The sequence below is a fragment of the Rhodococcus sp. GB-02 genome (assembly GCF_053470465.1).
The window spans coordinates 57,543-111,568 of sequence record NZ_JBPUKE010000005.1 but is presented as its reverse complement, the minus strand read 5'-3'; the positions used below and the strand labels follow the sequence as shown (position 1 = coordinate 111,568).

General features: G+C 61.4%; 67 protein-coding genes (2 of these 67 cut by a window edge). 18 read left to right on the top strand and 49 right to left on the bottom strand.

Annotation, left to right across the window (positions count from 1 at the left end; all coding sequences use genetic code 11):
- Positions 1-303, bottom strand: partial view of a copper resistance CopC family protein gene (locus tag ACSW29_RS29570; protein WP_223304457.1) — the 5' portion only. The gene continues 240 nt to the left of window position 1, outside the view; the window shows 303 of its 543 coding nt (coding positions 1-303); it begins with the start codon at positions 301-303; its stop codon lies off the left edge, out of view.
- A gap of 183 nt (positions 304-486) precedes the next feature.
- Here ACSW29_RS29570 and ACSW29_RS29565 point away from each other — a divergent pair, with 183 nt between their 5' ends.
- The 3 genes from ACSW29_RS29565 (at position 487) to ACSW29_RS29555 (ending at position 2,130) form a co-directional block, all read left to right on the top strand.
- Positions 487-1,143, top strand: coding sequence for a DsbA family protein (locus ACSW29_RS29565; protein WP_047270652.1), 657 nt, complete (start codon positions 487-489; stop codon positions 1,141-1,143).
- Complete coding sequence (locus tag ACSW29_RS29560) at positions 1,140-1,790, top strand: vitamin K epoxide reductase family protein (RefSeq protein ID WP_052959927.1); 651 nt, start codon at positions 1,140-1,142, stop codon at positions 1,788-1,790. The genes ACSW29_RS29565 and ACSW29_RS29560 overlap by 4 nt, the downstream gene beginning before the upstream one ends.
- A 148-nt stretch (positions 1,791-1,938) precedes the next feature.
- Complete coding sequence (locus ACSW29_RS29555; protein WP_047270593.1) at positions 1,939-2,130, top strand: antitoxin; 192 nt, start codon at positions 1,939-1,941, stop codon at positions 2,128-2,130.
- Between the two features lie 131 nt (positions 2,131-2,261).
- Here ACSW29_RS29555 and ACSW29_RS29550 read toward each other — a convergent pair whose 3' ends face one another.
- The 6 genes from ACSW29_RS29550 to ACSW29_RS29525 form a co-directional block, all read right to left on the bottom strand.
- Positions 2,262-2,798, bottom strand: coding sequence for a hypothetical protein (locus ACSW29_RS29550; protein WP_223304456.1), 537 nt, complete (start codon positions 2,796-2,798; stop codon positions 2,262-2,264).
- 28 nt (positions 2,799-2,826) lie between these two features.
- The gene (ctaD, locus tag ACSW29_RS29545) at positions 2,827-4,584 is read right to left on the bottom strand and encodes an aa3-type cytochrome oxidase subunit I (protein WP_047270592.1); all 1,758 of its coding nucleotides are present in this window, start codon (positions 4,582-4,584) and stop codon (positions 2,827-2,829) included.
- Positions 4,585-4,701: 117 nt separating this feature from the next.
- Entirely contained in the window at positions 4,702-5,652 is a 951-nt protein-coding gene (locus ACSW29_RS29540; RefSeq protein ID WP_047270591.1) for a M56 family metallopeptidase, read from the bottom strand.
- Entirely contained in the window at positions 5,653-6,012 is a 360-nt protein-coding gene (locus ACSW29_RS29535; RefSeq protein WP_003944627.1) for a BlaI/MecI/CopY family transcriptional regulator, read from the bottom strand. It lies immediately after the preceding gene.
- A gap of 32 nt (positions 6,013-6,044) precedes the next feature.
- On the bottom strand, positions 6,045-6,818 hold the full coding sequence (locus ACSW29_RS29530; protein ID WP_358344645.1) for a M23 family metallopeptidase: 774 nt from the start codon (positions 6,816-6,818) through the stop codon (positions 6,045-6,047).
- Positions 6,819-7,062: 244 nt separating this feature from the next.
- Positions 7,063-8,994 (bottom strand): bifunctional copper resistance protein CopD/cytochrome c oxidase assembly protein, encoded by a 1,932-nt coding sequence (locus tag ACSW29_RS29525; protein WP_047270589.1) that lies wholly within the window; start codon positions 8,992-8,994, stop codon positions 7,063-7,065.
- Positions 8,995-9,173: 179 nt separating this feature from the next.
- Between ACSW29_RS29525 and ACSW29_RS29520 the strand changes: the two genes are divergently transcribed.
- From ACSW29_RS29520 to ACSW29_RS29495, 6 genes are all read left to right on the top strand, one after another.
- Positions 9,174-10,094, top strand: a complete 921-nt coding sequence (locus tag ACSW29_RS29520) for a cation diffusion facilitator family transporter (protein ID WP_003944635.1) — start codon at positions 9,174-9,176, stop codon at positions 10,092-10,094.
- The gene (lspA, locus tag ACSW29_RS29515) at positions 10,091-10,618 is read left to right on the top strand and encodes a signal peptidase II (protein WP_011331644.1); all 528 of its coding nucleotides are present in this window, start codon (positions 10,091-10,093) and stop codon (positions 10,616-10,618) included. Before ACSW29_RS29520 ends, lspA begins: the two co-directional genes overlap by 4 nt.
- Positions 10,619-10,856: 238 nt before the next feature.
- On the top strand, positions 10,857-11,924 hold the full coding sequence (locus ACSW29_RS29510) for a multicopper oxidase domain-containing protein (protein WP_432431462.1): 1,068 nt from the start codon (positions 10,857-10,859) through the stop codon (positions 11,922-11,924).
- On the top strand, positions 11,921-13,183 hold the full coding sequence (locus tag ACSW29_RS29505) for a ZIP family metal transporter (RefSeq protein ID WP_011331646.1): 1,263 nt from the start codon (positions 11,921-11,923) through the stop codon (positions 13,181-13,183). Before ACSW29_RS29510 ends, ACSW29_RS29505 begins: the two co-directional genes overlap by 4 nt.
- Positions 13,180-13,599 (top strand): QcrA and Rieske domain-containing protein, encoded by a 420-nt coding sequence (locus tag ACSW29_RS29500; RefSeq protein WP_011331647.1) that lies wholly within the window; start codon positions 13,180-13,182, stop codon positions 13,597-13,599. Before ACSW29_RS29505 ends, ACSW29_RS29500 begins: the two co-directional genes overlap by 4 nt.
- Positions 13,600-13,688: 89 nt before the next feature.
- A complete protein-coding gene (locus tag ACSW29_RS29495; protein WP_003944610.1) occupies positions 13,689-14,405 on the top strand; it encodes a YwaF family protein in 717 nt (238 codons plus the stop codon).
- Positions 14,406-14,848: 443 nt separating this feature from the next.
- Here the strand turns inward: ACSW29_RS29495 and ACSW29_RS29490 are convergent, their stop codons facing one another.
- On the bottom strand, positions 14,849-15,730 hold the full coding sequence (locus ACSW29_RS29490) for a helix-turn-helix domain-containing GNAT family N-acetyltransferase (protein ID WP_037131630.1): 882 nt from the start codon (positions 15,728-15,730) through the stop codon (positions 14,849-14,851).
- Positions 15,731-15,829: 99 nt separating this feature from the next.
- Between ACSW29_RS29490 and ACSW29_RS29485 the strand changes: the two genes are divergently transcribed.
- The 3 genes from ACSW29_RS29485 to ACSW29_RS29475 are packed head-to-tail and all read left to right on the top strand — an operon-like array spanning position 15,830 to position 19,485.
- Positions 15,830-17,182: an NAD(P)-binding domain-containing protein gene (locus tag ACSW29_RS29485; RefSeq protein WP_003944612.1), complete on the top strand. Its 1,353-nt coding sequence runs from the start codon at positions 15,830-15,832 to the stop codon at positions 17,180-17,182.
- Positions 17,183-17,192: 10 nt separating this feature from the next.
- Complete coding sequence (locus ACSW29_RS29480; protein ID WP_011331649.1) at positions 17,193-18,428, top strand: MFS transporter; 1,236 nt, start codon at positions 17,193-17,195, stop codon at positions 18,426-18,428.
- Between the two features lie 16 nt (positions 18,429-18,444).
- Positions 18,445-19,485, top strand: a complete 1,041-nt coding sequence (locus tag ACSW29_RS29475; RefSeq protein ID WP_003944645.1) for a flavin-containing monooxygenase — start codon at positions 18,445-18,447, stop codon at positions 19,483-19,485.
- An 81-nt stretch (positions 19,486-19,566) separates the two neighbouring features.
- Here the strand turns inward: ACSW29_RS29475 and ACSW29_RS29470 are convergent, their stop codons facing one another.
- The 3 genes from ACSW29_RS29470 to ACSW29_RS29460 all read right to left on the bottom strand — a co-directional run bounded on the left by ACSW29_RS29470 (position 19,567) and on the right by ACSW29_RS29460 (position 21,444).
- The gene (locus ACSW29_RS29470; protein WP_003944643.1) at positions 19,567-19,827 is read right to left on the bottom strand and encodes a hypothetical protein; all 261 of its coding nucleotides are present in this window, start codon (positions 19,825-19,827) and stop codon (positions 19,567-19,569) included.
- Positions 19,824-20,627, bottom strand: coding sequence for a hypothetical protein (locus ACSW29_RS29465; RefSeq protein ID WP_003944658.1), 804 nt, complete (start codon positions 20,625-20,627; stop codon positions 19,824-19,826). Before ACSW29_RS29465 ends, ACSW29_RS29470 begins: the two co-directional genes overlap by 4 nt.
- Before the next feature lie 94 nt (positions 20,628-20,721).
- Positions 20,722-21,444, bottom strand: coding sequence for an SOS response-associated peptidase (locus ACSW29_RS29460; RefSeq protein WP_003944653.1), 723 nt, complete (start codon positions 21,442-21,444; stop codon positions 20,722-20,724).
- A 65-nt stretch (positions 21,445-21,509) separates the two neighbouring features.
- Between ACSW29_RS29460 and ACSW29_RS29455 the strand changes: the two genes are divergently transcribed.
- Positions 21,510-21,737 carry a hypothetical protein gene (locus ACSW29_RS29455; protein ID WP_037131601.1) on the top strand — a complete coding sequence of 76 codons (228 nt, stop codon included), beginning with the start codon at positions 21,510-21,512 and terminating at the stop codon, positions 21,735-21,737.
- Between the two features lie 645 nt (positions 21,738-22,382).
- Here the strand turns inward: ACSW29_RS29455 and ligD are convergent.
- A complete protein-coding gene (ligD, locus tag ACSW29_RS29450; RefSeq protein ID WP_054827435.1) occupies positions 22,383-23,357 on the bottom strand; it encodes a non-homologous end-joining DNA ligase in 975 nt (324 codons plus the stop codon).
- 65 nt (positions 23,358-23,422) lie between these two features.
- Between ligD and ACSW29_RS29445 the strand changes: the two genes are divergently transcribed.
- On the top strand, positions 23,423-23,587 hold the full coding sequence (locus ACSW29_RS29445) for a hypothetical protein (RefSeq protein ID WP_003944625.1): 165 nt from the start codon (positions 23,423-23,425) through the stop codon (positions 23,585-23,587).
- 245 nt (positions 23,588-23,832) lie between these two features.
- Here ACSW29_RS29445 and ACSW29_RS29440 read toward each other — a convergent pair whose 3' ends face one another.
- A complete protein-coding gene (locus ACSW29_RS29440) occupies positions 23,833-24,138 on the bottom strand; it encodes a hypothetical protein (protein WP_003944672.1) in 306 nt (101 codons plus the stop codon).
- Positions 24,139-24,614: 476 nt separating this feature from the next.
- Complete coding sequence (locus ACSW29_RS29435; protein ID WP_003944665.1) at positions 24,615-24,875, bottom strand: WhiB family transcriptional regulator; 261 nt, start codon at positions 24,873-24,875, stop codon at positions 24,615-24,617.
- 301 nt (positions 24,876-25,176) lie between these two features.
- On the opposite strand from ACSW29_RS29435, the gene ACSW29_RS29430 reads away from it, so the two are divergent.
- On the top strand, positions 25,177-26,343 hold the full coding sequence (locus tag ACSW29_RS29430) for a DUF6615 family protein (protein WP_003944605.1): 1,167 nt from the start codon (positions 25,177-25,179) through the stop codon (positions 26,341-26,343).
- Here ACSW29_RS29430 and ACSW29_RS29425 read toward each other — a convergent pair.
- From ACSW29_RS29425 to ACSW29_RS29410, 4 genes are read right to left on the bottom strand one after another with little or no spacing between them, the layout of a single operon-like run.
- Positions 26,328-27,053, bottom strand: a complete 726-nt coding sequence (locus tag ACSW29_RS29425) for a hypothetical protein (protein WP_011331661.1) — start codon at positions 27,051-27,053, stop codon at positions 26,328-26,330. The genes ACSW29_RS29430 and ACSW29_RS29425 overlap by 16 nt on opposite strands.
- Positions 27,050-27,928: an RAMP superfamily CRISPR-associated protein gene (locus ACSW29_RS29420; protein ID WP_011331662.1), complete on the bottom strand. Its 879-nt coding sequence runs from the start codon at positions 27,926-27,928 to the stop codon at positions 27,050-27,052. Before ACSW29_RS29420 ends, ACSW29_RS29425 begins: the two co-directional genes overlap by 4 nt.
- Positions 27,928-28,341 carry a hypothetical protein gene (locus ACSW29_RS29415; protein WP_003941562.1) on the bottom strand — a complete coding sequence of 138 codons (414 nt, stop codon included), beginning with the start codon at positions 28,339-28,341 and terminating at the stop codon, positions 27,928-27,930. The genes ACSW29_RS29420 and ACSW29_RS29415 overlap by 1 nt, the downstream gene beginning before the upstream one ends.
- Positions 28,338-28,988, bottom strand: coding sequence for a hypothetical protein (locus tag ACSW29_RS29410; RefSeq protein WP_257207812.1), 651 nt, complete (start codon positions 28,986-28,988; stop codon positions 28,338-28,340). The genes ACSW29_RS29415 and ACSW29_RS29410 overlap by 4 nt, the downstream gene beginning before the upstream one ends.
- 171 nt (positions 28,989-29,159) lie before the next feature.
- Here ACSW29_RS29410 and ACSW29_RS29405 point away from each other — a divergent pair, with 171 nt between their 5' ends.
- Positions 29,160-30,014, top strand: coding sequence for a phosphoadenosine phosphosulfate reductase domain-containing protein (locus ACSW29_RS29405; RefSeq protein WP_003941564.1), 855 nt, complete (start codon positions 29,160-29,162; stop codon positions 30,012-30,014).
- 106 nt (positions 30,015-30,120) lie between these two features.
- Here ACSW29_RS29405 and ACSW29_RS29400 read toward each other — a convergent pair whose 3' ends face one another.
- The 18 genes from ACSW29_RS29400 to ACSW29_RS29315 form a co-directional block, all read right to left on the bottom strand.
- The gene (locus ACSW29_RS29400; RefSeq protein ID WP_003941561.1) at positions 30,121-30,288 is read right to left on the bottom strand and encodes a hypothetical protein; all 168 of its coding nucleotides are present in this window, start codon (positions 30,286-30,288) and stop codon (positions 30,121-30,123) included.
- A gap of 363 nt (positions 30,289-30,651) precedes the next feature.
- A complete protein-coding gene (locus ACSW29_RS29395) occupies positions 30,652-31,023 on the bottom strand; it encodes a hypothetical protein (RefSeq protein ID WP_229757323.1) in 372 nt (123 codons plus the stop codon).
- Positions 31,024-31,161: 138 nt separating this feature from the next.
- Positions 31,162-32,559 (bottom strand): IS30 family transposase, encoded by a 1,398-nt coding sequence (locus ACSW29_RS29390; RefSeq protein ID WP_051649791.1) that lies wholly within the window; start codon positions 32,557-32,559, stop codon positions 31,162-31,164.
- 223 nt (positions 32,560-32,782) lie between these two features.
- Positions 32,783-33,730: a C40 family peptidase gene (locus ACSW29_RS29385; RefSeq protein WP_011331664.1), complete on the bottom strand. Its 948-nt coding sequence runs from the start codon at positions 33,728-33,730 to the stop codon at positions 32,783-32,785.
- A 187-nt stretch (positions 33,731-33,917) separates the two neighbouring features.
- On the bottom strand, positions 33,918-34,292 hold the full coding sequence (locus ACSW29_RS29380; RefSeq protein ID WP_011331666.1) for a hypothetical protein: 375 nt from the start codon (positions 34,290-34,292) through the stop codon (positions 33,918-33,920).
- 193 nt (positions 34,293-34,485) lie between these two features.
- Entirely contained in the window at positions 34,486-34,881 is a 396-nt protein-coding gene (locus ACSW29_RS29375; RefSeq protein WP_011331667.1) for a hypothetical protein, read from the bottom strand.
- A 91-nt stretch (positions 34,882-34,972) separates the two neighbouring features.
- Positions 34,973-35,896 (bottom strand): hypothetical protein, encoded by a 924-nt coding sequence (locus ACSW29_RS29370; protein WP_003941825.1) that lies wholly within the window; start codon positions 35,894-35,896, stop codon positions 34,973-34,975.
- The gene (locus ACSW29_RS29365) at positions 35,893-36,276 is read right to left on the bottom strand and encodes a hypothetical protein (protein ID WP_003941821.1); all 384 of its coding nucleotides are present in this window, start codon (positions 36,274-36,276) and stop codon (positions 35,893-35,895) included. The genes ACSW29_RS29370 and ACSW29_RS29365 overlap by 4 nt, the downstream gene beginning before the upstream one ends.
- Before the next feature lie 21 nt (positions 36,277-36,297).
- Positions 36,298-36,615 (bottom strand): hypothetical protein, encoded by a 318-nt coding sequence (locus tag ACSW29_RS29360; protein ID WP_148209137.1) that lies wholly within the window; start codon positions 36,613-36,615, stop codon positions 36,298-36,300.
- A gap of 116 nt (positions 36,616-36,731) precedes the next feature.
- Positions 36,732-37,043 (bottom strand): hypothetical protein, encoded by a 312-nt coding sequence (locus tag ACSW29_RS29355; RefSeq protein WP_003941809.1) that lies wholly within the window; start codon positions 37,041-37,043, stop codon positions 36,732-36,734.
- A gap of 120 nt (positions 37,044-37,163) precedes the next feature.
- Complete coding sequence (locus tag ACSW29_RS29350) at positions 37,164-37,307, bottom strand: hypothetical protein (RefSeq protein ID WP_003941815.1); 144 nt, start codon at positions 37,305-37,307, stop codon at positions 37,164-37,166.
- 218 nt (positions 37,308-37,525) lie between these two features.
- Positions 37,526-38,278, bottom strand: a complete 753-nt coding sequence (locus ACSW29_RS29345) for an HNH endonuclease family protein (RefSeq protein WP_011331669.1) — start codon at positions 38,276-38,278, stop codon at positions 37,526-37,528.
- Entirely contained in the window at positions 38,275-38,568 is a 294-nt protein-coding gene (locus ACSW29_RS29340; RefSeq protein WP_003941812.1) for a hypothetical protein, read from the bottom strand. The genes ACSW29_RS29345 and ACSW29_RS29340 overlap by 4 nt, the downstream gene beginning before the upstream one ends.
- A 322-nt stretch (positions 38,569-38,890) precedes the next feature.
- Complete coding sequence (locus tag ACSW29_RS29335) at positions 38,891-39,058, bottom strand: hypothetical protein (protein ID WP_157770399.1); 168 nt, start codon at positions 39,056-39,058, stop codon at positions 38,891-38,893.
- Positions 39,055-39,954 (bottom strand): hypothetical protein, encoded by a 900-nt coding sequence (locus tag ACSW29_RS29330; protein WP_003941829.1) that lies wholly within the window; start codon positions 39,952-39,954, stop codon positions 39,055-39,057. Before ACSW29_RS29330 ends, ACSW29_RS29335 begins: the two co-directional genes overlap by 4 nt.
- Positions 39,954-41,000 carry a hypothetical protein gene (locus ACSW29_RS29325; RefSeq protein WP_003941810.1) on the bottom strand — a complete coding sequence of 349 codons (1,047 nt, stop codon included), beginning with the start codon at positions 40,998-41,000 and terminating at the stop codon, positions 39,954-39,956. The genes ACSW29_RS29330 and ACSW29_RS29325 overlap by 1 nt, the downstream gene beginning before the upstream one ends.
- A 1-nt stretch (position 41,001) precedes the next feature.
- A complete protein-coding gene (locus tag ACSW29_RS29320; protein WP_003941819.1) occupies positions 41,002-41,943 on the bottom strand; it encodes an alpha/beta fold hydrolase in 942 nt (313 codons plus the stop codon).
- Positions 41,940-42,482: a hypothetical protein gene (locus ACSW29_RS29315; protein WP_003941816.1), complete on the bottom strand. Its 543-nt coding sequence runs from the start codon at positions 42,480-42,482 to the stop codon at positions 41,940-41,942. Before ACSW29_RS29315 ends, ACSW29_RS29320 begins: the two co-directional genes overlap by 4 nt.
- A gap of 210 nt (positions 42,483-42,692) precedes the next feature.
- On the opposite strand from ACSW29_RS29315, the gene ACSW29_RS29310 reads away from it, so the two are divergent.
- Positions 42,693-43,778, top strand: coding sequence for a hypothetical protein (locus ACSW29_RS29310; RefSeq protein ID WP_003941832.1), 1,086 nt, complete (start codon positions 42,693-42,695; stop codon positions 43,776-43,778).
- Between the two features lie 283 nt (positions 43,779-44,061).
- On the opposite strand, the gene ACSW29_RS29305 is transcribed toward ACSW29_RS29310, so the two are convergent.
- The 4 genes from ACSW29_RS29305 to ACSW29_RS29290 form a co-directional block, all read right to left on the bottom strand.
- On the bottom strand, positions 44,062-44,586 hold the full coding sequence (locus ACSW29_RS29305) for a hypothetical protein (RefSeq protein ID WP_229757335.1): 525 nt from the start codon (positions 44,584-44,586) through the stop codon (positions 44,062-44,064).
- Positions 44,587-45,040: 454 nt separating this feature from the next.
- A complete protein-coding gene (locus ACSW29_RS29300) occupies positions 45,041-45,433 on the bottom strand; it encodes a hypothetical protein (RefSeq protein WP_448278961.1) in 393 nt (130 codons plus the stop codon).
- Between the two features lie 76 nt (positions 45,434-45,509).
- The gene (locus ACSW29_RS29295) at positions 45,510-45,824 is read right to left on the bottom strand and encodes a hypothetical protein (protein ID WP_448278960.1); all 315 of its coding nucleotides are present in this window, start codon (positions 45,822-45,824) and stop codon (positions 45,510-45,512) included.
- 40 nt (positions 45,825-45,864) lie between these two features.
- Positions 45,865-46,764, bottom strand: a complete 900-nt coding sequence (locus ACSW29_RS29290) for a hypothetical protein (RefSeq protein WP_011331672.1) — start codon at positions 46,762-46,764, stop codon at positions 45,865-45,867.
- Positions 46,765-47,031: 267 nt separating this feature from the next.
- Here ACSW29_RS29290 and ACSW29_RS29285 point away from each other — a divergent pair, with 267 nt between their 5' ends.
- The gene (locus tag ACSW29_RS29285) at positions 47,032-47,637 is read left to right on the top strand and encodes a hypothetical protein (RefSeq protein WP_011331673.1); all 606 of its coding nucleotides are present in this window, start codon (positions 47,032-47,034) and stop codon (positions 47,635-47,637) included.
- Positions 47,638-47,668: 31 nt separating this feature from the next.
- On the opposite strand, the gene ACSW29_RS29280 is transcribed toward ACSW29_RS29285, so the two are convergent.
- The 9 genes from ACSW29_RS29280 to ACSW29_RS29240 all read right to left on the bottom strand — a co-directional run.
- Complete coding sequence (locus tag ACSW29_RS29280; RefSeq protein WP_011331674.1) at positions 47,669-47,971, bottom strand: hypothetical protein; 303 nt, start codon at positions 47,969-47,971, stop codon at positions 47,669-47,671.
- Positions 47,972-48,724, bottom strand: coding sequence for a hypothetical protein (locus ACSW29_RS29275; RefSeq protein WP_148209136.1), 753 nt, complete (start codon positions 48,722-48,724; stop codon positions 47,972-47,974).
- Positions 48,725-48,858: 134 nt separating this feature from the next.
- Complete coding sequence (locus ACSW29_RS29270; RefSeq protein ID WP_229757334.1) at positions 48,859-49,596, bottom strand: hypothetical protein; 738 nt, start codon at positions 49,594-49,596, stop codon at positions 48,859-48,861.
- Positions 49,597-49,731: 135 nt separating this feature from the next.
- Complete coding sequence (locus tag ACSW29_RS29265) at positions 49,732-50,562, bottom strand: CPBP family intramembrane glutamic endopeptidase (protein WP_158304187.1); 831 nt, start codon at positions 50,560-50,562, stop codon at positions 49,732-49,734.
- A 247-nt stretch (positions 50,563-50,809) separates the two neighbouring features.
- Entirely contained in the window at positions 50,810-51,478 is a 669-nt protein-coding gene (locus tag ACSW29_RS29260; protein WP_229757333.1) for a hypothetical protein, read from the bottom strand.
- Between the two features lie 222 nt (positions 51,479-51,700).
- Positions 51,701-52,051, bottom strand: a complete 351-nt coding sequence (locus ACSW29_RS29255; RefSeq protein ID WP_011331679.1) for a hypothetical protein — start codon at positions 52,049-52,051, stop codon at positions 51,701-51,703.
- 89 nt (positions 52,052-52,140) lie between these two features.
- Positions 52,141-53,091 (bottom strand): hypothetical protein, encoded by a 951-nt coding sequence (locus ACSW29_RS29250; RefSeq protein WP_269578091.1) that lies wholly within the window; start codon positions 53,089-53,091, stop codon positions 52,141-52,143.
- On the bottom strand, positions 53,082-53,708 hold the full coding sequence (locus ACSW29_RS29245) for a hypothetical protein (protein WP_011331681.1): 627 nt from the start codon (positions 53,706-53,708) through the stop codon (positions 53,082-53,084). Before ACSW29_RS29245 ends, ACSW29_RS29250 begins: the two co-directional genes overlap by 10 nt.
- Before the next feature lie 11 nt (positions 53,709-53,719).
- Positions 53,720-54,026, bottom strand: partial view of a hypothetical protein gene (locus ACSW29_RS29240; protein WP_011331682.1) — the 3' portion only. The gene runs 260 nt beyond the window's last position; 307 of the gene's 567 nt are visible here — the last part of the coding sequence; its start codon lies off the right edge, out of view; it ends in the stop codon at positions 53,720-53,722.

The window sequence follows — 54,026 nt, the reverse complement described above, 5'->3', positions numbered from 1 at the left end:
CTCAGAGATCACCCGGTAACCAACGGTGTAAGTGCCAGACGACATCTGACCGGTCGTCACGAGAGAAACGCGCTCTCCCTGCACCGACGGCTCCCCGGCTCCGACCTGCGTCCCGTCGGCCGCACTGACGGTCACGTTCGCGAAACTCGTCTGAATCTCCTGATTGAAAACCAATTCCACCGAACTCGGCGCAGTGTCGAGAACTGCGTCGGCGGATGGAGTCGATCCGACCAGTGCACTGTGTGCTTGCGCGGTGCCTGCGCTTATGAGCGCACACCCCGCAGCCACCAGCAGCACAACCATTGCACGCCTCAAAATCTGTTCCTCCTACTCGGCTCACACCATCGAGGTGCGGAGTCCGGCGATCGATGCACACCGCACTTCGCTGAGACAATACCTCCGACTACTATGTTGCATAGTATTCAGGGCTGTGTGGTGGCCGGAAGGTTGCACGCATCGACGAACACCGACCAGGTAGGCGGATCCATGAAGTTGACCACCAACGCGAAATTCTCGATAGCCCTGATAGCTGTCTTCGCTGTCGTCCTCGGCGCGCTGTTGCTCGGCAACCGCAGCGGGAGGGAGACAAACAGCGCCAGCGCTTCGGACGCATCGGTTCTTCGCGACGACACGCATCTACTTTCCTCTGCGCCGGACAACGATGTCGTTCTGGTCGAATTCCTCGACTTCGAGTGCGAGGCATGCCTGGCGATGTATCCGACGATGGAGCGGATACGTGCTGAGTACGCTGACCGCATCACGTTCGGTGTACGGTACTTCCCCATTCCCAGTCACACGAACAGTCGACTCGCGGCGCGAGTCGTCGAAGCGTCGTCCAGGCAAGGGAAGTTCGTGGAGATGTACCAGCGAATGTACGACACGCAGACCCAGTGGGGCGAGTCGTCCGAATCTCAAGTAGCCCTCTTCCGTACGTTCGCCCAGGATCTGGGACTCGACATGGCGACCTTCGAAGCAGATATGAATGATCCCGCAGTCGCAGAGCGTGTCGAAGGGGACTTCAACGAAGGTATCGACCTGGGCGTGCAGGGCACACCGACGCTGTTCCTCAACGGCGTCCAGTTGCCGTCCATGCCGACATATGACGATCTCACCGCTCGCATCGACGCAGCGCTGGCCCAATGACATCAACGGGAGCACGCGGTGCCCACGTCGACACTGGTATACCTCCGACTGTCGACTCGGCCCCGAAAGTGTGCTCCCCCTATGTCGTCGGATGGATTCTCACTGCAGCAGGCGCTCTCGGCTTGGCGGCGTCTCTGATACTGACTATCGAGAAGTTTCAGCTTCTCGCGGATCCCTCATATCGCCCGTCCTGCAGCATCAACCCCGTCCTCAGTTGTGGATCGGTGATGAGTTCTCCACAAGCCTCGATCTTCGGTTTCCCGAATTCGATCCTCGGTATAGTCGGGTTCACCGTCCTACTGACCACGGGAATCGTGACCCTCACCGCCGCAAAGGCACTACCTCAGTGGTATTGGCGCTGTATCGTCATCGGCTTGCTCACCGGAGCGGTGCTGGTTCACTGGCTGATTTTCCAAAGCCTGTACAGAATCCAGGCACTGTGCCCATACTGCATGGTCGTGTGGGTGGTGACGATGACAGCCCTCTGGTATGCCATTTTGCATCTAGGTGCTCGTAGCGCGTCGACCTCCTCGCGAATCGTGACCGTCGGCACCGAGAAACACACTCTCGTGCTTACTATCTGGATCGTGTCCGTCGCGAGCATGATTCTCAGCGCATTCTGGGACTACTGGTCGACACTGGTCTGACGAGTCCCACGAAAATCTGCCAACGCCGTCGCACTCGGCCAACTGTTGCACGATCAGTCAACCTTCAACTCAACTACTATGGATCTTAGTTTTTAGATCCGCAACCCTCCCGAGTAGAGGGCGATGAGGCCAGGAGAAGGAGACGAATATGAAATTCATGGGTGCAGCGAAAGCGCTAGTCGACAAGGGCAAGGAGGCTGCCTCGAAGAACGCAGACAAGATCGAAAACGCGATCGACAAAACCGCCGCGTCTGCCGAAGCCAAGACCGGTGGAAAACTGACCAGCCAGATCCGGAGGGCTGCGCTTGCGGCAAAGAGAGCGATTCCTCCGAAGAAGTAGCGACTCTCTTTGCCTTGCCGCCTGATTGCTCGTTGGTCTCCACGCCGTACGACTGAGAATCGGCGTCGAGAGCGCGAATAATCTCGCTTCGGTGTGCCCCCCTCGTGACAGCACACCGAAGCGAGGAGCGCTCAGGGTTCGGTCTGCGGAATCACGATACTCGCGTGAAAATCTCTGTGCCACAGCCGCGCAAGGAGGGCGTAATAGGATTCGGTTACCCTCGATTGCGTCGAGAGCGCCGCTTCCGACGACTCGATTGTCGTCGGAACGAGAAGGAGGGCACGATTCGCCAATGCCGCCGCGGAACTCCCGATATCCATCACTGCGCCACTGATACTGGCCGCGGCGTTCAGCACGGGGTCTGGAAGGACAGTGGTGGAACGCATGAAGGTCCGCTCTGCGTCAACGAAATCCGCTCCGGTCTGGAGATGATTCTCGATTGCGGCGATTACTTCGCTGACTCGACGGGTGTGAACCCGAAGTTTGCGGGGGTGCCGGATGTGGCGACGAGATACCGGTGGCAAAGTCCGCAACCGGGCACCAGCATGGTTCGCCACGCCGCCGTCGAGAGCGGTCGGCAGTACGTCTCGAATCAACCAGTCCGTGAGTAGGGCGGCAGCGGTATCTGTTGCCGGGACGATGACCACCGGCATTGTTCGTGTTGACATTGACTTTCCCATCGGTATGGCCGCCGAGCTAATTCTTCTCGTCATCATCGGACGTGGATGCGGTAAGTACCTTCTCCGATTCTGATGAACTCGTCTCCGGCCGGTGACCGGCCCCGACGTGTGCTTCTGCTCGCATCCGAGCAACCATGTGCGGGTAATGCAACTCGAAGGCCGGACGCTCGCTGCGGATGCGCGGCAACTCGGTGAAGTTGTGACGCGGCGGCGGGCAGGTCGTTGCCCACTCCAGCGAGTTTCCGTAGCCCCACGGATCGTCGACAGTGACCACTTCGCCGAATCGGTAGCTCTTGAAGACGTTCCAGATGAACGGGAGAGTGGAGGCTCCGAGAATGAAGGAACCGATGGTCGAGACTGTATTGAGTGTGGTGAACCCGTCCGCGGGTAGGTAGTCGGCGTAACGACGCGGCATACCCTCGGCACCGAGCCAGTGCTGAACGAGGAACGTCATGTGAAAGCCGACGAACGTGGTCCAAAAGTGCCACTTGCCAAGGCGCTCGTCCATCATGCGACCGGTCATCTTCGGGAACCAGAAGTAGATACCGGCGTACGTCGCGAACACGACCGTACCGAAAACCACGTAGTGGAAGTGGGCGACCACGAAGTAAGTATCCGTGACCTGAAAATCCAGCGGAGGGCTCGCCAGCAGCACACCGGACAGACCACCGAAGAGGAAGGTGATCAAGAATCCGAGAGAGAACAGCATCGGTGACTCGAACGTCAGGTGTCCCTTCCACATCGTGCCGATCCAGTTGAAGATCTTCACACCCGTCGGCACGGCGATCAGGAACGTCATGAACGAGAAGTACGGCAGGAGAACCGCGCCCGTCGCGTACATGTGATGCGCCCACACTGCGATCGACAGCGCCGCGATACCGAGCGTCGCGTAGACCAGGCCGCTGTAGCCGAAGATCGGTTTGCGGCTGAAGACCGGAAATATCTCCGAGACGATACCGAAGAAGGGCAGCGCGATGATGTAGACCTCGGGGTGGCCGAAGAACCAGAACAGGTGCTGCCACAGCAGGACTCCGCCATTCGCGGGGTCGAAGATGTTGCCACCGAGGCGACGGTCGTAAAGCAGTGCGAAGAGTGCGGCGGTCAACAGCGGGAAGGCCAACAGAATCAAGACAGAGGTGATGAAGATGTTCCACGTGAAGATCGGCATGCGGAACATCGTCATACCGGGAGCGCGTAAGCAGACAATGGTGGTGATCATGTTGACCGCGCCGAGAATCGTGCCGAGACCGGAGACGAGAAGCCCCACAATCCACAGATCCGCACCGACCCCAGGTGAGCTGACTGCCGAACTCAGAGGCGTGTAGGCCGTCCAGCCGAAATCTGCGGCACCTCCGGGAGTGACGAACCCGCCCGTAGCGATGAGAGCACCGAAAAGGTAGAGCCAGTAGCTGAACGCGTTCAGTCGCGGGAAGGCGACATCCGGCGCACCGATCTGCAGGGGGAGAACGAAATTGGCGAATCCGAACACCACCGGCGTCGCGTACAGCAGCAGCATGATCGTGCCGTGCATGGTGAAGAGTTGGTTGTACTGCTCGTTCGACAGGAATTGCATGCCCGGAATCGCCAGTTCGCTGCGCATGATCAGCGCCATGAGCCCGCCGATGAGGAAGAACGCGAACGAAGTCACCAAATACATCAAGCCGAGCGTCTTGTGATCGGTCGTCGTCACAAGGTTCCGCAGCACCGATCCCTTCGGCGCCCGTCGCGCGGGGTACGGCCGGGCGGGGATCGGGGGTGATGCAATTGCGGTCATAGTCAGCCCGCTTCCTGTCGAGACGCAAATAGAGTGTGCGACAGAAGCATAACCCAAATACTACGTTGCATAGTTTTTGGGTCCGGGTGGCGCCTCGGCCACCCTTTCCGACTGCCGTCAGGTCACGAGGGCATGAGCGGACGCAGAGAAGACGACCATGGTGGTCAACGCGGCGATGACGGGAACGATCATCGGGAGCATCGCAGCAGAGATGCAGACCAGTTTGGTGCCGCGAATCCGGGAATCCGTCTGCAGCCTGACCAAGCGCACCGAGATCTCGTCGTCACCGAGCCCGAGAGTCCACACCGGCTGAGGTAGCGGCGACGTCGCCACCACGCGCAACGCCGACCTGACGGCATCGGGGCTGGTGGCCTGTGCGGCCCGATCATCGGCAGCGAGCTCGACCAGCCGCCGCACCGCAGCGGGAGCCGCTTTGAACAGCGGGATCACCGGCAGCGCCTTCGCGAAGACTTCACACACATTGATGATTCGGTGATGGTGACCTCGCAAGTGTGCCCGCTCGTGGGCGATCACCGCTTCACGCTCGGATGCAGTCAAGCAATCGGAGAGACCTTTGGTCGCTACGACGAATCCCGGCCGTCCAGCGACGCTGTAGGCCATCGGCATCGGATGATCAAGCCAGAGAACGTCATCCGATGCCGGATCTGCGCGGGCGATGATCGATACGACATCACGGTGGTAGTCGCGGACCTTGGCTCGGCCCTTATGTTGCCGATGAGCCAAGAACAAGCTGCGAACGGCGATGAGCGCGGTAACCGCAACTCCGCCGACAGCGAGCGCTTCCCCGATCCAGGGGGCCATCGCGTGTTGGAAGGCAGTGAAGCATCGCACAAGGGCCTCGGAGAGCCCTTCCGCTGGTGCATGGCTCGGCCACAGAAGGATCACTACTGCCGATACGGCAAGGAATCCCAGACCCACGATGCTGCCGATCCATGCCGCGAGAATCGCTGCAGGAGCCAGAGTGGTCGATTCGAAACGCCGCAAAACCTTGGGCATGAACGCTCCGATGAGCACGGCCCCGAGAAGGAGGACTGCGGCGAGAGTCATCTACCGAACCTTGCCGTGATCCAGTGCTCGCCGCAGTGCCTCGTATTCGTCATCGGAGACGTTTTGCGCGAAGTGCAGAAGCGCTGAAACAGAGTCATTGCTGTTGTCGAGTAATTCGCGCATGGCCAGTGAGGTCGCTTCATCGCGGCTACGCGATGGCGAATAGATGTATGCGCGGCTTCGTTTTTCCCTCTGCACCCACCCTTTTTCGTGAAGGTGCGTCACGACGGTCAAGATCGTGGTGTATGCCTTCGGGGCGCCGCCCTCGAAGCGGTCGACCAGATCCCGCACAGACTGCGGCTCTTCTGCATCCCACAGGAGATCCATCACTTCGGATTCGAGCCCGCCGAGTCTCTTCATCTTCCTTCCCCCTTCGGAAATCGTCGATTGCGTCAGTCACTGACGGCCGGAGGCTGGATCTGTACCCCACGCGCGTCCAACCATGCCATGGGATCGACCTTCTGGCCGTCTGCCTGCCACACCTCGTAATGCAGATGTGGCCCTGTTGATTGTCCCCTGTTTCCTACCGTCGCAATCAATTCTCCGGCACGCACCTTTTGACCCGCGGTTACCAGAGTCTCGTTGATGTGTCCGAAGACCCCGATTGTCCCGTCATCCTGCAGGATACGGACCCACAGTCCGAAACCGGACGCAGGTCCGGACTCGAGTACCGTGCCGTCGGTGACGGACACGATAGGTGTACCGATCTCATTGGCAATGTCCAACCCGTAATGAGTCGACCCCCAACGCGGTCCGTAGTTCGACGTCAATGTTCCGCTGACAGGAGCCATCGTCAGCGGTTGGCGTGCAGCTGCCTCTCTCGAAGCGCGATCGGTGTCGCGTTCGGTGCCTCGAGCCAACTGTTCGGCCAGCCTCCCCAGCTCGGCCAGTTTGGGAACCTGGAGAATTTCCGGAGCCGATGCCAGCGCCTGCTCGAGAGGTGCCAACGGTTGCTGGTCGAGCTCGACGGGAACACTGACGCTCCCTGTCGATGCATGTGAGGCGGATGTGCCGGCGGCAAGCAAAGCGCCGGTGGCGACAGAGAGAACCAAAGCCCGTCCACCAGGACGATTGCGGGACTGTCGGCGATGAGCGCCGCCGCGTCGCGCCTGAACGCTTGCAGCGACGGATTCACGGTCGACTGCAGATGCGGTGGAGATGTACATCGTGTCGACTGGCAGGTCGCGATCGCTGCGTGGCGTGTCGAAAAAGCTACTTTCCCGAAGTGGGCAGTCGAGATCGTCGGTGTCGGGCTTGCGGTGTCGGGCCAAGATCGCATTCCTTGCGTCGCGGAAGGTCACAGAATGGTGACGGTCCCAGACAGCGTACTACTATTTCGCATAGTTTTTGGGCGAGCGTTGACAAAATTCAGAATCTCGACGAGACGCCCCGCTGCAAATGCACCTTCTCCTACTCATCTGCCGCGCGATGACATCTCGGCGAGCAGCACGCGTTGAGGAGAAGCCCTGTCGCGATTGCCAGGGGTATTGCTCCGATCGCGAGTATCAGTCCGGCACCGAACCGTTGATCTCGTGCGAGGTCGTCGAGCCAGCCGCGCTGCAACGATGTGAAGTACTGATCGGCAATCACCGCGTCAGTGGTGATCAGTGCTGCTGCGAGGCCCCCGTAGGCCAAGAACGCCGCAAGGAGCAGGGCCGTCCTGATCGCGGCGCTCGCTCGTCTCGGCAAGGGATCGACGCCGACCATGACCCAGAAGAACATGAAACCGCAGATCAGCAGGATTCCGTTGATCACCAGGTGGGGGACGTGCGAGCCGGCGACAGCGCTGTACATCCCTCCCAGGTAAAGGAGAGGCAGGGCTCCGGCGAAAATCACAGCAATCACATAGGGCTGGGACATGAATCGGAACCAGGAGCCTCTGTACACGCTTTGCGCCCATTCCCTCAGCCCCGGCGCATCTCCGGACGATCGCCGAACGGAGAGCCTGAACAGCGTGAACGGGGCGCCCAGGACCAGACAGAGTGGAGCAAGGACCGCCACGGCGGACGTTGCCGCCATATGCATACTCATCACTGCAGGTGCATACCTACCCACTCCCGATGATGTTGCGACAAGCAACACCAGGCACCCCAGAGCCCAGCTGACCGATCGGAACGTCGACCACTGCACGCCCTGCTGTCGGAGGCGAAAAACGCCGACGACGTAGCACGCAGCCAACACCACGGCGAGAGTTCCGAAAATGAGATCGAATCGCCAGTCGACGAGCAAGCGGCCCGCAGTCGGTACGCCATCGAGCGCATACCCGAGCACCTCCTCGACTCTGCTCGGATCCTGTCGCTCCGTGGGCGCCGGGGGCGGCGTGCGGCCCAGGGCGACGGCGATACCGACGGTTACTGCGAGAACCACCGACTCCACCACTGCCAGACGAATGAAGGTGCGACCGTCGCTAGGATCCTTCGTCAGTTCGGCGATCGCGATTTTCCGTTGGCGCCAACCTGCCAGTCCGGTGAGGACCAAGGCGGCGACTTTGGCAAGAATCAAGACACCGTAGGTGCTACTCCACACCGCGGTGAGCGGCACCCGCACGGCAGCGTTGACCACACCGCTGATCGCTATGACGACGAACGCCATGAGTGCCACGGCCGAGAAGCGGCGCGCGGCGAAGTCGAGATAGCTCCCCTTTCTGCGGGCATGCAACACGAGAGCCGCTATTCCTCCCATCCAAATCGACGCCGCGAGGATATGCAGAACCAAACTGTTCGTGGCGATGTCGTGGGATCCACCCGAAGAGGAGTGACCCGACAATGCCCTGGGGAGCAGGCTGAACAAAGCGAATGCGAGAAGTAACGGTGTCCACGAATATCGCAGGGTCAGACGACACGCAATCGCGAGCACGAGTGCGAGCCCTGCGGTCCATGCCCATGCAGTTGTGACATCGATGTCCGAAATCGCGCGAGCGAACAGCCCTGGATCGGCGAACACGACGGAGAGAGGTTGGCCTGAACTGTCCGAGAGGGTGAGTGGAACGAGCAGCGCCGCGCATACCGCCCAGATAGCGGCGGCGACGCTTGCGGTTCGTAGCGCCAGATATCCGTCGACATCGAGTACACCTGAGGCTTGAGGCGGAACGAGAACGGCAGCCAAAAGTAGACTGCCTACGGTCATCACGGCGGCAACCTCGCCGAACGCCATCACCGCCGGGAGTCCGTAAATCGTCAAGGGCCCCGGATCTGGAAGTCCGAGCAATCGCAGCGCCTCGGAAGTTGATGCGCGCGCCAATGCCGCCGCAGTGATTGCAGCTATGACACCCCATCCCAATACTTTCCGTATGGGTCGTCCGACGACGAGGGTATCGGCGCCGGACGGTTCGGTTTCGATCATTTGCGGGTGGACCTCTCAGCATTGTGGATCTCGCCCGCGCGATCGGCGCTCCGGACCAAAATACTATGACGGATAGTTGCATGGGTGCTTCAGCCAGGGTTTACTGAAACTCTCTCGTTGGCAAATATGCGCATATGAGAATACGACGCTCCAGTCATAGGCGAGAAGGGCATATCGAGATGGGTCACGGCCATGGGCACGGCGTTGCGGAACAAGCTGCGAGTGCATCGGGTAAACATGTCCGCAAATTATGGATAGCCGTCGGGCTCGGTCTGGTCACGTTCGTCACGCAAGTCATCGTGGGGTTGTCCACGTCATCGCTCGCCCTGCTCTCCGACTCCGCACACGTCTTCACCGATGTGTTCGGCATCCTCATGGCATTGACCGCTATCTTGCTTGCGCAAAGAGCGCGATCGCGCCCGGATCGCACGTTCGGTATGTACCGGGCGGAGGTGTTCGCTGCCTTGTTCAATGCCCTACTCCTGTTCGGTGTCGCCGGATGGGTTCTCTACGAAGCTCTCGGTCGACTTTCCGATCCGCCTGAGGTCCCTGGACTCCCGGTGAGCATTGTCGCTGTCGTCGGCCTCGTGATGAACATCGCGGCATTCTTGCTCCTTCGCAGCGGGGCGAAGGAAAGCATCAACGTCCGGGGCGCCTATCTCGAGGTCATGGCTGACATGCTCGGGTCCGTTGGAGTCCTGATCAGCGGATTGGTCACACTGATCTTCGGATGGCGGTACGCGGATCCGGTGATCGGTGTTGCGATCGGCTTGTTCGTCCTACCGCGTGCCTACAATCTCGGCCGCCATGCCCTGCGGATCCTGCTCCAGCACGCCCCCGCCGGCGTGAGCATCACCGAGGTGACGCAAGCCTTGCAGGGGATCCCCGGGGTCAAGGACGCCCACGACCTTCACATCTGGACGCTCACATCGGGCATGGAAGTTGCGTCGGCGCATCTGACGATCGACGAGGAGTCCGATCCGACCAAGGTTCTCGCTGCTGCCCAGGATCTGTTGGCCACCCAGTTCAATCTCGTTCACGCGACCCTGCAGGTAGAACCCGCCGCGGGTGACGGGCGTTGCCAGGAGCTTCCGTGGTGAGTACCAACGAGGTGACCACGAACGACAAATCCCCCCATCGCAAGAAACGAATTCTCTTCGCTACGACGGTGCTCGTTTCGGTCGTCGTCGCCCTGACGATTGAGCCCGTTGCGCGGAAGCACCTGTCCGGGGCCAACGAGATGGATCTGGGCGTCGTCAGTTTGAGGCTGGCTTACAACAGTGGTGTCGCCTTCAGCCTGGGCAATCAGCTGCCGAGTGCCGTCATCATCGCCTTTACCGGCCTCGCCACCATGGGAATCGCCGTATACGCCTGGCGGAGTGTCCCGCAAAGTCGCGGGGTGGCCGTGATCGGTTTCGCTCTGATTGTCGCCGGAGCTGCCTCCAACGTGGTCGACCGAGCCCTCGACGGGAAGGTCACCGACTACTTCCACACCGGCTGGTGGCCCACCTTCAATCTTGCCGATACCTACCTCACCTGTGGATTCATCCTGGTCGCCGTGTCGCTGCTGTTCGAATCCGCGCGCGGGTCCGAACGTGAGATTCAGCGTCCGCAATCCGTGTGACCTGATTCGAGCGAGGAGGGAGCCGGAGCGCTGTCGACAGGGAAGCAGTCCATCTCTGCGAACTTCTGCGGTTCGAGGTGGCGAAACCACGACGCCCCACTCGTCGAAAATTTCCGCGGTCCGCCTGTTTTCGGTCGAATGCGTTCGGATAGTTTGGGGGCTATGAAAATAAAGTTCGGCATGACAAACTTTGAGGTGTGACTCTTTTGACTGCCAGGAATGTCGATGCTTCGGTCGGGTGGCCATGAGCGCACCGTCGCGGCGACAATTGTTGATCGGTGGGGCGCTCGCCGGATCAGCCGGACTCATGATGAACGCAGGAAGAGTTGCGGGCGCATCGCCTACCGAGCATCCCGGAAACACCAACCCGGGTACCGCCGCACCTGACGGAGACGGCGGAGTCCGTCACGGCGGCACGAGCGGTGCGACCTTTCGGGCCGGTCAGCAGGTGAACCACACTGCCAACGGGTTTCATCCCACGGCAATGCTGCGTGACTTCGACTACGGGACGACTTCCGAATTGCCTGACGGTCGAACGCTACGCGAGTGGGAGATCTTCGCAGCCGACGAGGAGATCGAGGTAGCACCCGGAGTCTATTTTCCCGCGTGGACCTTCAACTCCCGCATTCCAGGTCCCGCCTTGAGATGCAGTGAGGGAGACCGGCTCCGGGTGCGGTTCGTCAACGGTTCCGCGCACCCTCACACGATGCACTTTCACGGAATCCATCCCGCTGACATGGACGGAATTCCCGGGGTAGGTCGGGGCATCATCGAGCCGGGCGAATCATTCACTTACGAATTCGATGCAACCCCTTTCGGATTGCATCTCTATCACTGCCACGTCAATCCACTTGCAGAGCACATTGCCCGCGGCATGTACGGCACATTCATCGTCGATCCAGCTCAGGGGCGCCCGGCGGCTGACGAAATGGTGATGGTGATGCACGGCTACAACACCACATTCGACGGGCAAGGAAACCAGCTCTACGCGGTCAACGGCATCCCGTTCCATCACATGCACGAACCGGTACAGGTGAAACGAGGCGAGCTGGTTCGCATCTACCTGGTCAACGTCCTCGAATACGATCCGATCAACAGCTTCCACGTGCACGGGAACTTCTTCGACTACTACCCGACCGGGACTCGGCTCGAGTCCAGCGAATTCACGGACACGATCATCCAGGCCCAAGGTCAGCGCGGAATATGCGAACTGCGCTTTCCCTACCTGGGCAAGTACATGTTCCACGCCCACAAGACCGAATTCGCCGATCTGGGCTGGATGGGATTCTTCGAGGTGACCGAATGACCGGCACCCCAGATCCTCCCTCTCCTACGAGCACTCATGAGAATTCCTTTGACACTGCGGGTTCCGCGCATACAGAGTCCGATCAAACAGGCGCATCTCGCACCGGCCTTTGGCTCCGAGGCGCCGCAGTACTCGCGATCATCGTCATCGCCCTGACTGCGCTGGCAATGCTCGCCGGACAAAGCCTCCCCGAACGCACCGGCCCACCGATCGAGAACATCTCCGTCGAACGAACGGCCCTCGAACCAGGCCGAATCACGTTGACGCTACGCAACACCGGCCCCGACGCGGTGACCGTCGCGCAAGTTGCCGTGAACGACACATTCGTCGATTTGGTAGGCGCTGCAGATCCCATCGGCAGACTCGAGTCCCAGACGATCACCCTCGACTACCCGTGGATCACCGGACAGCCGTACCTCGTCTCGATGCTCACCTCCACAGGGTTGGTCATCGAACACGAAATTCCCGCTGCCGTAGCAACTCCCGTCCCGGGAGTGGCGTTCTTCGGCTTGATGGCTCTATTGGGCACATACGTCGGAGTCATCCCGGTCCTGCTCGGGATGCTCTTGCTACCTGTGATGCGGGGCGCCGGCGTCAGGGCAGTCAGATTCGTGCTGGCCGTCACGGTCGGTCTGCTCGCCTTTTTGATCTTCGACGGCACGAGCGAGGGGTTCAAGCTGGCAGCAGCCTCGAGCGGAGCCTTCGGCGGCGGCACTCTCGTCGTTCTCGGCGCGGCGATCGCCTTCCTGACGCTCACGTGCATCGACCGCTACCTACGCGGAAGACGCCCAGCCGGTACGACAGGTGCATCCGAACTCAGACTGGCACTGATGATTTCCATCGGCATCGGATTGCACAATCTCGGAGAAGGCCTCGCGATCGGATCCGCGTATGCGGTAGGTGAGCTTGCGCTCGGCGCGTTCCTCGTTATCGGATTCACCCTGCACAACACAACAGAGGGACTCGCGATCATCGCACCGTTGGCTCGGCGACGTACCCCCCTGTTGACCTTGTTGGGGTTGGGATTGATCGCGGGTGCGCCGGCAATTCTCGGTGCTGTTATCGGGGCGGGCGTCGACAACCGTGAAGTATCTGCGTTGCTGCTCGGAGTCGGGGTCGGCGCAATCATCCAGGTCGTCATCCAAATTGCACCGTCCTTGCGCACACAAGGCCGCTCGGATCTGGATCCGATGGTTCTCGTCGGCGTCGGTGTCGGAATACTCCTGATGTTTCTCACTGGTTTGGTGGTCCCCGCATGAGCACGATCGATCCATCCGACATCAAGGTCGGGCGCAGAACGGTCCTCCTCACAGCCTGCGCGACAACTTGTCTCGCCGTTGCCGGATGTAGCACCCAGAACAACAGCAATGCACCCGGCGTAACCCTGGGCAGTGCCGAGGTTCCGATATCAGCGGTTCCTGTCGGCGGCGGAGTCATTCTGGCGGACGAGCAAGTCGTGATCACCCAGCCGCAGGAAGGCGTGTTCCAAGCCTTCTCTGCGGTATGTACCCACCAGGGATGCGTAGTCTCCGAGGTCAGCGATGGAACGATCAACTGCCCATGTCATGGCAGCCGATACTCCATCGTCGATGGCTCGGTCGTGCAACGACCTGCTCAGAAGCCACTGCACAGCTACGCCCTTTCTCGCACCGCGGACACGATCATCGTCAACTAAGCCGGAGAACGGCACTTCCGAACTGGGACAGCTATCTGCGAAGGTTGTTATGGAACAGTGCGTTCGGCGGCGCTGAGGAAGTGAGAGATGTGTATTCTGCACAACCCGAGTTCTCGGCGTACGGCCCATCGCATTGGGCAGCCATCGCTCTGTTTGTCGCGGGTTCGGTGTTTCTGATCTGGGCGGGACGTAGACAGACCGAAGCGCAAGCTCGCCACCTCAGCCGCGCCCTCGGCGGAATACTGGCGGTGATATACGGCTCGGCGGTGCTCTACTCGCTGTCCTCACCCACGCTAGGAGGATCCGTACCCTTACAACTCACCGATCTCGCGACAGTGTCCGCGATCTACGCATTGTGGTCGCACCGACATTGGCCGTTCGCCCTCACCTACTACTGGGGGCTTGTATTGAGTACGCAGGCGTTGATTTCACCGGCTCTGGCCGGGCCCGACTTCCCCGGTTACGAGTTTCTTGCCTTCTGGGCGATTCACCTGTTTGTCGTCTGGGCCGCGATCTATCTCACGTGGGGCCGGAGAATGCGACCTACATGGCGCAGCTACCGCTTCGCGGTACTGGTCACGCTGACATGGGCGATAGTCACTTTCATCTTCAATCGCATCGCCGATACCAATTACGGCTTTCTCAACGCCAAACCTTCCACCGCATCGCTGCTGGACCTGATGGGTCCGTGGCCGGTGTATCTGTTTTCTGGGATGACAATCGTATTCATCATCTGGGCTCTGATGACGTGGCCGTGGGAGAGAGACGGAATTCTCGACAAGGACGCCGCGCAACCCGTGGTCTAGCCGTCCTCGCTCGACCTCCGCACCCCTGGCATGGACCGACCGCTTTTCAGCAACAATCTGCACAGTCCTGCCCAATCGAGCTACCGGGCAGCCGAGTGACAGGCAAGCGAGAGCAGCAGATGTGATACTCAACCGGCATGTAGATGCAGGCGGCGTTGCACACTCCGATCGGCGACTCGCGAAGACTTTCAGTTTCACCCGCTCCAGTTCGTCTGCACGTACATCCCCGACGGTGACCGCTCTGCTGTGAAGCCGCTGATCCCGAGCCCTCAAGAACTCACTGCAGGAGGACGTGACACCAGCCCACGAATAATTTGCCAGTTACAGCGGGAATCACGTCTCAGCAGATTCACTCTGCACTCGAGCTAAGGGGTTGCTTCGAGTTGCTGATCACATATGGCGGATCGATTGCCGAAAAATGCTTCGATTGGCGGTTCAGAAAATCAGGAATCCGCTGCCGTTCGGCGTTCGAGCAGGACTGTGTCGCGCCAGATCCCGTCGAGTTGGGCGATCTTCTCGCGGATCCCGATGGTGCGGAACCCTGCCGAGTGATGCAGGGAGACGGAGGCGCGATTTTCAGGGAAGATCGACGTCTGCAGGGTCCAGAGCCCATCCGCGTCCGCTGCCATGACTTGCTTGCGTAGCAACGCTTTTCCGACACCTCGCCCGCGCATCCCGTCGGCGACATAGACGGAATTTTCGGCGACTCCGCGGTAGCAGTCCCGCCCGGAGGTCGAACTCAGGGCAGCCCAGCCGACGACGACATCGTCGATGGTGGCGACCCAGCGATGATTCGGCAGCCACTGCGCATCGAGATACTCCCGGCTGGGGACTTCGGTGGTGAAAGTGGCGTTGCGCGTGGCGATCCCTTCGCCGTAGATCCGCAGAACGGCGTCCCAGTCGTCATCGGACATGACCCGGACGGCGACATCGTCAGGAAGATCGCTCGGGCAGCACGGCCGCGGCGCGAGAACTCCCATCACGATGTCGGCGGCCTGCGGCAACGCGACGCAGCACGTCGGATTCATCGCGACAACGGTGCTGGTCCCCTCTTTGCGCAGGCTGACGAATCCCACATCGGCGAGCTTACGTACATGGTGGGAGACCGTGGGCTGCCCGATCCCCAACGCCTCGGCGAGAGCCCCGATCGTGATGCCGCCAGCAGCGCTCGCGACGCGGTGCAGCAGCCGCACCCGCATCGGTTCGGCCAGGCACGCGAACCACTGCGCGTAGGTGTCGGCGTCAGCTTGCTCGAGCACATTCGAGTCGACCGCACCTGGGTCCGAATCGCCGACGCGCACCGTCGGGGTCTGCAGCGATGTCATGCACACACTATATCGACCTTCGTCGATGGTTGCATTCATCGACTGATATCGATACAGTTCGAATTAAAGATCGATCATTGTCGATGAAAGGAATTTGTGATGACCGAACTACCCGTTGTCGTGATCGGAGCTGGACCGATCGGCCTCGCCGCCGCCGCGCAACTGCGCGAACGAGGACTCACGCCGCTGGTGCTTGAGCGAGGCGCCGTCGCCGGTACGGCGATCGCCGAATGGAATCACGTCCGGCTCTTCTCCCGCTGGTCCGAACTCGTCGATCCCGCCGCGCAGTGTCTGCTCGAGCAGAACGGGTGGAGCGCTCCCGACGTAGATGCGTACCCGACCGGACAGCAGTGGCGTCAGCTCTACCTCGAACCCCTCGCCGCCGCCCTCGGTGATGCGGTGCAGTTCGACACCGAGGTGATCGGCGTCGCCCGACGTGGCCGCGACCTGGTCGTCGACGCCGGCCGCGATACCGAACCTCTCTCCATCCACCTGCGCCGCGCCGACGGCAGCGAGGACCGCGTCTTCGCCCAGGCCGTCGTCGATGCTTCCGGCACCTGGGGCACCCCGAACCCGCTCGGCGGGGAAGGACTGCCCGCCCTCGGCGAGAGGGCTGCCGCTGCCGCGATCACCTACCGTGTGCCCGACCTCGACGACGAGGCGATCCGTGCCCAGTTCGCCGGGAAACACACCGTCATCGCAGGCAGCGGCCATTCCGCACTGACTGCCATCGTCGCGCTAGCCGGACTCGAAAAGCAAGCCCCCGGTACGCGCATCACGTGGGCTGTTCGCCGCGGGGCTATCGGTTCCGCGTTCGGCGGCGGTGAGTCGGACGAGCTGCCCGCTCGCGGCGCACTCGGACTCCGCGCGAAGAAGGCTGTCGACGACGGACTTCTCACCGTGGTCACCGGTTTCCGCACCGCCGCCGTCGAATCCGCCGACAATGGTCAGCTCGCACTGGTCTCCGATGCCGGCACCCGGATCGAGAACGTCGACAACGTCGTCACCTTGACCGGATTCCGCCCCGACTTGTCGTGGCTGTCGGAAATCCGACTCGGCCTCGACCCCGTGCTGCAGGCCCCGACACAGTTGGCGCCTCTGATCGACCCGAACGTCCACTCCTGCGGCACGGTCTATCCGCACGGCGCGAAAGAACTTCGCCATCCCGAACCGGGTATGTACCTGGCGGGGATGAAGAGCTACGGCCGCGCGCCGACGTTCCTGGCGATGACCGGGTACGAGCAGGTACGCAGCATCGCCGCCGAACTCGCCGGCGATCACGAGGCCGCCGCCCGGGTGGAGTTGATCCTCCCGGAAACCGGAGTCTGCGGCGGCGCTGGTGTTTTCGACGAACCCGATACCGCGGAATCCGAGGGTGGCTGCTGCGCCGCACCTGCTCCGGAGCTGATCTCGCTGTCCAGTCCCTCCGGCAGTTCCAACTCCTGCGGATAGGGCACAGCCGATGACGACCATCGAAGATCCGCCTCGCCCCGTCAGCCTCGATCCGTCGGGGCTGCGGCGGGTCCTGGTGGCGCTGTGTCTGACCGAAATCACCAGCTGGGGGATTCTGTACTACGCGTTTCCCGTTCTGTCGGTAGCCATTTCCCGCGATACCGGATGGTCGAGCGCTGTGATCGTGGCGGCGTTCTCGGTCAGCCAACTCGCCGCCGCCGCCGTCGGCATACCGGTGGGACGGATCCTCGATCGCCACGGGCCCCGCTGGGTCATGACCACAGGATCTGTACTCGCTGTACCCGCACTGGTGGTCATCGCGACAGCTCACACCCTCCCACTGTTTTTCGCGGGTTGGGTGTTCGCCGGAATCGCGATGGGCGCGGTGCTGTATCCACCGGCATTCGCCGCACTGACTCGCTGGTACGGCGACAACTACGTCAAAGCACTGATGATTCTCACCCTCGCCGCGGGTCTGGCCAGTACCGTCTTCGCGCCGCTGTCTGTCGCTCTGGCCGATCGATTCGATTGGCGCACAACCTACCTGATCCTCGCGGTCATACTGGCTGTGATCACCATCCCCGGACATATCTGGGGTTTGCGTGGCGGATGGCCCAACCCCGACCGGCTACCCCATGCGCAGCCCGGCGACTATCACCGCACCTCCCGCAGCATCCCATTTCTTGCTCTGCTCGTCGCCCTCGCTGCAGCTGCCTTCGCCGCATCCGCCGGCGTCTTCAACCTCGTACCGCTGCTGATCGAACGCGGTTTCAGTCCCAGCCTCGCCGCACTCACTCTCGGATTGGGCGGCGCCGGTCAGGTCATCGGCCGCATCTTCTACCTACCGCTCGCAGCGAAAACCAGTGTCCGCGTACGCACGGTATCGGTCATCGTCGTTGCCGCCCTGAGCACCGCGTGGTTAGGTCTGGCGAGCTCGGCGGCGGCGTTGATCGGCATCGCCGTCGGCGCCGGACTGGTCCGCGGCATCTTCACGTTGATACAGGCCACCGCCATCACCGACCGCTGGGGCGGTGAACACTACGGGCGCCTCAACGGGCTGATGTCCGCGCCGATCGTCATCGTCATGGCCTTGGCGCCGTGGGCCGGCGCCGTGCTTTCCACCTGGACCGGTACTTACGCCCACGCCTACCTCGTCCTTGGAGCGATCGCCCTGGTCGGCGCGGTGATCAGCGCAGCAACCATCCCCGCCCTCCGCACCATCACAACGATTCCGATCACTTCCTGACCGAAAGAGAACTCTCATGACGCACTACGACGCGATCGTCGTCGGGGGCGGTCAGTCCGGCTTGGCCGCAGCGCATCATCTGCGCCGCCAGCGGCTCGACACCGCAATCGTCGAAGCTGGTAGCGAACCTGTCGGATCCTGGCCGCAGTACTACGACAGCCTCACTTTGTTTTCACCAGCAAAGTACAGCTCCCTCCCCGGTTTACCGTTCGGCGGCGACGGTGACCGCTATCCCGGCCGCGACGAAGTCGTCGACTATCTCCGGCGTTACGCGAAGACTCTCGATGTGGATTTCCACGTCAACGAGCGAGCCGACACGGTCACCACCAGCGAGGGCCAGTTCACCGTCCGGACCGACAGCGGATCCATCTTCACTGCCCCTCGAATCATTGCCGCCACAGGAGGATTCGGCACTCCCCACATTCCCGCACTGAAGGGGCTCGATGCCTTCACCGGGACTGTTGTGCACGCCGCCGACTACCGCGAACCCACCACCTACACGGGGCAGAACGTCATCGTCGTCGGAGCCGGGAACTCGGCAGTACAGATCGCTGCCGAGCTCGCCGAAACAGCCGATGTGATCCTGGCCAGCCGAAAACCCGTGACATTCGCGCCGCAACGCCCTCTACGTCGCGACATGCATTTCTGGTTCAAGTACACCGGAATCGACACCCTCCCGATCGGGCATCTCCTCTCGCGGCCACCGACGTCGCCGGTGTTCGACACCGGCCGCTACCGCGCCGCGCTCACCGCCGACGCACCGCAACGCCGCGCCATGTTCACCAAACTCGAAGGAAACCAAGCCTTCTGGCCCGGCGGCACCACAACAACCGTCGACGCGGTCATCCTCGCCACCGGATACACCCCCAACCTGGACTACCTCACAGAACTAGGGGCACTCACCGACACCGGCCGTCCCCGCCACAAGAAAGGTCTGTCCACCACCCACCCCGGGCTCGGGTACGTGGGACTGGAATGGCAACGAAGCCTCTCGTCCGCGTCCCTACGTGGGGTGGGCCGCGATGCACACCATGTCGTCCGGACTCTCGGAGTCTGAAACCGACGTGATGGCATCGTCTACCGAAAGTCTCGTCTCCTCAAAGCTTCACCCACCCACATTTGCAGATGTGGTCAATGGTCAACCGCAAAGTCTGTCTACAAGCCAACCATTGGCCATCGTGCATTTTCCCGCCCAGTACCTCAAAATTCCGTCCAGGTATCCGGACATGTACAGCGCGGACGTTTTCACCCGCATGCTCACGTGATCGGCGCGTGATGCTCCCCCACGCCCGAGCGGGAGCGCGCGGCCGATGTCGACTTTCACTGCCCTCGGCTCGTCGAATGTCCTGATCACGGGGTGATCGGGCCAGCGTTCGGTCCAGTGGTCAGTGTTGATCACTGTGCAGCCCTCAATGGCGGTGTCGATGCGAGGGCGGTGTCGTCGACGGTCGCCCAGCGGAGCTGTCCGCTCTCGTCCCGGATCTCCAGGCTGCCGGTGCGTTGTTGAAATCCTTTGCCGACGGCCGCGACGTCGAGCCGAACCCCTGTCACACGCCCTCTCCCCGCCGTGAGTCCTGTGTATCCGGCCACCCGCGACGAGATCCGCAGATCCGGACCGTCCCATTGCCCTTCAGTGACAATCAACAGCGATCCCTTACTCCTCGCACGCGCGGCCACAGCCCTTCCGCGAGAGGGCGTTACAGCGCCACCAGAGAGGCCCAGGACAACCACGTCGAAACCCTCCAACAGAATTGCGGCGCAGTCGATTCCAGCATCCTTGGGCTGCGGCACGAGCGCGACCTTCGCCAAGTCGCCCCCTTGCTCGTGGAAGGCGAGAAGTCCGAGACCGGGCATTCCGATCACCGCCACGTGCCCACCGGCAGCGGTGACGGTGGCGAGTAGGCCGATCAGGACCGAGGCTGCGCCGTCGACACTGACGACGGTCCCTCGTGCCAACCCCCCGCGTGGGAGCAGATCACCGATCGGCTCCGGAACGGGAAGCATCCGGAGAGTCGATTGCGCGGTGGCCACGATCGGAGTTGGCTCACGCTCGCCTACGGGTTTGAGCATCACCGACGGAGTAGCTGGTTCGGTGCCGTCCGCGCGGGCAGGGATCGAGGCCATCTTGCGGCGTAGCTGTTCGAGCTTTTCCGCCTTGGTCAGCACTGTTGTTGCTGACGAGTGGGGCTTTTGGTTCATCGTCGCCCCGCTTTCCTGGATCCGCACGCACTTCCCGCCCACCAGGATACTCGAACACAGGTTCGATAAAAACAGAGTCGGGAGCGGTTGGGTTTTACGCCGGTCCAGCGATCGGCTCCAGCAAACTCGGATCGTTATTCCTCGGAGAGTTCACCGCGGTCGAGACTTCGTACGGTTCGAGGTGCGACTCCGGAACGGAGTTGATCATGGCCTGGACTTCACCTTTGTCGGTGAGATTCGGATCGAGCCAGTGTTCCCAGAACGATTCAGGCAGAATCAGCGGGGACCTGTCGTGTATGTGTCCCAAGGAATCTGAGGCTGGCCGAGTCAAGACTGTGCAGGTCCATACCCACTTGTTCGGATCATCTTCGGGCAGTTCAGGATCGGGCCACAACTCGTAGAGCCCGGCCATCGCGAGAATGTCGTCCTCGCCGTGAAGAAAATAGGGAACCTTCGACCCTGCTTCACTTTTCATCCACTCGTAGTATCCCGTGGCCGGGATGATGGCACGCCTTTTGGAAGCACTACTTCTGAATGAGGGCTTCTCCGTGACGCTTTCACTGCGGGCGTTGATCAGCTTGGACGCCATCTTCCGGTCTTTTGACCAAGCAGGGAGCAAGCCCCATTTGACCGTCCTGAGCTGGCGCTGGGGCTCGGCGCCGGGTTCCTCGCGTGGGGTTCGTTCGAGGATCACGCGGACGGGCTGAGTGGGTGCGACGTTGTACGACGGGGGCAGTTCGTCGCCGACAGTCTGCATCGTGTCGAAAAACGACTGCAATTCCTTACCTGAGCTTCGGTTGGCGTAGCGCCCGCACATGGCCTGACCTCCTCGTAGTCGGTTCCTATCCCATTGAACAGCGTGGGTCCTACTTCCACGCTCGCATGGCGTGTGATGATCTCAGCAAATACATCACAAGCAGGGAAAGGGGTTGTGCGATCAACGGTCCCCGGCCGGCACCTGCCGATGTCGCGTTGGCGGTCGCGTCCGCCACAGTCCTCGGTGTCACGGTCGGGGTTCTCCTTGCCGAAGTGGTGGCCGGCGTTGTGGTCGGAGCCGGCACCGCGGTTGTCTTCCGTTTCGTACTGCGCTCGATCATCACCCGAAAATGACCTTCTTTGCTGGTCAGCAGCGCGGAATAAGTTCGCGCATCGTCTCGTTGTAGAGGCTGTCGGTGTTCGGTTCTTTGCCCCGGGTACCACCCCAGAAATGCCGCTTCGAGCGGCCACTTGCCGAGAGGCGCAAGACGGGCACCGACCCTGTGAAGCCGCTGGACACCCTTTTCGGGGCCGGCGGCTTCGTCATATCCGGTGGCGATCAGTGGCGGCCGGGGAGGTCGACTGGCGGATGTGCAGTATTCGAAAGGTGCTGTATTCCGGCCGACGATGGAGACTAAATCATGCGCCAACGCAGTGAGGACCGAACTTCAGTCGACAAAGCCAACAGGGCGCTTCGGTGGCTACTGCTGGGATGGAGCGTGGGCAATGTTGCTGTGTGGTGGATCCACCTCGCCCGACGCAGCAGTCGTGAAGTCCAGGTTTCGCTGATAAAGCCCAGGACCCTTCGGTGAACGCACCTGGATTGATATGGGAGGCTTCCTCGCGTATTGCTCGCTGGCATCCCTCCTGGCCATTCTGGTTTGGTACATCCTGGCTCGTAGATGATCCCGTCGTTTACTTAGGCTGCGGAAACGGGCTCCAATACAACCACCAAATTGTCCATCAGCGAATCTTTCTGATTTGCACTGTTGCAGTGACTCAGTGACGACCCGGTACGTTGACCTCATCGGCGGTCTTGTCGTTGCGCAGCCCTCGAAAGGATGGGTGCCGAAGGCTGCCACCGGTGTACTCGCGGTATTCCACGTCGCAGACAAGGATCGGCCTCGACCAGGATGCATTGCGGGTGACCGCTCGCGGCGGCTCGATAGTGAACGGGCTGATCGGCTGATGGAGTTCGACGAGCTTGTCTCGTAGTTCGCGCCGCTGTCGATCGGTCAGACCCGTACCAACGTTTCCGATATATCTGAGGACCCTTGAATCGTCGTGAGCGCCGAGGATCAACGATCCGACTCCTCCTGCCGCACCTCCCGAGCCGGGGAGGAAGCCGCACACTACGGCCTCACAATTAGCTCTCAGAGGCGTTTTGATCCAGTCGCGAGATCGCTTGCCGGACTGATAGATCGAGGAGATGTTCTTGGCCACGATACCTTCCAGATGGTGTTTGCGCGCCACCTCGAGCATGGTCGGTCCGTCGACGTTGAGCCAGTGCGGTGGGACTTTGATGCGCGGGTGTTCGAGACTGAGATTGGCGAGCGCCTCGCGGCGCTCGAGATAGGGCAGATCGCTGGTTGATGTGCCGTCGATGTCGAGGACGTCGAACACGTAATACGAGGTCACGGCCTCGTTGCGGAGCTGTGCGGTGGGTCTGAGCACGTGCATCCGGCGTTGCAACAGGGAGAAGGACGGCACACCGTCCGGTCCGAGGGCGACGATTTCCCCGTCGAGGACGGTTTCTCGGTGTTCGAGCACCGAGCGGAGTGCATCGACGATCTCGGGGAATGATGCGCTGATGTTGTTACCGTTGCGCGACCAGAGCATCGGATGCACGGAACCTGTTGTTGCTATTGCTCTTTGGCCATCCCATTTCGATTCGAAGGCCCAGCGCTCCCCTGTCGGGGGCTGCCCGAGAGTGGCGAGCATCGGCGGCACTGGCTTTCCGGCGGTGGCGCTCATACCGTCCACTGTGCGCTGGTTTGTACTGGTTTCGGCCGGTTTTCGGAGGTTGAGACAATAGTGAAATGAGCGAGACTGCAGAACCGGATCAGACTCAGGGGTGGAGCCCGGCCCCGGACGAGGGCCAGGCCGGCACGGTGATGACGAAGGACGGTCAGTGGGCGTACCGCTACAAGGACGGTGCGGAGCTGATCATGATGAAGATGCCGGAGCGTCCAGCCTCCACGTAGGCGTGTGCAGTGGGCCCGCACCGGCCCCCTTGCCTTGCACAGGCTGGGTAGCGGGCCGCCGTTGTCTTGGACCGGCTCCGGTGACCACCTCGGTTTCGGCGAGGCGGCGAGCCTGCGGTAGATCAACACCACTTGTCTCAGCGGGTTGGCCAGTCGCTACCGCTCTCCCATAGCGGGACTTATGTCTCCACTCTGCGTGCGATCGTTCTGATTTCGCGCGGTTTGCGGGAGAGACCGCTCGACATTTACTGAGCCCTCCGATCATCAGCCGTACTTTCACGTAGCTCCATACGCAGGCACCGAGTCAGCCGATCTTCTCGTCCCGGCCGCTCAGGGTCTATCCCGTGATTGTTGTCGAGCAGATACGCGTTGGGCTCGACGACTCGGCAGGCCGGACACTGCCATCCGCTCAGTACTGCGCCCTTCTGTATCCCGCCTGCGCAATCCCACGGTGCAGTCCACATCGCCGGGATCATGCGCTCTGTCCACTCGCGAACAGCAACAACATCGCCCAGTTCAATGTCGAAAAGCGTGAGCTGCGAGTCGTTCATCGCATTTCCTGGATCAACTCTGCTCCAGGCCCGAGCACTTCGTCTTCGTCAGTCGCATCCTTAGCCCCTCGAAGGGCAACCATGAGGCCGGCAACGCCCAACAGGCATGTCATCGAGGCTCCTGCCATGAACAGAAGATCACCCACGCGAGGGACCGATTTCGCTTGCTGGCCGGATCCACGAAATCCGCGCCTCATGCTCGTCTGCGTGCAACGGAACAGAACCCGGATCATCTGGGTGAACGCCCGCCCACGCTGATTGTTCTGACACAAGATCCGCCACCGTCGCCCACGTTTCCGAGGTACAAGGCGGGTTCACAACAGCCGCTTTGGCGAGTGCTCGGCGGGTAGCTCCACTGAGGCGGAGGAGCTCTGTGCCGCAAATCCCTCGATCCCAGATGTACCGAGCGAGTTTGATGGAATCGGCATATTTCGCGGCCTCCGCGTACGAGGTATGGGTGAAGTCCACGTGGGTGGTCACGGCTGCACCCGCGGGTAGCGACGGCGCCGCTCCGAGGCGGTCAACCCACCCCAGACACCGAAACGCTCGTCGTTCGCCAATGCGAATGCCAAGCAGTCGACACGAACCTCGCATCCTGCGCAGACCCGTTTCGCCGGCCGGACAGCTTCTCCGGGTTCCGGAAAGAATGCTTCGGGATCAGTACGTTGGCACACAGCTCGCTCCTGCCAATCGACATTCCCAGCGATATCGCCTGGGTGAATCTCGGTGATGGTCATCGAAACCACATCTCCTCTACACATCGGCCTCTCGGATTGATGGGCGAACGGTAGCGAGGGACCTGGACTGCGTGAACCGGAGCGGACGGCCGGCCACCCTTTTCGACTTTCACATCGTGGACGCGAAGCGGCGTCCTACCAGATCAGTACACTTCTGTGTACTGCAAAACGACCGGTAGATTTCTAAGCGTTCGCGCCCGGACATGCGATCCTCTGACGCCGGCAACCCTTGTCCGGCGGCCCACAACCGACCGATGGGATACACGTGCCGACTCCAACTTCTTCCGCGCCTGGCCCAGTCATGACACGGCTCGCAACAGCGTTGTTCAGGAATGCACAAAGCGCCGGCCGAAACTTCAGGGATGGAGAACGTCACAACATCCGCCAGGGTGAAGAAGGAACTACCGAGCGGATCTTGTTGAACCTCGCGAAGACCATTCCCGAACTCCACGTCGGAGCCTTCAGCCACAGAGAGGAATCCCGCTACGGGGCGGACTGGGAATGGTGGATTTCGGACGGATCGAATAAATGGTTTCAGCTCGTCATCCAAGCCAAGAAGCTTCAAACGCCGAAGGCGCATCCGGCCGGGAAGTACAAGATCAAGCACAAAATTCGATCCTCCGGCATGCAGCAGATCGACCTACTCGACCTCTACGCCCGCAAGAGCGGAGCGCAGAGTCTTTATGCGCTCTACAACCCTGCGGCTCGCGGCGTCCGGTACAGCGATCACAGATGCTGCCTCGGTCCCTCCGGTGACCGAATCACTGCTGTCAGCGCAGATGTATTTCTCAAGCGGTTCCCACGTACCAAGGGGCTAATCGATGATGTCCCCCTAGCCGCGATCCGTGAGTACGCGCTCCCCTGGTCGTGCCTGGCAAACGACCGTGTCGCCACACACGACGTGCCACCGCCACCAGGGCCTTCCCCGCTGACCTTCATGCAATTTGCTCAGTGGACAGTTATGCAAGATGCCAACAGAGACTCGCTTGGCACGTTCGATTCGACCAGCGCGGCATATTCATTGCTCGTCAACTCCGTGACAATGAAAGCCCTTGCACAAAGCCAGGACTGGTTCACGCGGAACTATCGCCACTACCTCGACGACTGGATGGGCGTAGAGAGACCTGGGCAGCCCGAAGAATGGAAGGACGCGCAGAAGATTGCCATATCTCGGCACGAATCTTCCGACGAGCTTTTCGCGCAACAGCGAATCAGGATTTTCGACCGCGCTGAACTCCCTGCCTACGTCTCCGCTGTCCTCAGCAACGAACCGATCCCCGAGGACGTCCGGCACCCCTTCTCCGAGATCGATGCCGCCCCCAAGCAGATCCTCACGCTCATCGCACCACCCAGGGTCCAGCCGGTCGAGCCCCCCGGTGAGCCGCAAAATTTGACGAATACGACCTGTTACCCGTTTCGAGTAACAAGCCACCAGTCCCCCTTCCAATACCGCTACCTCGGCAGGTGAAGTTCGCGCATTCGCGTCGGGTGCATGTACGGCGGACGAACACCAGCCAACCCGAACCCCGAGGTGACCGGCGCATCTCGCGAGGCCACACATGATGCCGGTGTCGTGCGTCCCAGCGTCCCGTCAGCGTGCTCGTGCGAGAACTCCCACAGATCCTCACCTGCACGGTTCTCGAACTCCCACCGCAAAACGCGACCCTCACCGTGCGCGCGTTTCTTCCCAATCACATCGAGACCGGACACTATCGCCGCGACGGCCGTCAGGTCACCCACACCGCGCCAGGTGACAGTTCGGGAATTGGTGATCATCAACGGCATGTACCTCGCCCGGTAGCGGCCTTGCCGGTCCGAGATCACTGCCGGCACGCTCGACGCGAGTTCCTCGAGCCCTCGGTGATCAGTTCTGCTCGCCCAGTGCCGCACCACCGGATCTCCGGCCGGGTCTTCGGGGAACGAACACGTCGCGCACCAATGCCAGTCCGCGCCCGCCAGAGTGCAGCGCGCGAGAGGCAATTCGAGATCCGGCGGGGTCTTCTCCGGCGAGAGCGCCGGCACGTATTCGCCGCGGTCGAGGGCGCCTGCTTTGTGGTCGGCCCACAGCTCCGCGGCGAGGATGCCGTCCAAGGCGATCCCCCAGGGGCTTGCATGTGCCAACCCTGTCGAGAGATGGGCCCTGACCAGGAAGGGAGCGAAGGCGGTGTCTGCGTTCATGTCAGCCACCCCAATGCCTCGATCACGTCTTCTCGAAGCGGTTCCAGTTCCGCTCGCCAGTCCGCGACCTGCGGGCCGGGGCCGGTCAACACGGTCAGCTCCGACTCGGCGCGGACTCTGCCGTGCCCGATCGCGCTGCGCCCACCCAGGAAGCCGTCTCGCGAAAATCGTTCCCACACGTCACTGAAGAAGGCGATGTCGCGGTCGGTTGCCCGGTCCAGCCTCAGGAATGTTTCGAAATGTGTTCCTGCGGGCAGCGTCTCGACCTCGAAGCGCATCAACATCGACGTCTGGTGCGCCGAAGTTCCCGAACCGGGCACGGTGTCGGCATCGAAGGGCGCAGGGAAAGACTTGGTTCCGGCGTCGTCGAAGCGGCTGTAACTTTCCAGGGACATGAGCTCGAACTGCGACATGAGCACTCCCGGGTAGGGCCTGCTCATGATCGATTCTGTTTCCTTCACTCGGGGAACGACTTTGCCGACTTTGAGACATCCGTCGATCGGCGGCGCACCGCCTCCGTTTCCTCCGAACAGACTGATCGGCGGGACCAACTCGCGCAGGCGCTGACGCCGGCGGCCGGTCAGTGAGTCGCCGGCGACTTTGCTCAGGTTGCCGCCGTTGCGCAGTGCGTGCGCCGCGGAGAGAGGTATCTGTCTTTCGTAGCCGATCACATCGCGGAACAACTCCTCGGCGGTGCGTCGCAATGCTCCCCGCAGCGAGTTCCCCGACACGACCGGTACCAGCACTTTCCTCCCGTCGGGCTGCAGGATCGGTTCGCGGCGAAACAGTGTCGTCGTCGTTTCCGACTCCTCGCCTTTCTGCGAGATCGACGACAGGGCAGTCAGTTCGACATCCCATCTCACGGTCGAACGCATCAGCTGACCTTCCTCGCGGCGCGGGCAGCGGCAACTGATTCGGCCACGATGCGGGTGCGCAGGACATAGGCCGTGGGACGCTCCCGCAGCAGTGTCAGGACCGGCTCCGATTCGGCGCGCAGAAGAGCTGCCAACTCCAGCCGTTCGTCGGTTGTTCGCGGCTCGGATTCGAGCGAACGTGAGACAACCGACCACCAACGATCGAGGTCGGCTCCTCCGACATAAGTGGCAACGCGGACTCGGTTCGGCAAATGCTGCGTCCAGTACGTCGCCCGGCGCCGGCCCACCCACGAATCCCAGTCCACGCCGTAGTGCAACAGCAACAGCAGCCGCTCGGCCACGTTCTCCACACCGTGCAGCTGCGGGAGGCCTGCGGGAGCGGCAGCGAGCCAGCGGTCGGTCGGCGTCGTCATGCGTGCGCCTTGCTGCGAGGCGGTTTGGTGGCCAACAGCGCCAACGTCCACCATCGGTCGACGTGGCGGTACGCGGACAAGTGATCCCAGTCCTCGAAGATCGCCGGCCACCGACGCGCCGGTACTGTGCGAAGCACTGCATACGGGGCTGCGCTCTCGCCGAGCATGCGTTCGCCGAAGCCGTGAGAGCGCAGTCGGCGCATCGCGGCAGCTGCTGCGACATCCCGATCCGACCACGGCAAGCAGGTGTCTTCGACAGCAACGCCGCCCCACCGGGCGTGCGGCAGGATGTGTTTGCGGGCCGGGCGACGCAACGGCACCACCAGCGCGATCTCCGACGTCAACGGTGCCGACAAGGTCCGGGCCAGGCGCGGCTGCGTCAGTTCGGTCATCGCCGGCGCGGTGGTGATCAGATGCATTCGGGTTCGCAGCTCCGGCGTCTGATACGCCCACCGGCACGGTGCGCAGAGACCTTTCTCGGTCGGAGCCTTCCACGAGTCGAATGCGGTGAAGGTTCGCGAGATCGCCGACCGCGCGGGCTCGATCGGTGTGTCGGCCTTCGCGCAGCGCGCACACCGCCCCCTCTGCAGTGAGTCCTTCTCAGATGAACGATTCGTCGATGCGAACGCCGCCTCTACGACCTCCACGCACGAGGTCACCTCCTGTAGTTTTTCTTTCATCACGCTCGTCCTCCTGTGCAGGTGCCCCGAGTCGGATCGGCTTCGAGGCCTTACATACACAGGAAGATCCGCCCCAAGGGCCGCGTGTGACAACAACGCCAGAAATACTCATCGAGCACCCAGGGAAGCGGCAGAGATATGAGTGGCACCCCTCGCGCGGACGGGCTCGATCTGACCACACTGCGCGCACTGCGGCGCCCACGTCCCAACCTGGCCGCGATCAAAGAGCGCATCGAGGAACACCTCGACAATCACGACGGATATCTCGCCTTCTCCGGCGGCAAAGATTCACTCGTCGCCCTGCACCTGACCACAGCGGTCGAGCCGAACATTCCTGTCGTCTTCTTCGATTCAGGGCTCGAATACCCACAGACCTACGAGTACATCGCCGACCTCGCCGACGCATGGAACCTCAATCTCGAAGTGCACCGAGCCGACCCACCCCTGCTGACCGTCCTCGCGGACTCCGGCGAATGGGATCACCACCTGCCCACACGAGCGACGACGCGAGCGCTCCGCGACATTCTCATCGGAGCACCCTCACGCGCGGCACATCAGACTCACGGATCGGGCGAGATCTGGGGTGTACGTGCCGACGAATCAGCGAAAGGGACCGGACGCTGGTCGATGTACTACAACGCTCTCCGCGTCCGAGTTACCGAAGAATGCGTCGACTGCTGCACCACAGCAGCGCAGCAGCGACTCACACATGGCGGCGCCCTCGACCGAGCCGATGGCACACACGTTTTCGGGCCGGTCTGGGACTGGAGTAGCGAGGACATCTGGTCGCACATCGCCGCGCACGACCTTCCCGTCAACCCCGTCTACGACAAGCTCCGCCGCCTCGGCACGCCCGAGCAGCATCTACGGGTCTCACACATCCTTGACGGAGCGTTCCTCGAGCGCGGCCGCATCACCAGACTCAGACGCGGATGGCCGGCGCTTTTCGAAGAGCTAGCACGAGTCCTCCCTCGGATCCGTGAATTCGTCTGACCTCGAACCACATACGATCGAAGACAGGCCTGTCTTCAGCAGTATTGGGCTGCGCCCAAACAGTTTTCACCTGTCGAGAGGGAAGCTCCACGAATCCCTCAGCGATTTAGTTGTAATGGACCTCGACACCGGAGGCCGCCAGCGTCGCATAAACCAGGGCGTGCGTCGCAAAAACATTCGCTCGATCCACGTCCTTTTCGATCGCGTTGTCCGATAGTTCGGAGTAGTGCAAAGCTCGGATAGCCCACGTCGTCGAATCCTTGACTGTAGCCATGAGATTGCGCTCCTAAAATTGGTGGGTTCGTGTTGACCCGCTAAACCTTTCACACATGTGCAGCCGTCCGCGACCCCAGTTTGCAACTAGGCGTTGCCCTCTCACTACGGAGACAAAAACAGCAGCAGGTCGCCACCTCGACCAATCTCGTGGGGAATCTTCCCTCACAAGATCAGGACCGCCGATTGTGCTGCGGTCTAGGTCGGTGTGGCGACCTGCTGCTCGTCGCACATTCGAGATTAGCCGAGGGCTACGACACACCGATCAGAAAGGGTGCGACGGCGGGCTGCTTTCTCACGCTTTTGCGGCGCAGCGACGAGTCCCGATGTAGACGGACCCGGGGGTACACGTGGTGTGCGTTTTTTAGGCCGAGCTGTCGTGCGCGGGATTCTGTTCGGACGTTTGGGGTGCATTCGCGGCGGCCGTGTTTTCTGCCGGCGCCGACGAGGATCGCTTACTCGACGCTGCGGCCTTCTTCTTTTTCGGTGCGCTGTATCCCATAGCGGCGAGTTCCTTGACGGTCCACCCGCCCGCGAGCGCGCGTTCATGGGCGAGGCGGATCGTGTCCTCTGCCTCAACCCGTGCCGCGTCGATGGCAGCAAGCTCAGCTTCCGCCTCGCCGATGGCACCGACGAGAGCGACTCTCGTTGCAATCGCCTCCTGCGCCAACGATTCTGCGGCCTTGCGTGCTGTCTCCAGCGCCTTCTTGTGGCTTGACGGCGTTGTCGCGGTCATGGCAGTGGTATCTCCTTCACTCGAGGTTGTGCTCGCATCAATCTCAGCGGTGCTCTGTTGAGGTTCTCCGCTGTCGTTACGCAAATCGTAGTGGCCTGCGGCTGTGCTGTCGGGTGCGCCGTCCGTCACTGGGCGTATTCAACCGGTCGTCGCAACAGTGTGTTGTTGTGCAGATCGTAGCAATTCTTCGAATACCTCCGCGGGGGTGCGCCAATCAAGGATTCCTCGGGGGCGGTTGTTGATCACGTTCGCCACTGCGGTGATCTCCGCGGAATTCCATCGGGAAAGGTCGGTCCCCTTCGGAAAATACTGGCGTAGCAAACCGTTGAGATGCTCATTGCTGCCTCGCTGCCATGGGCTCTTGGCATCAGCGAAATATACTGGGACACCGGTCTGTTCGGTGAAGAGTGCGTGAGCTGAGAGTTCCTTGCCTCGATCCCATGTCAAAGACCGCCTGAGGGTTTTCGGTAGAGGGGTGACGGCCTTGGCCAGGGCGTCTTTCATGGTCAAGGCGCCGTAACCGGCCAGTGCTGGGCCGTTTTTCCTCGGGGGAATCATCCCGTATCCTTTTTGGCGAGGGAGATGGACGAGCACCGCGTAGCGGGAGGTGCGCTCGATCAATGTCGCTACCGCAGAACGCTTCAGTCCGATGATTAAGTCGCCCTCCCAGTGGCCGGCGAGTTTACGATCAGCGACCTCTTTCGGACGTTTAGCCAGCACGGTGTCTGCAGTGACATGAGCCCACGTTTGCTGGCGTGCACGCGATCTGGGCATTCGTTTGGTCCTGCCTCGCCGTAGATGCCAGGATTGCATTCGCTCCAACCCGCCACGGCTTTCGATGTAAAGAGCCTGGTAAATCGCCTCGGCTGAGATCCTCATCGATTCGTCATCGGGGAAATCGAGCGGCAGCCGTTTCGAGATCTGCTCGGGGCTCCACCCCGTCACCCACGCCCGATCTCCGCGATGGGGTTTGTTCTTCCCATCCCAAGACGGACCGTCAGGACCTACGACTTTCCCTGTGGTGGTGTGGACCTCACCGCTGAGCCTGTCCTGCACGTACTCACGCAATCGACCGTTGATGACCATTTTGGCGACCCTGGGCCTGCGAGCACGACGCTCGGCATGCCATTGAGCTGTCGATGCTTTGTACTCGAGTCGGTAGGTTCGCGTTGACGCGTTCCTGCGCAGCTCCCGCGAGATCGTCGACGGGCTGCGGCCCAGACGGCGAGCAATTTGTCGGACTCCTTCGCCTTGCGCACGCCAAAGCGCGATGTCCTCACGCTCGGACGAGGAGATGTACCGTCCAGAAACACTAGGGGGCAGTTGCGGATTCACTCCACCAGCATGCTTGAACCAACGATGAGCGACCGGCTCTGACACTCCGGCGGTAATCCCCGCGTCAACGGTTTTCGCTCCACCGGCGATCGCGATCCAGAAGCGAACCCGGTCTTCACGCCAGGCTATTGTCGGTCGCCCTGGTGAAGCGATCTGTCCTCGATATTCCCGGACTCGTTTCTGCCTCTCGATGGCTCTCATCGAACACCTCTATCGGGTAGGTGTTGCGACGACCGGTTGAATACGCCCTGTCATCCCCTCCCACTGTGAGTGAGCGCAGACGCCGCTGCAGGCCCCCACTGAATCAATAGCGTCGTCAGCGCCGCCGGGATCAGGGCGGCGGCCCCGACACCACTGAGCGTCGAAACACTGCGACCTGGCCGCTCGGCCCGGCAGTTACTCACAGTGGAAGATAGGTCCGTCATCAGAGGAACCTGGCCGGGATCATGTCCGAACGGACTGCGCTGATCTGCACCAATTGACCGGTCTGAGGTGCCTCGATCATCTTGCCCTCGCCGAGATAGATCGCGACATGATTGGCGCCGTCAGCCTGCCAATTCCCGAACAGCAGGTCACCCGGCTGTGCCTGGCTCATCGGAATCTGGTGTCCGGCGCGGAACTGCTCCTGCGACGTCCGAGGCAGCACCTTGGTTCCGCCGCTTCCGATGAAGTACGCGAAGCGGCTCAGTCCGGAGCAGTCGTAACCGGCGATCGGGCCGCCCGTTCCATCACCCATCGACGGACCGGTCAACAAACCGCCGCCCCACTGGTAGGGAAGCCCGAGTGCCCGCATCGCAGCTTCGATGACAGCGCGAGCGAACTCAACATTGCGAGGAAGGTTGGGATCGAACTTCAGATCCGGCACCGCCGACGGTGCGAACAGGCCTGTGAGCGAGGGTATCCCGGCAGCGTTAGATGGTTGTGCGCTGAACACGGAGGGCAGAAGCGCAGGCCCTCCGGCAGGTGTCGTGTCATTTGCCGATGCGTCTTCGACAGCGGATCCGTTCGGCGCCGAGCCGGCCGGCGGAACCGAGTCCGGTCCGGGAGCAGGAAGGGCGACGTCGGGGATCAGAGCCTGTGCCTGCGGCGGGAGGATCTCTTGTATCTGCGCCGCAGCGTCTTTCAGTTCCGGGGGTAGCGCACTTTCCGCCTCGGACTGCCACGCAGGAGGAATCTGCTCCTGCAGCTGCGTCAGGGCAGTTGTTGCCTGGTCCAGGTACGGCTGCGGATCTGGAATGAACTGGGAGGCAGCCGGTGCCTGTTCCTCGACTACCGAGGTGATGGTGTCGGTGATGACTGGCTCTACGCCAGCTCCCTGCGCTGCCGATGCGCCGGCTACTGCGACGCCGACGATGAGTGATGCGATGTCCATGATGTCTTCCTTTGCCGGATGTTGGTGCGGCCGAGGGGAACAACTGTCTCGATGACCGCGGGGACTTTCAGTGCGATCCGGACAGTAGAGACGGACCTGGACAGCTCAGGTGCCTGCAAGCAATCGACGAACATAAGACCAAGGTCAACGACCTTCCCTGGCGAGCGCTCCGACGGCTCTTTTTCTTTCACCCGAGTAACTCGTACCCGAGCCGGAGGTCCTCGTCGGAGACAACGATGAGGTCATCGTCGTGTGTGCGCACCAGCCATTGCCCACACGAGAGCGGTATCCAGTGCCCCTCGGAATAGACGGCAGCGAATGCACCGACGTCGACGAATCGCGCGTAAGTGAGAGAGCCGAGTTGCTCCCACACATCAGGGTCATCGGCGAGAGACACCAACCGGTATGCACCAATCGCCTTGTCGGGAGTCGAGAGATCCTTCCACGCGAATTCCGTGAGTTCGTCGAGCGTGGTGTTACCGGGAATCGCATGAATCGAGTGAGACACAGGAGCCTTCACCCCATCAACGGCACCTAGTGGCCGAATTTCAGTGATGCTCATGGAGTCCCTCCCTCGGATTCTCGAGGCCACGTCTGCGCCCTCACTGCAGCGCAATTCGAGCAGTAGTTCTCGTCGACGGAATGTGTCCACCCTGGCTCGATCGCGGATCTCACGACACTGCACGATGACAAGTAGTTCGCCGGAACTTCTCGAGTAGTTCCACACGCATCACAGTTCACGGTGATCGACATCGTCAATTGTCAACTCCCGGATTCACCAGATCTCCGCCAGTTGCCCCCACTGTCATGGTCTCTGGCTCCGGAGCAATGATGGTGACAGGAACTGCGCCGCGGATCCGCTCCTCAAATCTCAGGCAGAGCCGCGCGTACACCACCAACCCTGTTTCCGAGTTCGTCATAGTGCCACTGATCCACCGTTCGTCGATCCCGTCGATGATCTGTCTCAACGTCGGCCGACGTTCCCATTCTGCTTCGCGGGCGTACCGGTTGATCGCCGCGGCAATACGTTTAGGTTCGACGCCATGTCCGTAGATGCACACCGGTATCGCTGGATGAAAGTCGGGTGGAACGAGGAACCACTCTCTGAAAAGCCCGCGCAGCCTGCCCAGTGGGGTAATGGTGATTCGCACTCCGTAGTAGTGCTCACTGAAATTCTCGGGGCCGACTGGACTGAGGACATGCGTGCCCAGTTTCGCCTGACTCGTAGCGTGTCTTCCATGCTTAGCGATTTTCTCGACCACTTTCCCTCACTTCCGTTCTCTCACTTGCCTCGAAGCGGCCGGCGCAGTCTTCGAGGTCTGCAATCGTCTGCCACGCGTGCTCCCAATCCCCACCTTCGTGAGGGTCCAGTACTTCCACGGCGTTTCGTAGGGCTAGTGCAGCGACACTGAACGCTGACACTGCGGTACGGGCAACCGGCGAGTTGACGAGATCCCTGTACGGGATGTTCTGTCGCAGACGGCACCGGCGGCACAGGCGTCCGGCGATATCCGAGTCCAGCCCATCGTGGTACCAGTCCGGCGTGACGCACCGGCAGTGCGTCTTCACTTCTTCTGTAACGGCTGGCAGGGAGTTCGGGCAGGGTTTGTTGGTTCCGCCGCCGCCGGCCGGGTAGCGCTCGTGAATCGTGTTGTGAGACCCATTCAGTCCGAAGCAGATCGGGCACCGTGTTACCGCCTTCGCATTCGTCTCCTCTTCCGCAGGTTCGGCAGGGGCGGAACCATCTGAACCGCCGACATTGTCGGCGGTTGCCGTACCGATATCGGGACGCGCCTTGGCGGGTTCGGTTGCCAGGAACCGGGCGAGCAGACTGTGGGCGGCTTCTCGGCTGGCGATGTTGCCGTACTGAAGCGCGCAATTCGACACCTGTCGTATCTCTTCCGCCTCTTCAGTGGTGATGCGCCGGTGACCGTTGAGCTGTAGCCAGTAGAAGACAGCTTTCCCTGCTGCCAGGAAGAACTCGTCGGGCTCTGAGCCGTAGGGGACACCTTCACTGGCTTCGATCGCGACTCTTCCGATGTCGATCGCGAGTTCGTCTGCGGCTGTGAGGTTATCGGCGTCGAAACCTGTTGCCGGTTCCGCTGCGGGGGTGAGGGATCCGTTGCCGTGCTGGTGCGCGGTGGCGTCGGATGGGGTGGCAGTCATCTGTGGTGTCCCCTTTCGATGTGGGCCTTGTTCGTTCGCCTCACGTCAGCGGCAGCTGTCACCTTGTGGGTGTGTGGATGCAGCGACGTCGAGGAGTTCGACACGGCCGTGGTTGTGGTGCTGTGAAGGATCGCGAGCGTGGCACGGATATCGCGGGCTGCGGCGGCGAGGTGGGTGGTGATGTCCTGATTGTCGGCTTCGGCGGCGAGGAACAGTTCCAGCGCTTCTGGGTACGTTCTCGGGCCGGTGTAGAGCCCTCGGAGTTCTTCGCGTGCATCAGCTATCCCGGCGAGGGCATCGTCGAGGGCCGCGAGCATTGCTCGGAGTCGCCGTTCGGCCGGGTCGGGGAAAACTTGTGCGGCGCGGTATGTCTGAGTCATGAGCGGGATTCTCCTGTCGTGTCATGTCGCGTTTCGAGGACCGTTCGTACGTGTCAGGGGGCGGAATCGGTCCCGGGGGGTATGCCGATCGGTGGGCGGGAGGACCGCGACGATGTGGCTCTCTACCGACCGCCGGCGGCTCACTTGGATGTCTCCGGCGATCAGCTCGCGCATCCGATCTGCGATGTCGCTGTCGTCTTCGTAACCGCTGCAGAAGATTCTGTCGTCCGGGCCGCGTACGCCGCGCTCGGTGTCGAGGATCGTGTAGTACGGGACCCTGCGGAGGTTGAAGGGGCTGGTAAGGATCGCGAACCTGCCATCGCCGGATGTTGCTCGCACCCTCCACCATCGCCGGGACTCCGCGAATTGCACGCGGTGCCCCATTTCGAGCGCGGTTGCAGCGACCGAGAGTGATGAGCAGGGTGCGATTCGGTCGCCAACACTCGATTCATTGCTCACGACTGCGCCTCAGAGGACGTAGTGGGTAGGACATCAGGTGGAAGGGCGGCGAGTGCGGCGTGGATCTGTGCGGCGCGTTGGAGGGTGCCGCGGATGCCTTCGGGGTACGCAAATCCACGGGCGTCAAACGGGTCGGGTTGCAACGCAAGGATGGACACGCGCTCGGCGAGCGCGGCGTGCTCACTGCAGGTAAGGGATTTGAAGCGGCCCGGCGCCGGAATATCCCGCAGGGCGGATTCGAGGTGCAGCCAGGTTTCTTGGTTCGAATCCGCGGCGCCCTGTGTGTCTGTGCTGTCGATGCTCGTCATGGCTGAATTCCTTTTTTCCGAGAGGTTGGGATCGTTTCGTGACGGAGATTTCGAGATTGAAGCCGAACAACATCGAGAGTCCGTAAAAGTCGAATGCAGGACACCCGTTGCGCCTTGGGTTCAGGCGATAGGACCGGTGGTGAAGGTCAGGATCTCGGACAAACGGCCGGAGAACACGAGGTAGATGATGATTCCCAGTGCTACCGCACTGACCAGAACCGGGATGAAGGAGCCGAGTCGGATCTCCCCGGTCGACGGCTCCACTGATGCCGTTGCCGACGGCCACGCCGACTGTGATCAACGCGAAGAAGCCGAGAAAGTAGAGCCAGGCGCCGGTCACCACGCCTCCCGTGAGTGCGGCGCCTGCGGCGAAACCTATCGTCGCGATTGCCCGACTGAGGCGGGTTCGTCGTCTGCTTTCAAGGATTTCGTTCGACAAGCGGATGTGATCATCACCATCGGTAGAACTCATCTACTTCTCCTCATTTCTGTGCGCAGGCGGTGCGCGCCGCGCCGGCATCGGCGGAAGTGATCATCAGGTGATATTTCGCGGCCACGGTGAGATATTTGATGGCGTAGTCACAGTGGAATGCAGCGTTGGGGGGAAGCCAGGTGTCGAGGCCTTGATCTGACTTCGATTGGTTTGCTTTGCCTTGGGAGGCAAGCAAGTTGACGTCCGTGTCGTTGGCGAAGTTCACCCTTTGCTGCGGAGTCCAATTCGCTGCCCCCGCATCCCAGGCTCTCGAAAGTGCCACGACATGGTCGATCTGAATAGCCGAAGGATTGGACGTGGAGAACGCGATATCGGTTCCGGTGTACGGGTCGTGAAGCGTGCCGGCGATGACTTTGCAGTCGCGCGTTCCGGGTTTGAATGCGACATCTACAAGTTGAAGTTTCAGGACGTCATTGCGTGTGTCACAACCATTTCTGGCCAGAGGACCGTCGTACTTGTCGGTCCATGCGGTTCCGAAAACGCACCTTTCGCCTGTGCCGCAACCCCTTTCGTAACCAGGGATATTCGGCAACTTGTCGACGACAGTCACCGATCCGAGCAATTCGTCGAGGCGAGGTGTCGACTCGCCGGCCACTTCTGCGACCACGAGAGGTGCAGCAGGTGCACTCGTCTCCATTCCCGTCCAGGGGCCTCCCTGAGCAACCGCTGCGCACCCCGAGACCACGGTCATAAGAAGCCCCGCAGCGGCAACACACGTGGCGACCTTGCGCCTCATCATCATTCTTTCGTCTCTGCTGATGGCCACATCAATTCGGCGGCGTTAGGTGCGACGGATGAAAGACTGACTCTGCGGGCGAAATTCACGGCCACCTCGCTCGGATCCGCAGAAGGAACAAACGCGGGGTATTCGTCGAGCATCACGATCAGTCGACCGCTGTCTTCGTCACCTTGAGTTTCGGAGCTGTCCTGCTTTTCCTTTTCGGCCGCGTTTCGTGCTGCGGCGGCAGCTTCCCTGGCTCGTGCGGCGAGCGTGACGACAGTTGTATCGGGGGGTTCGATCGGCGTGGTCATGGTCTCCCTTTCCTGGCGAGCCGATGCGGTGCGTCCGGCATCGCCGCACGCTAACTCCGGACCTGGACTGGATGACGCCGTGCACGCACCTCCGTACAGAACCTGCAGCTCAGGCTCCTTTCATTTCGCCGTCAGCCCGGGAAATTCAGCCGGCGCTCGGGTGCACAAGTTTCAAGAGGCTGCCCCGATTCGGCACCGGCGAATGACAGGACTGGCCGAGTTGGTCGATCGCGTGAGGTAGTGTCGGCGGCACTGAGAATGCACCGGGTGAGTCGGGGGCACACCATGTGGTGGCCTCCGACTTTTCTTTTGTGTGCGTCCTTCAGTTCTCTTGCGCGCCGATATCGCGGACTGCGTCACCGGCTTTGTCGGGGCCAGCTTCTTCCGCTCGGCGGGTGTCGACGACTCGGAACTGTGCCGGGATCCCGAGAATGTCAGGATGAAATGTCAGGTCCGGCCGGCGACGGCGCGCCGTCTGGTCTTTGCTCATCGTTGTTCTCCTTCGGGTCTGTGATCGGTCAGTTGCACGATCAGGCGCTCGCCAGGTTGTTGTCCAGGTCGCTCGTACGGCGCGAAATGTGCACCCACCACGTCCAATTGGATTCCTCTCGGAAGCAAATGATGTGAGTTGTTCATCCGTGAAGACTGCCCGTAGTACATCCCCCGCTCTGTCGAGATCTCGAAGACGACATCTGTCGGGCGAGTGGTGGAATCGAGCTCGTGCAGCGAGTGCGTCGCTGCAGTGAACCGGTCGAAGGAAAGCACCGTGCCGGGTTGAAGCGTGGCAGGCAAGTCCGCCGGGTTGACCACAGCATTGGGAACGCTGACAGAGGTGTAGACGAGATGTCCGCGGCCGGATTCACGTTCGTACCGTTGAATAGCGCGGTCGACACGCTGCACCTGCTTACGCCTGCCGTCGTCGAGTTCAACGGCATCGCCGGCAACCGCAGACAGCGCGTTGTTCGTTTCCTTCCAGACGTTCGGATCCGACGTCAACGCCGACAGTGCGTTGTACTGCGCCTGCGGCATCGAATCGAGCACCTCCCGTTTGGTGGCAGAGCGTGCGTTTTTCTGCCGCGCGGACAGCGAGCGACGTAGTTCGATCGCCGCCGGCAGCTCTCGGCGCAACCTTTGGTTCTCGATCGGTGCCGGCGTCGGGCGTGGATAGGCCCGGTTGAGGTCTCGACTTGCGCGGGTGAGGCCGGGCAAGTTCTCTGTCGCATGGTCGAGTTCGCGTGCTCCGCTGCGAATGTCGCCGCGAGTGCTGTACGCGTGTTCCGAAATCAAGGCACCTTCTTTGCGGGTGGCGATGTCGCTCTCTCCCCGATCTGGGTCGAAGACGCCGTTACCGCGGTCCGGGCTGATCCTGTCGTGACTTCTCCCCATCAGTCCCGCTCCTCGAATTCGTAGAGCTCTCCGCGTAGCTCCGCCAACGCGGACTCTCGGGCGCGCCGAAGGTCTGTGAGGTCGGTCGCCAACTGACCTATCGCCGAAGCCGCCACATCATCGCCGGCCGAGTTGACCAGAAGGCCCTCGATGGTCCGGTCCCCGTCGTGAATCCTGTCGAGAGATTCGCCGGCAGTGATCGATTCCTGCAGCTCGAGCAGATGGCGACGATAGCTCCACAGCGCAGCTACACGTGTGAGCAGCGAACGCTCGACGCGCCCCAGCCACCGGCTGCTCACCAGGTGAGCTTCCCTCGCTGCGAGGGCTTGCGGGCTGCTACCCGCCGCCGGGGTTCCCAAAGTTGCTCGCACTGTGGCGAGTTCACCGGCATGCGCAAGAATTTCGGCGAGTTGCTCGTCGAGATTCAGGCGTATGCGACCTATGTCGAGATCCTCGCTTTCCCAGACAGGAACGGTGCGGATCTCGTCGACGAGTGCCGATGCCGCCAACGCCAACCGCAGCTCGACATGCGCTCCGCCCGCTGAGATCAACGTCTGCAGAGCTGTCACAGCGACGCCGATCTCGGTTTTGTCCTCCTCACTCAGGCGGAGTGGATCGCGGCGGGTCCACCACCACAACCCCACCGCCTCTATCCCTGCGGCGAGACCAATGCAGACCAGTAGTGCGACGAATGGGTTCGCCGGCGCAGTCACGCCCGCAAGAACCGGGACGAGTCCGATCAGAACTGGCGCGAGAAGAGCGAGCGGAATCTTCACCTCCTCACCGCCGGCGGTGCGACCGGTATGTACCGTCGTGCGCCACACATCGCGCCGAGGGTAGTAGTCGAGCGACGAATTGCCTTCCCATCCAGGCTCGTCAGCACTCCACGTCTGCTCACGCCTGAGCCCGACTATCTCCGCCACGCGCTCGCTGAGCATCTTCTCCCACAACCGGTCGAGCGCGCACAAGAATTCGTCGCTCTCCGGGTCCACGTCGATGTCGGCGATCATGGACCGCACTGCGGTTGCTGCACTGTCTACGCTCACGTCACGCTCCGACCAGATCCGTTGTAGGTGAATGCTCCCGGTGATAGGTCTGCGCACGGACAAGTAACCGATCGAGCGCTTCTCCGACGACCTGCGGTTGCTCCAGACCCACCATGTGCCGGCCACCGGCGACGGCAACGAGTTCGGCGTTGGGCAGAAGCGCAGCCAGCTGCTGTGAATGCAGGATCGGAGTGACCCGATCTCTGGTTCCGCACATGATCGATACCGGGATGCGCCCCAGCGCTCCCACCGCGGCAGACGCGTCGTAGAGACGCAGGTCCCGCAAGAATGCCGCCACCGTCGCAATCGGTGTCGCGTGGACCATCTCGTACGACGTCGCTGCCGCCCGCAGGCCCGAGCTCGGAGCCATGGGACAGGTCGCGCCGATGACGGGCGTCAGCAGCCGCCGCGAGAGACTCCAGCTGCGCCCGACCAATCTCGGTGCACGCGCGCACGCACCGCCGAGCAGTGAGACTGCCGGGGTATTCAACGCACGCCCGATTCCGGCGCCCGCGACGTTACTCAAGGCGGTCGAGATCAACCCCACGCCGACCACACGAGATGTCGAATCGGCGTGTTGTGCGAGGTACGACAACACCGCCATACCGCCCATCGAATGACCTACGAGGACAACGGGTCCGGTGGGCGCTACCACCCGAATGATTTCCTCGACGTCTCGCCCGAGCTGGCTGATCGTGTAAGTGCCGGCATCGGCACCCCCTGAGCCACCGTGACCTCGGTGATCGAAGAACACCAACCTCGCCCGCTCACCCCACTGCCTACTCACAGAGCGTTGCTGAGGCGCCCAAGCACCGGCGTGTAGGCAGAAGCCGTGCACGAAGACCACCGTCAGCGGCGCCGTTCGGGATCCGACCTCGCGGACCGCGAGTCTGGTTCCGTCCGCGACAACCAGCGTGTGCGAGCGTCCCTCCTCGCGGTTCACAGCGGCCCGCCCAGAGTCCGGGTGAACTGTCTGCAGCCGGGGCTTTCACCGCTGTATCGCAATGTGCGGCACCCCGGATGTTCCCACGTCGTCGGAGTATTCGGCTCTCTCACCTCGAACCCCAACTCGCGCCAGAACTGCACCCGTTCCGGAAGGTCCTCCGTCGAGCCGTACAAGCGACCGTTGCCTGCCATATCGTCGGTGAGCTCGGCGATCAACCGCTCGATCAGCGCTGCCCTGACTATGGCCGCGTCGGGAACATCCGGGTTGACGACGAGAGCTTCGACGATGCGGGTTTGTGCAGCAAGCCGCTCACAACCCTCCGGAGACCAACCTGCTTCACGCGCGGTCCGAACCAGCCCATGAGGCGCTGATGCCAGCGCGTACCCGAGCTGCCGGTATTCCGACGATGCGACAATGCCCACCGTTCCTGCTCCCCCAAGTCCCGCGGGAACGTCGGTGCCCGGCGACCAGTGCCGGTGGAGCCGGCGCATCTTCTTCGCTTCCGTCGGATGAATACGAACAATCTCGACTGTCATCAGGCTCACTCCTCGTCGTCCAAACGGCATGTGGGAGGACCATAGGTTCGGACCTGGACAGGACAGCGCCAACCACCGCGCTGTCCCCTTCCGAACCGTCCTTCTTTCAAGCCCGGCCTAGTGGGAAAGCGCGCTCGACGGGTTTGCTGTCGAAAGGAATCGGTCCGAGATGGCGGATCCCTCGGTCGGGGCCGTCGGTGATCAGCTCTAATGAACCGCGTGACTGTCATCATTTTCGCCCGTGCAACCAACGGCTATGTTCTCGCCTCGGACGGCCGTACCTGCAAACCAGGTATCCCTGCCCACATCTTGAACGATGACGCGAAGAAGATTCGCACCTACCACCTGGGGGCGGGCGGTTTTGTTACCGCGTCGAGCGGAAGGGCCACCATCGGTGGCACGTCGATCGCCGATGTCGAAAGATCGATTTTCGACGAACATCACTCGTCAGGCAGCCAGGGATTCGGCCCCACCGAGTTCGCTCAGTCCATCGCCGATGTCATTGAGAAACACAACAGCACGCAAAAATGTGTATGCAGCACAAACACGGGAATCGACGGCGGCCGGGCATGCGTCATGCTGCCCGAGTGCGCCATCTGTGAACCAGAATCCGACTGTGAACACTACGAGTGGTACCTGCAAGACGACGAAGGAAATGGTTGCCCGTGCGCACCTTTCGATCAGGCGCCAGCGTCCACACCTTCGAAGTACCCGACAGGGTGCCGCTGCCGACCACGGGAGGAAGTTCCGCTCAGTTGGATATGCGTGCCATTCGGTCCGGACGCCGGCGACGCCGTTACCTCCACTATTTCAGCGCAATACCACCCCGTCCCCACTACTGGTCAGATCAAAGTGGACCTACTGCTGCAGGGTGAGCTCGAGCGTCCCACACGTGTAGACACTGACACCATCAAGAAAGCCGACGCGGATGCTCGACTTCCCCTGACCGACATCGAAAAAACGGCTGGGACCGTGATTGAACTGCTCGACTGCGCATACACAGAAGCACCTGACAACGTCGTAGTGAGACAGCTCGAGGAAGCCGCTTGGCAAGTCACCACATCGAAAGACACAACCATTCGCGAAGTGGCGGACACTATTCGCAAACAGATTGGCTCGGACGAGGCAGATCTGTTGGCCGGAGCGGCTGGCATAGGTGGCACCGCCTGTGTCATGGTCATCGAGAACGGCAAAAAACCGGAAAGGCTTCCAACGGAAGACAATTACGGGCTTCCTGTCACCGTGTGCCCGAGCCACCCCCACGTGGTCCCATGCCCGTCCGACTTACAGCCGTAAGAACGCACGAACGGCGGACTATAACGAGCGGCGACTACGTCTGAATCAAACCGAGAGGCACTTCGGTTTTCGTGATCGCCGACATCGACGAAACCGGAGCGAAAGCGACTATCGAATCTGTCATGGACTCCCCCGGCAGATACTCATTCCCACCGCGCTCGCCACCTCGTGGATGTAGACAGCGGCAACGACTGAGAAGCACTAGCTGGACCGATCTACTCTCAAATTCTTCCGTGTCCCCCGGGTTATTCGGCGATTTGAGCTCCGCCAAATCGGTTCGCAGTCAGTGTTGCAACGCCCGTTGATCCAACTGCGCCAGCGTGTTGCTGAACGTATACGGCAACGACGCCTTTGCTTCGATGATCTTTCCGAACGTGTCCCAGTGCGGTCGCGCAATGCCGTCCTCGTCAGCGATAGCCCAGTGGAGGCCAAGCGAACCCGTAAACTCGGACATCGCCAAGTGCGCATCCTCCAGCCCCAATATCTGCAGTTTCAACGTCGCAGAAACACATGCGTAGTAGCGCCTGTCGCGGTCACGGTAGGCATCAGAGTCCCGCTCCATGATCGGGTTATTACTCGACACCAACTCATCAGCCCGGTTCATCGCCTCAAGCGCAGACAAGAGAGCTTCGGTCACCTGCTGTCGATGCTGGACTGCACGATCCTCACCAAGCGTGGCCTCATGCAACGCTCTGTCGGATCGGGCCTTCACAAGGATTCCCAAGAACGCGATGCTCGCCGCCCCCACTGCGATCCCCGCCGCGATGATCGTTGCCTGCCCCTGCGTCAAACCTTCTCCGAGCGCCATGATCAACACGCTGCTATTCACCCTTCAAAGAGTCTGTTGCGGGACCTATTCAACGAATCGAGGAACAGGGATGTCACGTCCCACTAACGGCCACGCGCCTTCAGCGGTCCGGCCTAGCGGAATCTCGGTGCTGACGATATCGGCTACCGAGTAGGCGATACGCCCACATCGTCGGCACTGGCCGGGCAACTGCTGAAATCGGATCATGGCCCAATGTTCGTCGCAGAGTAAGTAGTCCACGGGGGCGTTGCCATGACAACAGTCTTTGACGACCGCGGCCCACCTCGCTGCGCGCACGAACCCGACAGGGTCACCGGCGAAGTACTGCGGATGCTCCGCGCAGAACTCACACGGAAGTTCGGTGTGAACGATGCCTGACTTCACGTCCCTAGCTCTGTCGTCCATCCTGTTCCTCTCCTCCACTTTCCCGTTCGATACGTCGCTCGACGATTTACTACCGCCGGATGCTTCTGACTCGATCGAGATGCCAGCGGGCTCGCTCGGAAAGGTGACACACCGTTGCGTGTTCGAGGACGTGCGGGCTGGGCAACGCATCCCGCCCAGTCTTGGTCAGTCTGGCTGCGTACTGATCGAAGAATGTCACCAATGTTCGAGCACGCACCACCGGCATCCGAGAACCGATAGGACCGGACGCCTCGTTCGCCAAACGTTCGAAGTGTTCGACCAGCCCGCGAAGATCGCGATCAGGGACAGTGCAGTCGAGAAGTGCACCGAATCTGCCGACCTCACGCTCATTCTCGGCGGCCACTACTGGAGGTTCCTCGCCGCGGTGAGCCTGTCGTACCAACTCCGTCAGCGCCTTCACCCCCTCCGGGGAGGTAGGCATTCCGTGAACCCTGACAGTGATGCCGGTGGCTGCTTGAACAGCATGGAATTCGTCGAGCGCTGACAGCCTTTCGTCATCACGCCCTGGAGTGTCTTCCGCATCGAGATCCGCCGCCAGTCGTGCAGCGCAACTGTGCGGTCATTACGTAGAACTGTCCCAAACTCGCCGACTCGAGAGCGTTACTACCGCGGGCCTCACGAGTATCGACGTGCTCCTCCAACTCGCGAATCAAGGTGGCCACCACATGCAGACGCCGCACACCGGCCGATCCCGGTGCATCCGATGCCGGCAGAGTGCGTTCGGCGACCTTGTGAACGTGGTCGAGGAACTCATCCACCAGTTCCACCCGGTTCGGTGATTGGAAACGATTCCGCCGGCGGCGCCACCTCATGTCCAGTTCCTCTCATCGGTACGGATACGTTTGCTCGGGTTCACAGCAGCCACCAGCCCGCAGGCAACGCGACAGCGAGCGCGGTTCCGACAACGAGGTACGGAGCGAACCCGAACTCCACACCCCGGACCTTTCTGCCTCCGAACACCTTGGTTACCGCCACCCCTACTACCGCCAGAATATTCGGCAGCAGCACTGCCGAAGCCACGTTCATCCAACCGACCCATCCGACAGCTGCAGTGAGAATGAAGCTCAACCTCACATCCGCCAAACCGGGGTGACCGCGAGTAATGATCGCGAACACCAGGTAACTGGCGAATATCGCGGCCCCGGCCACCACAGCACGAAGACCCGCGGCAGGGTCCTGATCGACCACCACTGCCATCGCGCCGAGCAGCAGACCCGCCGCGGTGACTGCACGAATCAGCGGCAAGGGGAACCGCAAGGTGAAGTGGTCGATCCACGCGGCCCAAACGGACAAAGCCGCCACCGTGAGCCATGCCGGCAAGATCGCGTCGCCGCCGGCGATCATCACCGCCCCGAACCACAATCCTGCTGTTGCCACTGCTGGGACCATCGGGCGACTGGTCGGCGTCACGGGAATCTGCACGAGTGCACACAAACCTGCCATCATCGGACGCACCGCCACGCTCACCGCCGCCCCAGCCAGAGCGGCGAACGACGCGACCGACCACAGGCCAGCCTGCTCGTGACGACCGAACGCCCAGCGAGCAGCGATCCACACCGCCACACTCACAGCAATGACACCCAGGATCGGCAGATACGTCGAGAGAGGGGGTTTCCGCCTTCCTGCGTCGGCGGCGGTGACAAGCCCCGGTCGTTGACCACGGCCAGGCGTTGTGGACTCGACTTCCTCAGCGGAGAGAGAAGTCGAAGCACCGTCGGCAGTATTTCCCGACTCCACATTCGATTCGGCCATCTCGGAAAGCTCCTTCAGCGCGTCCATCACCCGTGGTCACAGGCAGAACCCGACCCTAACCGCTCTACCGGACAGCGCGGGCTTCCGAACTCATCGTTTGGCCGCTGGGGCGTGCGCTGTCCATGCCATGGACTATCACTGACCGCACATCTCAGATGCCTGAAAATCCGCTCGTGCTGCTCTCGAACGACGATGTTCCCGCATCGTGACCGGACTCGCCGCCACCAAAACCACTTGAAAACTCACCAGTAGAGGCAACATCACCCTATGAACGCCCCAATCGGAAAAGCTGACCGCCGCCGCGCACGACTCCACCCGGCACGTTCCTCCCGTCCAGCATTGATCGTTCACACCTTCAGCGAATACACCCACCACATCCGCGGCGGCGCCAAACGACTGATCATCGACGCCGACCCTGACCTGTGGTTCGACCTCGGGCATGTCCCGCACGGAGTCGACGTGAAGATCATCGGTCAATCGTGTGCCGGAATCAGCGGAGGATCCATCGCTGCCGCCGGTCGATGCTTCCTCCAGGCCTGCCACCGCGCCCGTGTCACCGCCTACGAATTCGCGCACGTCGAAGCATTCGATGGCGTCACCATCGAAGCGCGCGGGAAAAGCCACATTGTCGGTACCGATCACGCCAAGATTCGCGCCGAAGATCAGGCTGTCGTCTTCGCCCACTCCCAGTGCCACGTCCAAGCGGCCGGCCATACTCTCGTCGCAGCGACAGACACTTCCTCTGTCTCCGTGAACGGCGACGCACACGTCCGCGCCAGCGCCGGAGTGCACATCATCGGAGTTCCTCAGCCGAGGAACCTGAGCATCGAGCCGCGCCCGATCAGTCGACTGGCCAACCAGCTCAACATGTAAGGCCCCGCAAGCGGCAGTTAATCGCAGAGCCTCAGCCATCCGACGACCGATACACCGTGAGATCAATCGACTCCTGATCGCGGAAACTCGACTCCAACAATTCCACCGCCGGCACAATCACTTCACTCTCGATCTTCCACACCACCGACGTCGTCCACCCCACCAACCCGCCAGGCCTCGGCGTCGCTTCACCGAACAAACCTTCCAAGGCGTCCCGCCGGTAACCGAAGGTATCCACCAGGTCATCAGCGGTGTACCAGTACTGCCGCAACGGATCCGGGTCATCGGCGTGCAGAGCGCTGCCTTCGCTGATTCGAAATGGTTCGGTACTCATCTACATGCCCTCTCTGTGGTGCGGTCCGCCCTGCGCCGTCTTCACGTCGACAATCCGCACGTGTGCATAATCCGGGTTCTCCACAACGTATTTCGAACGCTCGATGCGCCAACGAGCGACAAGCATCTCCAGCTCCTGAACCTCCCGTGGGTCCTCGAGATACTCACACGCGAAGTCGAGCCACGGCACATAATGCCGCAGGCTTTGACCGATCCGTCCGGACTGGCCACCGATCACGCTCTCGAGCACGATCAGTTGTCGCTCGTCCTTCATTCGTCGGCGCAACGCTTTCTGATTCACTTCGACCAGCGCAGGTTCCGCCGCAGACACCGACTCGCCTACCCCGTCGACGCGGGAGCCCATCTCGTGGCGGTGGTCGACGGCATCGACGAACTCGCGACAGACCGACGCTTGAACCCCTTCCGGGAGCATCGACATAAGCGCAAAGCCTCGTTCCTCAAGGAGCTCGAAGCCGTGTCGATTACCTCGGGCATACCAACAACTCATGACTAGTGACCGCTCCCAAGCCAACGCCAAGCGCCTCTCGAGAAAAGGAAGCGTTCGGGCGGCCGCCACGAATTGAGAATCACACTTTCCAGCGATCTCACGCGCCGACTCCCAGTCCACACTGCCTGTAGGAGAGCTGATCTCACGTACAGCGCGCATTCGACCACGAAGATCCGCAGCAGCAGCGGCGATGTCGACTCTCACCGCGTACCTGTTGGATCGAGAGCGCAAGAACCAGAGGGTCATGCGGCTGAGCCTAATCTCCGCACCTCCGAGCAGGGGTGCAGTAGCATCGTCAGCGGCGCATTGCTGGCGTAGTGTGCTCCGGCTCACCGCATCGATGTCATCGTCGATGCGGTGAGCCACCTTCACAGAATGGCTCAGACGCGAACAGCTCCATCGCCATCCACTCGTTGATCCTGTTGGCGACTCCGCATTCGTTCCGCGTGCCGTTTCTGCCACCGCGCGTGTTTGACCTTGAAGCGCTCGTCGAATTCCTCCCACCGCGGCAAAGCCTCCGCCTTCCACGCAGCGAGAACATCAACGGGTTCCGGTCCGGATGCAAGCGCAGGAACCACATCGCCGACTTTGAGGCGATCGAAGAGCTCCGAGAACAACCACGCCGGGCAGCCCTCCCCCCGAAGCGCGTCGACTGCGTCTGGTTCGTCGTCGATCCAGGCCACTATCGGGCTCGTCTCTGCGTAGTGGTTTTCCCACCGCCACCAATGCCGACGTTTGACATCAAACGCCCGACGCACAGTTCCGTCCACCCACAAGCTCCGTGATTCGATATGACCGGGCGGCAACGACTTCGCCCGGATCCACCGATCAGAGGTCCGATTGAATTGGTCCAAGCGGGTTGTGCTGTAAGCAATGGTGAAGCCTGCACTGTCGAGCGCCCGAACCAACTCTCCGCCCGCGCGGTTCAGGGAAGCTTCACCGAAATGGGTATGAAACCGCTTCCAATCTCGATCGGCGTATGACGGCGCGGCGATCAACCCCTCGAAATTGTGCATATCCGCAACGACGCCATCGATGTCGACAACGACAGTCGGCCCCGGGCGAGGAGCATCCAGCCACGGTTTCGGACGATCAAGAAAGCTTCGATTCTCCGTCATATCCCCAACGATATGGGCAGACACAGACATTGAGCACGGTCCCGCGACCCACCCGTACGAATCCTCCGATGCATCTAGTTGGCAAAAGGCCCTGTTCACGCACTCGAACAGGGCCTTCTTTGATGCTTCTGGCCTTTAAGGCTCACCGGTCAACACAACTGACCGCGATTGCCGATCGCCCACGTTTACCCCACCCTCAGTGCCCAAACGAGAACCGAGCGACCTCTCGATCTCTGCGATGTAGACAACAGCAAAGCCGACCACTACGACCGCGACGGCCACGACCAACCATCGCTGTCCCATCCAACCCGCCGCCACGCCAAGATTGAAAATACTGTGAGGCACAACTAATCCCAAGAGCGATCGATAACGGTAGTACGCGAAAACAGCAAACCCTCCCCACAACATCGCCCCGACTGCGAACTCCCACCCCTGATATATGTGTAAGGCTCCACGAAGAATCGCTGAAATGCAGATCACCACGATGAGGTTGATCCGGAATCGCAGACCTACCAATACCGCTAGCCCGGCAAAGAAGACCTCTTCCATCAACCCCGCCAGCAGGACCGGCTTCACGACGTCCCAGGAGAACCAGCCACCCTCGACCGAGGGACTGCCGGTTGAGCCCTCACCGACAAATGCCCGAAACGCAATTGCCAGAGCCTGACCGACCGCCCAAATTCCTGCAGCTCCGAGGAACCGCCGACGACGGCCCACACCTGCGAGCCACGGCGCAGATCGATCGACCGGGCCCCAGAATCTGCGAACAACCAAGAACGTGAACCACCCGCACGCCACCGCCACGCTAGTAGCGATAACGTCCTCCGCAATTCCAGGATCGGGCGAAACATCCACTGCCGCCCCCGAAGTTGGATTGAGATACTTGTCGATCGACGTCCAAATTACGTTGGACCAGAACAACAGCAGGATTGACGCGGGGACACCGATCGGCAGAACCAAATGCATCCGCTCGCTCCACCACGCCCACCAACGGCCCGTCCCCCCACCTGAAGCGCTCTCCTCCTGAATCGAAGTCGGCAGCTGCCTCATCCAAACTCCCCCACCCGCTCGAATTTCACGATATTGACAACCCACACTCAATCAGACTGGCGATCCACAGTTCTACACCGTCACAAGGTAATCCAACACGCAACGCAAGCGCGCAACTGCAAGCAACAGCGAGACTGGACGACAGCTCGGGGAGATGAATCAATCAGGGTGCGCTGTAGTCAACTACCCAAGCGCCCTCGGTCCGGCGGAGAGGCACCAGCCAGCGGTGGCGATGATCTCGCACGACCACCTCAGATCCCTGCATCCCCATCACCAGCGGAGTCGAAAATACGGCCGATAGCGGAACCAACTCAGCCAACAAAATCCCCTCACCGTCACGCGCGAAATCCAAGGCAACCTCCAATTTGGTCGTAAACGACGACAGCGGCTGCGCGCTGTAATCATGAGGTGCCCGGCGAGCCGCTAGTTCAGGCCAAACGTCGCGCCGCGGGCTTACCCCGAACTTCCCCAGCCCCCGCCACAATAAAATATAGCGACCCCGAACACCGATCTCGGCGAATTCGCTGCGCACCACCATCGGGATCGCAACTGCCAAAGCTGCAGCCAATCGCGTCTCTCCCCGATCGACCGTCGACAGGCTGTCCACGGCCAGATACCTGCTTGTGCTGTCAACGGCGCGGTGCATCAACATCGGCCACGGAAGGTTGACCTTCGCATCCCATTCCAGCGCCAGCCTGTTGATCGCAGAACCCACCGGATACCCGAATTCAGACCTGAGCGCATCCTCAAAGGACGTGGAATAGGAAGATTCCTCGTAGGGGATCAACGTCGTCGACAAGTCCGAAATCAGCTCCGGGTCAACCGCATTCACGCAGGCGCGCAATGCCGAGACGTGGACAGCAGGATCAGACGCTTGCCTGTAGCCCTCAACCCTGGCTGTATTACGGGATGCCCCACGAGCATGAACCGACCACGCACCCAGATACGAGAGCTTTTGTCTCGCCGTCAGAACTGACGATTGCGCTATGGCCCTCCGGATTTCACCCAATGACAGCGATGTTTCCTCGCTCGGATCCCCGGTCAGCACGTGTAGTTACATCCCCTCGACAATGATGTTCGGACAAGCGGCGTCTGCTTTGCCTGGCGAGCTGGCCGGTACCAGGTGAGGAAGTTCAGGTTCGTCATCAAGGGACACCGGGCCGTCCCACGGAGCTACCAGTGACGAGTCGTATTCCCAACCGTCACAGGACAGGTCGTCGACCCAGATCGCCGTCAGGGAACAGTCGAAATACTTCTCCGCGAACGCCATGATGGCCGGGAGCCGATTCTGATCAAACCAACCTCCCCTACCGACCTTGATGTCGCATCCGAATGCGCTCGGCCTTATCCTGGCGACGTATTCGCCTGGCGCTGAGCGTAGGACCACGTGATGATAGGTGCCCACCTATGATTCCCTTCTCGTTCTGCCGACAAAGATGCCCGCGTCGCTCGAACTGGACAGTTCAAAATGACGCGGGCATCCATTGGCTGAATTCAGTTCGGTGTGACCAAGACCTGCAATTCGCCTACCCGCCGGTCGTACATCGACGTCAATGGGGTGGGGGCTACACCGCCCATCGTGCCGCCTGGCCAAGTGGCAGTCCACGTGACCACCCAGTTGCTGGTCGCGCTGACCTTGAAGACGTCTTGCGGCTGTCCGATGGACGATTTTGCGAGACGATGCCCGCATGTGGGCGATGGAGTTCCGCTGGCGGGCGAAAGAGGGCTGGCGTCAACAGCATCGGTATACGGAGTGAACGGCAGCAATGCACCCGGGCACAGTTGCACGTCTCCATCGCCGTGATTGATGAGGACACCGGTGTTGATGGCGTTCGCGGTGACGGTTACCACACCCGAGGTGGCTGCCCTGTTGACCGGACCTGTCGTGGATTCGCGAACGTCGTTGGGGCACATGAAAGCCCAGCTCTCCTTACCCACGAGACCGGTACGTTGACCTCCACCTGAGTTCGCAGGTTCAGGTGTCCAGCACATCGGAGGCTTTTCGAGCTGCATAGCGGTGATCGCCATAGACACCGTATTCATGATCTCCGCCATTGAGGGCGGCGTCGGCGGGACCTCGATACCGGGTGCCGCAGGCGGTGCGGGGCATCCCCCCGGTGTGCCGAGACATGCGCCTTGCAGGATCGCGTTGAGGGTCCCGGACGGAGGTGCAGCAGCGGGGCCGGCGCCGCCAGTACCCGCACCGCCTCCGCCGCCTCCTGCGTTGCCAGCCGCGCCGCCTCCCACGGCCCCCGCGCCGGCGCCTGAGCCCGCGGGCGCACTCACGTAGCCGCCACCCACTGTCACATTCACACCACCGGGCGAGGACGATACGTCAACTCCACCTCCACCTACGCCTGGCTGCGCCAACGCTGACTGACTCCCCGTGACCAGAACGCCGCAAACCAGTGTCGCAGTGGCGAAAATTCTCATTGCTAGTCGCATGATTGCACCTTCTCAACTGTTTGACTTGTGACGCGCCAGCCATTCGAATCAGGCCACGCGGGGTTCCGAACGGTGATGTTGGTGGACTCGAACTGGCCGCGGTCGGGCTTCATCGCACTTGATCCGTCCGGAAATACGGCATTCCAGCCGGAGATATCAGTGCAGGCCTGAACGTGAACCCAGGCGGCTTCCGCGCGGGGTTTTCCCTGATCATCTACCGGTGCGCTCAGATCCGTCACCGAGGATTTGATGACGGAAATAGCTCCGGTACTGGTGATGCCCTGTGACCGTCGAAGCATGATGTCCCCGACTCGGTCGTTCAAGACTGGGTCGCCAGCCACACCGCTGATCGCATCCACAGAGGCTGTTGGGTCAGCTTCAATGCTTCCGAGGGCAGCATAAAACTCGTTGACCTTAGCGATCGCTTGGCTCCGCGCTTGCTCGTCGGGCGTCTTCGCCTCGGTCTTGCCGTCTGGACCATCGAAAGCGGGGTTTCCGGTCGCAGTGAGAGTGACGTCCGGCTCGTCGGAATTGCTGGAACAAGCTGCGACGCCGGCTAGTAGGGCAACAGCTGCGACTGCTGCTGCTGTGGTTCGTCGAATTCTGTTGTGGGCCATGTTGTTGTCTCCTAGAAGCTTCCGGCGCTGCAGGGTGTTCCGGGTTGTGTGTAGTCGGCTGTGACTCTCCATCCTGCTGGGTCGGGCCATGACGGGTTCGTCAGGATCGGTTTTCCGAGTTCGAGTTTGTCCACAGGCTTGCTGATGCAGACGTCCATTTGGAGCGTGGCAGTTCCCGCTGTCGGTGCGCCGGTCTCGTCGATGGGGATGTCGTGTTTGGTAATCACGTTCTTGAGAACTTTGAGATCGCTTGGTGGCGTCGGGTTTCCGTTGCGGCTGGTTGTGATCTCTTTCTTGGTCCTGTCGAGGAAGCGGCCT

Bases quoted from the DNA above. Each gene is read 5' to 3' on its own strand.
- ACSW29_RS29395 (WP_229757323.1), bottom strand. From the start codon at position 31,023: ATGACCGCGACAACGCCGTCAAGCCACAAGAAGGCGCTGGAGACAGCA.
- ACSW29_RS29315 (WP_003941816.1), bottom strand. From the start codon at position 42,482: ATGACAGTCGAGATTGTTCGTATTCATCCGACGGAAGCGAAGAAGATG.
- ACSW29_RS29485 (WP_003944612.1), top strand. From the start codon at position 15,830: ATGACCGAACTACCCGTTGTCGTGATCGGAGCTGGACCGATCGGCCTC.
- ACSW29_RS29480 (WP_011331649.1), top strand. From the start codon at position 17,193: ATGACGACCATCGAAGATCCGCCTCGCCCCGTCAGCCTCGATCCGTCG.
- ACSW29_RS29465 (WP_003944658.1), bottom strand. From the start codon at position 20,627: ATGAACCAAAAGCCCCACTCGTCAGCAACAACAGTGCTGACCAAGGCG.
- ACSW29_RS29565 (WP_047270652.1), top strand. From the start codon at position 487: ATGAAGTTGACCACCAACGCGAAATTCTCGATAGCCCTGATAGCTGTC.
- ACSW29_RS29300 (WP_448278961.1), bottom strand. From the start codon at position 45,433: ATGCCTACCTCCCCGGAGGGGGTGAAGGCGCTGACGGAGTTGGTACGA.
- ACSW29_RS29455 (WP_037131601.1), top strand. From the start codon at position 21,510: ATGGCGTGTGATGATCTCAGCAAATACATCACAAGCAGGGAAAGGGGT.
- ACSW29_RS29370 (WP_003941825.1), bottom strand. From the start codon at position 35,896: ATGACTGCCACCCCATCCGACGCCACCGCGCACCAGCACGGCAACGGA.
- ACSW29_RS29440 (WP_003944672.1), bottom strand. From the start codon at position 24,138: ATGAACGACTCGCAGCTCACGCTTTTCGACATTGAACTGGGCGATGTT.
- ACSW29_RS29270 (WP_229757334.1), bottom strand. From the start codon at position 49,596: ATGACGGAGAATCGAAGCTTTCTTGATCGTCCGAAACCGTGGCTGGAT.
- ACSW29_RS29340 (WP_003941812.1), bottom strand. From the start codon at position 38,568: ATGACCACGCCGATCGAACCCCCCGATACAACTGTCGTCACGCTCGCC.
- ACSW29_RS29555 (WP_047270593.1), top strand. From the start codon at position 1,939: ATGAAATTCATGGGTGCAGCGAAAGCGCTAGTCGACAAGGGCAAGGAG.
- ACSW29_RS29430 (WP_003944605.1), top strand. From the start codon at position 25,177: ATGACACGGCTCGCAACAGCGTTGTTCAGGAATGCACAAAGCGCCGGC.
- ACSW29_RS29345 (WP_011331669.1), bottom strand. From the start codon at position 38,278: ATGATGATGAGGCGCAAGGTCGCCACGTGTGTTGCCGCTGCGGGGCTT.
- ACSW29_RS29500 (WP_011331647.1), top strand. From the start codon at position 13,180: ATGAGCACGATCGATCCATCCGACATCAAGGTCGGGCGCAGAACGGTC.
- ACSW29_RS29355 (WP_003941809.1), bottom strand. From the start codon at position 37,043: ATGACGAGCATCGACAGCACAGACACACAGGGCGCCGCGGATTCGAAC.
- ACSW29_RS29305 (WP_229757335.1), bottom strand. From the start codon at position 44,586: ATGGCGCTCGGAGAAGGTTTGACGCAGGGGCAGGCAACGATCATCGCG.
- ACSW29_RS29435 (WP_003944665.1), bottom strand. From the start codon at position 24,875: ATGACCATCACCGAGATTCACCCAGGCGATATCGCTGGGAATGTCGAT.
- ligD (WP_054827435.1), bottom strand. From the start codon at position 23,357: ATGAGCGCCACCGCCGGAAAGCCAGTGCCGCCGATGCTCGCCACTCTC.
- ACSW29_RS29400 (WP_003941561.1), bottom strand. From the start codon at position 30,288: ATGGCTACAGTCAAGGATTCGACGACGTGGGCTATCCGAGCTTTGCAC.
- ACSW29_RS29460 (WP_003944653.1), bottom strand. From the start codon at position 21,444: ATGTGCGGGCGCTACGCCAACCGAAGCTCAGGTAAGGAATTGCAGTCG.
- ACSW29_RS29285 (WP_011331673.1), top strand. From the start codon at position 47,032: ATGAACGCCCCAATCGGAAAAGCTGACCGCCGCCGCGCACGACTCCAC.
- ACSW29_RS29295 (WP_448278960.1), bottom strand. From the start codon at position 45,824: ATGAGGTGGCGCCGCCGGCGGAATCGTTTCCAATCACCGAACCGGGTG.
- ACSW29_RS29540 (WP_047270591.1), bottom strand. From the start codon at position 5,652: ATGACTCTCGCCGCAGTCCTCCTTCTCGGGGCCGTGCTCATCGGAGCG.
- ACSW29_RS29245 (WP_011331681.1), bottom strand. From the start codon at position 53,708: ATGGCCCACAACAGAATTCGACGAACCACAGCAGCAGCAGTCGCAGCT.
- ACSW29_RS29525 (WP_047270589.1), bottom strand. From the start codon at position 8,994: ATGATCGAAACCGAACCGTCCGGCGCCGATACCCTCGTCGTCGGACGA.
- ACSW29_RS29445 (WP_003944625.1), top strand. From the start codon at position 23,423: ATGAGCGAGACTGCAGAACCGGATCAGACTCAGGGGTGGAGCCCGGCC.
- ACSW29_RS29405 (WP_003941564.1), top strand. From the start codon at position 29,160: ATGAGTGGCACCCCTCGCGCGGACGGGCTCGATCTGACCACACTGCGC.
- ACSW29_RS29535 (WP_003944627.1), bottom strand. From the start codon at position 6,012: ATGAAGAGACTCGGCGGGCTCGAATCCGAAGTGATGGATCTCCTGTGG.
- ACSW29_RS29505 (WP_011331646.1), top strand. From the start codon at position 11,921: ATGACCGGCACCCCAGATCCTCCCTCTCCTACGAGCACTCATGAGAAT.
- ACSW29_RS29550 (WP_223304456.1), bottom strand. From the start codon at position 2,798: ATGTCAACACGAACAATGCCGGTGGTCATCGTCCCGGCAACAGATACC.
- ctaD (WP_047270592.1), bottom strand. From the start codon at position 4,584: ATGACCGCAATTGCATCACCCCCGATCCCCGCCCGGCCGTACCCCGCG.
- ACSW29_RS29310 (WP_003941832.1), top strand. From the start codon at position 42,693: ATGAACCGCGTGACTGTCATCATTTTCGCCCGTGCAACCAACGGCTAT.
- ACSW29_RS29265 (WP_158304187.1), bottom strand. From the start codon at position 50,562: ATGCATTTGGTTCTGCCGATCGGTGTCCCCGCGTCAATCCTGCTGTTG.
- ACSW29_RS29250 (WP_269578091.1), bottom strand. From the start codon at position 53,091: ATGCGACTAGCAATGAGAATTTTCGCCACTGCGACACTGGTTTGCGGC.
- ACSW29_RS29490 (WP_037131630.1), bottom strand. From the start codon at position 15,730: ATGACATCGCTGCAGACCCCGACGGTGCGCGTCGGCGATTCGGACCCA.
- ACSW29_RS29290 (WP_011331672.1), bottom strand. From the start codon at position 46,764: ATGGCCGAATCGAATGTGGAGTCGGGAAATACTGCCGACGGTGCTTCG.
- ACSW29_RS29335 (WP_157770399.1), bottom strand. From the start codon at position 39,058: ATGAGCAAAGACCAGACGGCGCGCCGTCGCCGGCCGGACCTGACATTT.
- ACSW29_RS29380 (WP_011331666.1), bottom strand. From the start codon at position 34,292: ATGAGCATCACTGAAATTCGGCCACTAGGTGCCGTTGATGGGGTGAAG.
- ACSW29_RS29365 (WP_003941821.1), bottom strand. From the start codon at position 36,276: ATGACTCAGACATACCGCGCCGCACAAGTTTTCCCCGACCCGGCCGAA.
- ACSW29_RS29560 (WP_052959927.1), top strand. From the start codon at position 1,140: ATGACATCAACGGGAGCACGCGGTGCCCACGTCGACACTGGTATACCT.
- ACSW29_RS29475 (WP_003944645.1), top strand. From the start codon at position 18,445: ATGACGCACTACGACGCGATCGTCGTCGGGGGCGGTCAGTCCGGCTTG.
- ACSW29_RS29420 (WP_011331662.1), bottom strand. From the start codon at position 27,928: ATGCGTTCGACCGTGAGATGGGATGTCGAACTGACTGCCCTGTCGTCG.
- ACSW29_RS29330 (WP_003941829.1), bottom strand. From the start codon at position 39,954: ATGGGGAGAAGTCACGACAGGATCAGCCCGGACCGCGGTAACGGCGTC.
- ACSW29_RS29415 (WP_003941562.1), bottom strand. From the start codon at position 28,341: ATGACGACGCCGACCGACCGCTGGCTCGCTGCCGCTCCCGCAGGCCTC.
- ACSW29_RS29530 (WP_358344645.1), bottom strand. From the start codon at position 6,818: ATGTACATCTCCACCGCATCTGCAGTCGACCGTGAATCCGTCGCTGCA.
- ACSW29_RS29390 (WP_051649791.1), bottom strand. From the start codon at position 32,559: ATGAGAGCCATCGAGAGGCAGAAACGAGTCCGGGAATATCGAGGACAG.
- ACSW29_RS29425 (WP_011331661.1), bottom strand. From the start codon at position 27,053: ATGAACGCAGACACCGCCTTCGCTCCCTTCCTGGTCAGGGCCCATCTC.
- ACSW29_RS29385 (WP_011331664.1), bottom strand. From the start codon at position 33,730: ATGGACATCGCATCACTCATCGTCGGCGTCGCAGTAGCCGGCGCATCG.
- ACSW29_RS29520 (WP_003944635.1), top strand. From the start codon at position 9,174: ATGGGTCACGGCCATGGGCACGGCGTTGCGGAACAAGCTGCGAGTGCA.
- ACSW29_RS29280 (WP_011331674.1), bottom strand. From the start codon at position 47,971: ATGAGTACCGAACCATTTCGAATCAGCGAAGGCAGCGCTCTGCACGCC.
- ACSW29_RS29275 (WP_148209136.1), bottom strand. From the start codon at position 48,724: ATGACCCTCTGGTTCTTGCGCTCTCGATCCAACAGGTACGCGGTGAGA.